This is a genomic window from Polaromonas sp. OV174 (assembly GCF_900112285.1).
GTDB lineage: Bacteria > Pseudomonadota > Gammaproteobacteria > Burkholderiales > Burkholderiaceae_C > Polaromonas.
In genome coordinates, this window is sequence record NZ_FOKZ01000018.1 from 1 (window position 1) to 55,779 (window position 55,779).

A 55,779-nucleotide genomic window follows, 5' to 3' on the forward strand; every position below is an offset into this window, starting at 1 on the left:
AAAAAGCTCGACAAATGAAAAAGGGAACGTGTTGAACACGTTCCCTTTTTACCTTCCTTTGGCTTCGTCAGCTCTTAACTGACTGGCATTGACCCGAGGGTGCTTTTTTAGCGAAGCGAGGCGCCGCTTCAGCGGGCAGCAGATTGCTCGGCGACGTAAATCTCGACGCGACGGTTTTTGCTGCGACCGGCTGGTGTGCTGTTGTCGGCCACCGGCTCGCGCGAACCGCGGCCGTCAGTGGCAATGCGCTGAGCCGCCACGCCGCGGCTGACCAGGTAGTCACGGGCTGCATTGGCACGGTCAAACGACAGCGGGTTGTTGATGGCGTCAGAGCCGGTGCTGTCGGTGTGGCCAATGATGGTGACCGTGGTGATGGGATTCTGGTTCAGGCTGCTCGCAAAATGGGTCAGGATGGGAGCGAAGTTGGACTTGATGGCGGCGCGGCCTACATCAAAGGACACATCGCTGGGGATGTCCAGCTTCAGGCGGTTATCGGGCGTCTGGCTGACGGCTACGCCGGTGCCCGCCGTGGCTTGCTCCATCGCGGCTTTCTGGTCCTGCATTTTCTTGGACCAGATGTAGCCGCCGCCGGCGCCCAGGGCTCCGCCGAGTACCGCGCCGGTGGCCGCGCCTTTGGAGCCATTCGTGGCCGCTCCCAGCAGCGCGCCTGCGACGGCGCCTATGCCGGCGCCCTTGGCCGTGCCTTGCTGGGTTTCACTCATGTTGGCGCAGCCTGACAGCAGGCCAAGGCTCAAGGCAACGCAGGTCAGGGATGAGAGTAGGGGCTTCATGGTGAGTTCTCCTGGTAAGGGTTTGAAATGACGATTAAACACATGCCGTTGAACAACTGAGACAGCTTGGCATGTAAGCTTTGACGAATAAAGCTTACTGCATCCCTATGGTATCCATTTGTAAGCCAATGGCGCGTTTTGCGCTTGGCTGCTGACCATGCAGCTCAGCCTTTAAACTTGTTGATTCTTGATGCCGTGCAGAAGTAGCGCGCGGTTTTTATAAAAAATATTTTCAATTCCACAGACATGAATAAAGTTCAACTCGGCTCCAGTGATCTGCAGGTAACGTCGGTTTGTCTGGGCACCATGACGTTTGGCGAACAGGTCAATGAGACCACGGCGCATGCCATTTTGGATCGTTCGCTGCAACGTGGCGTCAACTTCCTGGATACGGCAGAAATGTATGCGGTACCGGCGCGCGCCGAAACCTTTGGCGCGACGGAAACCATCATCGGCAACTGGTTGGCGAAAAATCCCGGTGCACGCCAGCAACTGGTGCTTGCCACCAAGGTGGCCGGCCCCTCGCGCGGCATGCCCTGGGTACGCGAAGGCAGTGGCATGACGGCCCAAGACATCGTCAACTCCTGCGAGGCCAGCTTGAAACGCCTGCAGACCGAGACCATTGACCTGTACCAGATTCACTGGCCCGAGCGCCATGTGCCGGCTTTTGGCACCTTGTATTACGACCCGTCCAAGGAAAAGTCTGCGACGTCCATCCACGAACAACTCGACGCCTTGGGCGGTCTGGTCAAGGCCGGCAAGGTGCGTGCGATTGGCCTGTCCAACGAAACACCTTACGGCGTGCACGAGTTTGTGCGCCTGGCCGAGCAGCATGGCTTGCCGCGTGTGGCCACGGTGCAAAACCCCTATTGCCTGATCAACCGCACGGTGGAAAACGGCCTGGATGAAACCATGCACCGCCTGGGCGTTTCGCTGCTGGCCTATTCACCGCTGGGTTTTGGCCTGCTGACCGGCAAATACGATGTGTCCGGCACCGAAGGCCCTGACGCGCCCAAGGGCGCGCGAATTTCAGGCTACGAGTCGGTGCGCAAGCAGCGCTGGGGCCGTCCCGAAGCGCTGGTCGCAGCGCGGCGCTACAACGCCCTGGCGCGCGCGCATGGCCTGACGCCCACGCAATTGGCCTTGGCGTTTTGCTACACCAAGTGGCAGGTGGCTAGCACCATCATTGGCGTGACATCTGTGGCCCAGCTCGATGAAGACCTGGATGCCTACGGTACAACCTTGTCTGCCGAAGTGCTGGCGGAGATTGACAGGATTCGCTGGGAAGCCCGCGACCCGGCCCTGTAAACCCCACACATGTCTTGGCACCCATGATCCCCGAATTGCAAGTTCGAGCCGTGGAACCGGCTTTGCCGGGCCACAGGCGGGCGACCCCCTCGGGGGGCAGGGAGCTACACGAAGTGAGCGACCGTGGGGGCTAAAAATCACGTCAGTGAGACTCCGGCCACGCAATGGCTCAAAGCCCACCAGGTGGCCTTCACTGAGCACCCCTATGAATACCTTGAGCATGGCGGTGCGCAACACAGTGCCCAGGTGCTGGGCTTTGATCCTTTCACTGTTGTCAAGACGCTGGTGATGCAGGATCAGGACGCCAAACCCTTGCTGGTGCTGATGCATGGCAATCGCAAGGTGTCGACCAAAAACCTGGCGCGCCAGATCGGCGCCAAATCGGTTGAGCCCTGCAAGCCCGAAGTCGCCAACCGGCATAGCGGTTACCTGGTCGGCGGTACCTCGCCCTTTGGCACGCGCAAGGCCATGCCGGTCTATATCGAGGACAGCATTCTGGCCCTGCCTAAAATCGTCATCAATGGTGGCCGGCGTGGCTACCTGGTTGGTATTGACCCGCAGGTCTGCGTTGCGCTGCTGGGGGCAAAATCGGTGCAGTGCGCACTGATTGAATAAGCACAAAAACAATGGATAAGAAGGGGAGAACACTTTGATTTACGCCTACTCAATTGCTGCCACGCTGCTGGCCTATCTGCTTGGCTCGCTGTCGTTTGCCGTCATCGTCAGCAAGTCTCTGGGCCTGCAAGACCCGCGCAGCTATGGCAGCAAAAACCCGGGCGCCACCAATGTGCTGCGTTCAGGCAGCAAGGTGGCGGCGGTGACCACGCTGTTTCTCGATGGCCTGAAGGGCTGGCTGCCGGTGGTGCTGGTCAAGTGGTTTGGGGCTGACTATGGCTTGGGCGATGGCACGGTGGCGGCGGTCGGGCTGGCGGCTTTCCTGGGCCATTTGTATCCGGTGTTTTTTCAGTTCAAAGGCGGCAAGGGCGTTGCCACGGCGGCTGGCGTGCTGCTGGGCATCAGCTGGATTCTGGGCCTGGCCACCTTGCTGACCTGGCTGATCGTGGCTTATTTCTCGCGCTATTCCTCGCTGGCCTCGTTGGCCGCGGCGGTCTTTGCGCCGCTCTATTACCTGTTCGGGGACCGGGCCGCTTGGTATGTCGACAAAATCATCCTGATGGCCATGGTGCTCATCAGTGCGCTGCTGATTTATCGCCACCGCGAGAACATCAACAAGCTGCTAAAGGGGACTGAATCGAAACTCGGCGCTGCCAAGGCGCAGGGAAAAAAGCCGGGCTAATCGCGGCGAAAAGCGCTTCAGTAGCGCTTGTCCAGCGTCATCACATTGTTTTCACGCTTCATCTGAAAGCGTGTCAAAAAGCTGTTGCCCAGCAGCAGGTAATGCATGGGCTGGGGCGTGACGACGGCGTCCACGTCAAACACCTCCACATCGCCCACCCGCACTGAATTGAGCTTGACTCGATAGCCCTGGGTAATGCCATTGGCCGTGGACATGCGCACCGGCTGGCCGTTTTTGTAGCTGATGCCGGCGCGCTCGGCGTCCTGCATGCTCATGGCGACACTGGTGGCGCCGGTATCGACCATGAATTGCACGGCGCGGCCATTGATTTGTCCGGCCGTCATGAAGTGGCCGCCGCTACTTTCGGTGAGCACGATACGGGTGCCGCGCCCGGCACTGACGCTATTGCTCAGGCTGACGGGGGATTCACCGACCCGCAGCGTCTGGCGTTTACCGGATTGCTCGATGACGGCCTGCTCGCCCGAGGTGGAGATGACCTTTACGCCCTGATACGTCTCGCCGGCAGCCACGGACTTGGGTGCGCCGCCATCGACCACCAGCAAAGCCTTGCTGCCCATCATGCCGGCCAGCATGACCGACTGGGCATTGGCCGCACCATGCGATAAGCCGAGCACACCCAGCAAAATCGTCATGTGCGCGGCGGCGAAGGTGCGCCGCGCCGGGCCGCCCCAAGCAAGCACAGCCCCCTCGGGGGGCAGCGCAGTACGCGAAGCGACCAGCGTGGGGGCCATGTTTTAGTCTCTGAAGTTGTCGAAACTCAAGGGCAGATCCTTGATGTCGCTACGTATCAAGGCCATGGCCGCTTGCAGGTCGTCACGCTTGGCGCCTGTCACGCGAACCTTGCCGTCCTGGATGGAGGCTTGCACCTTCATCTTGCTGCCCTTGATGAGCTGCTGGATTTTCTTGGCTTGTTCGGTGTCAATGCCGTCGCGCACCTTTGTGACCTGCTTGACCCGGTCGCCGCCAATTTTTTCGACCTTGCCAATATCGAGAAAGCGCACATCCACGCCGGCCTTGGCGAGCTTGTTGCGCAGGATTTCGTGGATCTGGTCGATCTGGAAATCACCATCGCCAATCAAGGTGATCTCCTTGTCTTTCAGTTCAATGGCGGCAGACGTTCCCTTGAAGTCAAAACGGGTGCCGATTTCCTTGCCGGTGTTTTCAACGGCGTTTTTCATCTTGACCATATCGGTTTCAAGAACGGTATCAAATGTAGGCATGATTTTGGCTTTGCTAAGAAAAGAGGGGTAACCCGGGGGTGAGACAATCCCGAGATGTTAGTCGAGAAAAACGTTCCCCTCCAGTCATCCAACACCTTTGGCATCATGGCCAAGGCGCTCACCCTGGTCCGGGTTGGCAGCGAAGCCGATATTGCCGCCGTGCTGCAGGATGCCAGCCTGGCCGCCCAGCCCAAGTTTGTCCTGGGCGGCGGCAGCAACATCGTGCTGACCGGCGATGTCAAGGCCCTGGTGCTCAAGGTCGAGATCATGGGCAAGCGCCTGCTCCGCGAGACCGACAAGGCCTGGATCATAGAAGCCGGCGCCGGGGAAAACTGGCACGAACTGGTCAGCTGGACGCTGCAAATGGGCTACCCCGGCCTGGAAAACCTGGCGCTGATTCCGGGCACCGTCGGTGCCTCGCCGGTGCAAAACATAGGCGCTTACGGCGTGGAGCTGCAAGACCGCTTTGAGTCGCTTGACGCCGTGGATTTGACGACCGGCCAGCCCTTCACGCTCAATGCCGCGCAATGCGCTTTTGGCTACCGCGATTCCGTCTTCAAGCACGCCAGCCAAGCCGGTGAAGCGGCTGGCGCGCAGGCCCTGGGTCTGGCGCACAGAACGCTGATTACCCGGGTGCGCTTTTCCCTGCCCAAGCAGTGGAAGCCCGTGCTGGGCTATGCGGATATAGAGAAAAAGATGCTGCAGTCCAATGTGGACAAGCCTAGTGCGCTACAGATTTATGAGTGGATTTGCGAGGTTCGCAAGGTCAAGCTGCCCGATCCGCAAGTCGTAGGCAATGCCGGCAGCTTCTTCAAGAACCCCACCGTCTCGCCCGAGCAGTGCGCCGACATCATTCAGCGCGAGCCCAAGATCGTGCACTATCACCTGGCTGACGGCTCGGTCAAGCTGGCCGCCGGCTGGCTGATTGACGCCTGCGGCTGGAAGGGCAAGTCCATAGGCAACGCCGGCGTTTATGAAAAACAGGCGCTGGTGCTGGTGAATCGCGGCGGCACCAGCAACCCGGTGACGGGCGGCGAGGTGATGACCCTGGCCAAGGCGATACAGACCAGTGTCTACGAGCGCTTTGGCATCCGGCTGGAACCCGAGCCGGTGGTGGTGTGAGCCTCTGAAGGCATCTGAAAGCCCCGCGCCCATGAAAAAGCCACCCTGGGGTGGCTTCTTTTTTGATAGCTGCCAGCGCTTACTGCATAAGGGCTAGCGGCTGATTTGGCTTGAAATTACGACTTGTCGTCGCTGCCCAGCTGCGCCAGCGCGGCATTACCGCCCAGCGACAGCAGGCCGGCCTTGGCGTAGATGCCCAGCTTGGCGCGTGTGTCCACGATGTCCAGATTGCGCATGGTCAGCTGACCGATGCGGTCCAGTGGCGAGAACGGCGCGTCTTCCACCTTTTCCATGGACAGGCGCTCGGGGTGGTAAGTCAGGTTGGGCGACTCGGTGTTGAGCAGCGAGTAGTCGTTGCCGCGGCGCAGCTCCAGGGTGACGGTGCCGGTGACGGCGCGTGCCACCCAGCGCTGGGCGGTTTCGCGCAGCATGATGGCTTGCGGGTCGAACCAGCGACCCTGGTAGAGCAGGCGGCCCAATTTCAGGCCGTTCATGCGGTACTGCTCAATGGTGTCTTCGTTGTGGATGCCGGTCACCAGGCGCTCGTAGGCGATGTGCAGCAGCGCCAGGCCGGGGGCTTCGTAGATGCCGCGGCTCTTGGCTTCGATGATGCGGTTTTCGATCTGGTCGCTCATGCCCAGGCCGTGGCGGCCGCCGATGCGGTTGGCTTCCAGGATCAGTGCCACCGGGTCGCTGAACTCGACGCCGTTCAGCGCCACGGGCTGGCCTTCTTCAAAGCGCACCGAGACTTCTTCGGCCTTGACGGCGACTTCTTCCTTCCAGAACGCCACGCCCATGATGGGGTTGACGATGCGGATGCCGCTGTTCAGGAACTCCAGGTCTTTGGCCTCGTGCGTGGCGCCCAGCATGTTGGAGTCGGTCGAGTAGGCCTTTTCGGCGCTCATCTTGTAGCCAAAGCCATGCTGCGTCATGAAGGCCGACATTTCGGAGCGGCCGCCCAGCTCGTCGATGAAGAGCTGGTCCAGCCAGGGCTTGTAGATCTTCAGCGCGGGGTTGGTCAGCAGGCCGTAGCGATAGAAGCGCTCGATGTCGTTGCCCTTGAAGGTGCTGCCGTCGCCCCAGATATGGACGTCGTCTTCCTTCATCGCGGCCACCAGCATGGTGCCGGTGACGGCACGGCCCAGGGGCGTGGTGTTGAAGTAGGTGATGCCGCCGGTGCTGATGTGAAAGGCACCGGCCTGCAGCGCGGCAATGCCTTCGTTGGCCAGCTGCGTGCGGCAGTCGATCAGGCGCGCTTTTTCAGCGCCGTATTCCATCGCCTTGCGCGGAATTTCGTCGTAGTCGGGCTCGTCGGGCTGGCCCAGGTTGGCGGTGTAGGCGTAGGGTGTCGCGCCCTTGAGTTTCATCCAGTGCAGGGCTGCGCTGGTATCAAGGCCGCCGGAAAAGGCGATGCCGACTTTCTGGCCGATGGGAAGGTTCTGAAGAATGGTGCTCATGGCGGGATTCCTGGGGATCAACCGAAGTGACAGATGTAGTGGTAGGCCGCGAAACCTTCGGCCACGCGGATGTCGAATTTGGCGTTGCCGGGCACGCTGAATTTTTCGCCTTCCGACGATTTCACCCAGCTGTCGCTGCCGGCCAGCTTGTACTCGCAGGCGCCGCCCACGCATTCCATGATTTCGGGCGCGCCGGTGTTAAAGGTCAGGGTGGCTGGCAGGATCACGCCCACCGATTTTTGGGTGCCATCGGCAAACGTGAGGCCATGGCTCACGCATTTGCCGTCAAAGTACACATTGGCTTTGGTGGTGACACTGATGTTGTCGATTTTTTCGGTAGTCATGGGTGTTTTGATAAACAGGAAAAAAAGGGGTAGCCAGCGACCGGCGCGGGAATCAGTAATTTTAGGCTACCCCGCGCACGCGGCCGCCCGGCCGGCGAATCCATTGGGCGATTTGGGCCGTATTAGATAACATGCTTGGCAATGACATCCCATCAATCAGACAACCCGGACGGAGCATTGATCATGCTGATTGACCGTGTGGCCCTGGCCGACGAGGCCGCGCTCCGGGAGCTCTACGAGCTGACGTCGTCCAAGCTCTACGGTTTGGCGGTGCGCGTGGTGGGCAATCGTGAATGGGCGCAAGACGTGTTGCAGGAGGCCTATCTGAACATCTGGCGAATTGCTGGCGACTACCGCGCCACGCTGTCGCCGCCCATGGCCTGGATGGGGCTGGTGGTACGCAGCCGCGGCCTTGATTTTTTACGCCGCCGCGCTACCGAGCGTGCGGACCGGATGCAGGAACTCGATGCGCTGATTTCGGACACCGTGGCGGGGGATTCACCCAATCCCATGGACACGACGCAGGCCAGCGAGCAGGCCTGGGCCTTGCACCAGTGTCTGAGCCAGTTGGAGAACAAGCAGCGCGAAGTGGTGAGCCTGGCCTATCTGCGCGATCTGAGCCATGGTGAGCTGGCTGCGCAGCTCAAGCTGCCGCTGGGCACCGTGAAAACCTGGATTCGCCGGGGATTGGAACAATTGCGCGGCTGCATGGCGAGGTTTGTATGACAAATAGAGCCCCCATGCTCGTCGCTACGCGTACTTCGCTGCCCCCCGAGGGGACTGTGCTTGCTTGGGGCGGCCCGGCGCGGCGCACTCTGGCCCCCATGCTCGTCGCTTCGCGTACCGCGCTGCCCCCGAGGGGGCGCATTTCGCCTTGGGGCGGCCCGGCGGCGAAACCGCTGTTCTAAAGTCGGTCGCTTAGTTCACCATGAATATTCAAAACAACCCGGCCTTGATGGAGCAACTGGCGGCCAGTTATGCGCTGGGCACCTTGCGCGGTGGCGCGCGGCGCCGCTTTGAAACGCTGGCGCGTGATAACGCCAGCCTGCGTGCAGCGGCGCTGATCTGGCAAAGCCGGCTGGCCTCGGTGGCTGAGCTGCAAGCGCAAGAGGCGCCCAGCCCGGCCGTCTGGACGCGCATCGAAAACCTCGTTCGGGCTGACAAACAGGCGCAAGCCACGCAGGCCGCACGCGCACCGGCCAAGCTTGCGCGCGGCGGCTGGAGTAGCCTGGGCTGGTGGCGCGGCGCGGCCGCCGCGGGGGCTTTTGCCACAGTCGTCGCCGTAGCAACGGGGCTGAACCTGAACACGCAATTGCGCGGGCAGGTGCAGGAGTTGAGCGCCCAGCTTTCCGCCACCCCGGACATTCAATACGTGGCCGTGCTGGCAGACGACAAGGCGGCGGCCTCCATGCTGGTCACCTTTGATCCGAAAAACAAGACCTTGCTGCTCAAGCGCGTCGGTGCTTTTCAAGAGCAGCCCGACAAGTCCCTGCAGTTGTGGGCCTTGCCGCCAGGCGCCGGACCCAGATCACTGGGCGTACTGGGCGCCGAGCCGGTGATTCGCCTGAGCGCGGACGGCAGCGATGTCCGCAATGTGCCCATGCTGGCCATCAGCCTGGAGCCCAAGGGCGGCGTGCCGCCGGGCAGGGGCCCAAGCGGGCCGGTGCTGTTTAAGGGCGCGCTGATTCAGACGCCGGCGCTTTAATTCTGCTGACGTAAAAAAAGGGGCTTTCAGCCCCTTTTTGATTCCATGAATGGCTTAGCGCCAGTGACCGCGGTGACCACCCCCAAAACCTCGGCTGTAACCGAAATTCAGCGAAAGCCCTATGGGCGGGTAATAAGGTGCGTAATACGAGGGGCCGTAGTAAGCCGGGTAGACCACGGGCGCGGCCACCACGGTTTGCGTGTAGACCGGTTGCGGCATCGGCTGGGCATAGGCTTGGGGCTGAGCCTGCTGCGGCGCTGGCATGGCGCCCACGGGGGTTACCTGCAGCCGCACATAAGGGCCGGGATCGGTGGCCATTTGCGCGTTGTATTGCGTGCCCTGGTATTCATACACCACGTTGTAGTGGCTGGGGCGGTTTTCGTAATAGGTCTGGGTGCTGCACTGCTGCACGTTCTGCACCTGGCTATTGCTGCCTTCGATGCGGTCGCCCATCATGGCGCCGCCCACCACGCCGAGTACCGTGGCCGCAGCGCGGCCGCCGCCACTGCCAATGGCATTGCCGACAGCGCCCCCTGCCAGCGCACCCATCAGGGCGCCAGCGCCAGAGCTGGGGGCTTGCGTGATGACGGGCTGGTTGTTGCAGACCTGCCGGGGCACGGCTACTTGCTGCACCACCGGCGTGCTGGAGATGACTCTGGCCAGAATGTCTGTGGCCGCCGATGCCGGCACGGCGGCCAGCGCGGCGGCGGCGGTGACGCCGGCTCCGACCAGGGTTTTAACAAGTGTGTTTTTCATGATGCAAGCTCCTTTAACGGCCCATTGCCTGTGGTCAAGCCTGATGGCGGGCCTTTTCCCGCGTTGCGGGTGGCGGCGCCATCGCCGCAGCTGACGGTTGCTGATTTTAGTAAGTCAGAGCCGCTTCGGGGCGCAAAGTTCGTTTATTCGACTGTAAAGCTGTCTTTTTGTGCGCTTTACCTACGCTTTGCCTGCGGTTTACCGATGTGGTTTTAGGCCGAAAAAGCAGCGCCCGCATGGGGCTGGATTCAGAGTTTCGTGGCCCAGGCCGCAGCCTCGAAGCCGACCGTGATGTCCTGGCCCCAATTGACCACCGGGCGTTTGATGACGCTGGGCTGGGCCTGCATCAATGCCTGGGCGCTGGCGCTGTCCACCACGGCGGCCTGCACGGCAGGCTCCAGCTTGCGCCAGGTCGTGCCCTTGCGGTTGAGCAGCTTTTCCCAGCCGACGGCCTGCGCCCAGAGCGCCAGTGGTTCTGCCGGCACGCCTTGCTTTTTGAAATCATGAAATTCGTAGCTCTGTCCGTGCTCGCTAAGCCAGCTGCGGGCTTTTTTGACGGTGTCGCAATTGGGAATGCCGTAAAGAATGATCATCCGGCGATTTTCGCATGTTTTAGATGAAATAGGCCTCTAGCCCAATTGCATAGGGCGCAAGCAGCTATCAATTAAATAGCGTTTGAGGCCTTGGCTGAATCGGCACCCGGGCGCGGGGCTGCAGAACCGGACGCAAGCGGGGAATAATCCGCTCCAGCAAGGTGCTCAGGCATGGCCCGGCGCACCCGTCGCCGCCGATTCCGGCAGCGACGACGCTTGCTTCGCTTTCTTTCATGGAGTGCCCAATGACTGCTTCGATAGCCCCCACCGCCAGCCTCTATCCGCCCATAGAGCCTTTTCGCACCGGCGTGCTGGAGACCGGCGACGGCCACGAGATTTACTGGGAGCTGTGCGGCAATCCGGCCGGCAAGCCGGCGGTTTTCCTGCACGGCGGGCCGGGCGCGGGCTGCTCGCCCGATCACCGCCGGCTGTTTGACCCCGAGCGCTATTGCGTGCTGCTGTTCGACCAGCGCGGTTGCGGCCGCTCCCGCCCCAGCGCCTCGCTGGACAACAACACGACCTGGCATCTGGTCGCCGACATCGAGCGGCTGCGCAAGCTGCTGGGCGTGGAGCGCTGGCTGGTGTTTGGCGGCTCCTGGGGCAGCACGCTGGCGCTGGCTTACGCGCAGACGCACACGGCGCGCGTTTCTGAGTTGGTCGTGCGCGGCATCTTCACGCTGCGGCGCGCCGAGTTGCTCTGGTATTACCAGGAGGGCGCTTCCTGGCTGTTTCCTGAGCTGTGGGAGGGCTTTGTGGCGCCGATTCCGCCGGCCGAGCGTGGCGACCTGATGGCGGCTTACCGCCAGCGCCTGCTGAGCCAAGACAGTGCCGAGCAACTGGAGGCGGCCCGGGCCTGGAGCTTGTGGGAAGGCCAGACCCTGACGCTGCTGCCGGATGCTGCTTCGGCGGCCAAGCATGGCGGCGACGACTTCGCGCTGGCTTTCTCGCGCATAGAAAACCACTACTTTGTGCATGCCGGCTGGCTGGAGGAGGGGCAACTGATACGCGACGCGGGCAAGCTCGCCGGGATTCCCGGCATCATCGTGCAAGGGCGCTACGACGTCTGCACGCCGGCCAAAACCGCCTGGGAACTGCATCGCGCCTGGCCGCAGGCGGAGTTTCACGTGGTGGCCGATGCTGGACACGCCTATAACGAGCCGGGCATTCTGAGCCAGCTGATCGCCGCCACCGACCGCTTCGCGCGCTAAGAGCGGCCGGCGCCACTCCTTTTCAGGGCGGCAATATCGTGACCAGCGCCCGGTACAGATGGCTGGGCGTGATGGGTTTGTGCAGCAGCGCAATGCCGCTGGCCTTCGCCTCGCGCAATCGATCGGGGGCGGTGTCGCCGGTGATCAGCAGCGCCGGCAGATCGTTGCCCAGTAAGGCGCGCAAGGCGGCAATGGCCTCGATGCCGGTGCGTTTTTCGCGCAGCCGGTAGTCGCTGATCACCAGGTCCGGCGCCTGCTGCGTCGCCAACACCAGTGCTTGTTCAATCGATTCCGCGGCCTCGCATTCACAGCCCCAGTCGCGCAGCAGATGGAGCATGGCAGTGCGCACGGTTTCGTCGTCGTCAATCACCAGCGCGCGGGCGCCCAGCATCTGCGGCTTGCCGTGTTCTACGCTGCTTGCTTCTATGGGCAATGTGTCGGTGATGGGCAAAACCAGCCGGAATACGCTGCCGCGATGCAGGGTAGACGCCAGCGACAGGCCGTGCCCCAAGGTGCGCGCCAGGCCGTCGGCGATGGCCAGCCCCAGGCCCAGCCCCTTGTGGCGATCCCGTTCCGGATTGCCCAATTGGTGAAACTCGCGGAATACCTCGCCTTGCTGCGATGCTTCAATGCCTATGCCGGTGTCCCAGACTTCCAGCACGGCGTGGCCGCCACGTTTGCGGCAAGCCACCAGCAGTCCGCCGTGGCGGGTGTAGTTGATGGCGTTCGCAACCAGGTTGCGCAAAATCAGTTCCACCAGGGCCGGATCGGACAACACGGCCCATGTGTTCTCGCGGGAGCGATAACTCAGGCCCCTGGCATCGGCTTGGGGCTCGAATTCCCGCTCTATCTTGTTGAGCAGCGGTTGCAAGCGGAAGGCCCGCTGCTGCGGCTCGATCACGCCGGCTTCAATGCGTGAAAAGTCGAGCAGGGTATTGAGCATTTCGGCCGAAGCATGGCTGGCGCTGCCTACGCAGGCCACCAGTTCGCGCTGGTGCGGGGAGAGTTCCGTGCGTGAGAGCACGTCCAGGAACAAGCCCTGGGCGTGAATCGGCTGGCGCAGGTCATGGCTGGCCGCAGCGAGGAATTTTGATTTGGCGGCATTGCTGTGTTCAGCTTCGCGACGGGCGCCTTGCGCCACCAGGGTTTCCCGGCGCAGTTTTTCCATCAACTCGGTATTTTCGAAGCGCAGCTCAATCGTGGTGCGCGCGGCCCGGGCGCTGCTGCGTGCCTGGTCAACCAGCGAGACGAGGTAGAGCAGGCAGACCAGGCCCAGGGCGTGGTAGGCCGAGTCGTCCGTCAACCACAGCTTCAAGGCCACGATGGACACCGCCGGAACCACGAAGGCAAAGAACACCGGCAGCACTGCCGATTGCGTTGACACCGCGCCGCCCGCCATGCCGGCGATCACGGCAATGGCCAGGATGCGTCCTGCCAGCGAGGCGGTATCGAAGGTGATCCAGACCAGGGCGCCCCAGATCACCCCTGAAACGGCGCGTTGCGCGACCAGCGCCCAGACGATGCGGTGCGCCAGCCTGATCCGGGTGATGCCAGTGAGGTGCTTGCGCGCATAGTGAAAGGCGAACAGGTTCGCCAGTATGGCGCCCGCGCACCAGGTCCTCAGCGCCGTGGCATTGCTGTCGTTGGACAAGGAGAAAAGCACCAGCACTGCCAATAGGCATATAGGGGCGACGGTGCTTCCTACGTTGCCCAGCACCAAGCGCAGTTGCTCCACCAGGATGCGGCTTTCCGCAAAGCGTTGCGCGTTAGCCTTCATGCGGCACAGGCATCTCAGCCAATCAGGCCTTGCTGACGCGCAGCCACCACCGCCTCGGCGCGGCTGACCACCTGAAAGAACTCCAGAATGTCCTGCACATGCCTGCGAACGGTGTTGTTCGAGAGCGACAGCTGGCGCGCAATGAGTTTGTTCGAGAGTCCCTGGTGCAGCAGATCCAGCACGTCACACTGGCGCGGCGTCAGACGCCGTTCGGCGAGGCTGCTGTCGGCCGGGGGCAGCTTGTCAAAGTGGCCGTCCAAAACCAGAAGGATGGCCTCGATGATTTTTTCAGCCGTTTCCGCCTTCGAGACAAAACCGGCGGCGCCGCGTTCCAGGGCCAGGCGGGTGGTTTGTGGCTCATCCAGCGAAGACAGCATCAGGATAGGTGTCAGTGGCCATTGGCGCTGGAGCAGTGCAATGCCTTCCATGCCGCTCAAGCCGTTGAGTTTGATGTCCAGCAATACCAGGTCCACCTGATCCGGCGCATGGCTGGTCGCTTCGTTGATGGAGGCGGCTTCAAGGATTTTTGTGCCTGGCAGGGCGGCGCGTATCACCATGCTGATGCCCGAGCGGAACATGGCATGGTCGTCAATCAACAAAATAGAGGGCGCAGGCATGAGGGCAATTTGAACACGATGATTTCAATTTCATATGGTCCTTGAGGACCATATGAAATTTCTCTGACGATTCGTAGACTGCGTCCTGTTCGAAACCCAACCTTTGGAAAAAATCATGACGTTCTTCGATGCTGTCGCTACCTGTCTGAAAAAATTTGCGACCTTCAGTGGCCGAGCAAGCCGCTCGGAATACTGGTGGTTCGTGTTGTTCTTCACGTTGATCCTGACGGCCAGCGCCTTGGTGCACGAGTGGGGTGTGCTAGTTGCCCTGGCTGTGCTTCTTTTGCCGCTGACGGCCGCCGCCACCCGCCGCCTGCATGACACCGGCCGCAGCGGCTGGTTTCAGTTGCTCAACCTGGTCCCGCTGGGCAATTTGTACGTGCTGTACCTCCAGGTCCAGCAAGGCTCACCGATCAACAACCGGTTCTGATAGCCGTACTTTGCGCGCTTGATTATTTGTTCGAATCCTTAAGCTCTTTAAATACGCATCATGAAAATTGCTAAGCATGTTTTGTTCGCGTCTACGCTGGCCTCGCTGATGGTGAGTGCTTCCGCGCTTGCCGGCGATGCGGATTTCACCCTGCTCAATCGCACCGGTGTGGCGTTGCGTGAAATCTATATCTCGCCGGCTAACCGGGACTCATGGGGCAATGACCGCATGGGCGACGGCATCCTGGACAACGGCAAGTCGCGTCTTTTCAAGTTCTCTGACAAGAGCGCCTGCAAACAGGACCTGAAAGTTGTTTTTGACGATGATTCGGGTGACGTGGTCTGGAAAGGCTTTGACCTGTGTGAAATCGACAAGGTCACCCTTAAATTCAATAAAAGCACCCGCTCCGCGACGGCCGATATTGAATAGCTTGAAATGGACGGGTGTTGACACACCCTTTTGAGGGCCATGCCGCTCAGGCTTGACTGAGCGCATTGTCCAGGGGGGCGCATTGAAGCCAGGCCAGGGCGATGAGCCGCTTGAGGCCGGAAGATACCGTTCGCGCTGTCAGGTTGTCAGGCTACGGCGACAATACGGGCCTGTATGAAAAACTTGCAAACCCTGGACGACTGGCTGGCCTACTGTGAGGGCCTGCACCCGAAAAGCATAGACATGGGGCTGGAGCGCGTCAAAGCCGTGGCCCAGCGCATGGGCTTGGCCTTTGCCTGCCCCGTCATCACGGTGGCCGGCACCAACGGCAAGGGCTCGACCTGCGCCATGCTGGAAGCCATCTTGCTGCAGTCCGGCTATCGCACCGGCGTCTTCACTTCGCCGCACCTGGTGCACTTTGAAGAGCGCTGCCGGGTCCGTGGCGATATCGTTGGCGCTACTGATTTGATAGCTTCTTTCGCCCGTGTTGAAAGGGCTAGAGTCGAAAATGATGCTGAAATAACGCTCACCTACTTTGAATTCACCACCCTGGCCATCCTGCAGCTGCTGGCCGATGCCAATCTGGATGTCGTGATTCTGGAGGTCGGCCTGGGCGGGCGCCTGGACGCCGTCAACATCATCGACACCGACTGCGCCGTGATCACCAGCATTGATCTGGATCACATGGAATTTTTGGGCAACGACCGCGAAAGCATAGGCCGAGAAAAAGCCGGCATCATGCGCGCCGGCAAGCCGGTGATCGTCAGCGACCCCGTGCCGCCGCAAAGCATCATTGACCATGCCGCCGAGTTGGGCGCCGATCTGTGGCGTTTCGGCCAGGACTTCAATTTCTCCGGCGACAAACAGCAATGGGGCTGGGCCGGCCGCGGCCGGCGTTATGCCGGGCTGGCCTATCCGGCGCTGCGCGGCGCCAACCAACTGGTCAACGCCTCGGGCGTGCTGGCGGCGCTGACCGCTCTGCGCGATCGCCTGCCGGTCACGGCCCAGTCCGTGCGCAACGGCCTGTCCATGGTGGAGTTGCCGGGGCGCTTCCAGATCGTGCCCGGCCAGCCGACGCTGGTGCTGGACGTGGCGCACAACCCGCATTCTGTGGCGGCGCTGACCGAAAACCTCGATGCCATGGGCTTTTACCCCTGCACCCATGCCGTCTTCGGTGCCATGGCCGACAAGGATGTGGCGCCCATGCTGGCGCGGATCGGGCCGCTCATTGATAAATGGTATTTCACCGACCTGCCGACGCCGCGGGCGGCCAGTGGCGAAGACTTGCGCGCCAAATGGCAGGCCCAGCAAATCCGGCCGGAAGTGATTGCCAACGCTTACAAAAGCCCCGAAGAGGCCTTGCAAGCGGCCGTCAAGGCGGCAGACCCCGCTGATAGAATTGTCGTATTCGGATCGTTTTACACGGTGGGCGGTATCTTGAAGGACGGCGTGCCGCGTCTTTCGGCACCGCACCTGGCCGCCTGAAGCCGGACAGAACGGTCTGACCTGTAGCAGGGAAGGCCGACAGCCCACGCCAACCTTTAACGGATTCAAGCCACACATGCCGTTTTTCAACCTCCGCCGGGGCGGCGCCAAGTCCGCCCCCGTTGCCGGGCCAGCCACTCCACCGGAAAGCGTGGACGTCATACGAAAACGCGCCAAGCACCGACTGATAGGCACCGTGGTGCTGGTGCTGATAGGTGTGCTGGGCTTTCCCCTGCTGTTCGATACCCAGCCGCGGCCGATTGCGGTGGATATCCCGATTGAAATTCCCGCCAAAAATGCCGTCAAGCCGCTGGTCATGCCGGCCCCGGTGGCCGTGACCGCGCCGGCCAGCCCGGCAGTGGCCGCGCCGACGGAAAAAGTGGCGGCCGCTGCCAGTTTGGCGCCCAAGGAAGAAATTGTAGTGTCAAAACCAGCTCTGCCCCAGGTGGTACCTGCGCAGATTGCTATCAAAACAGAAGCGAAGCCTGAGCCAAAAGTCGAAGCCAAACTGGAAGCCAAAGTAGAAACCAAGTCGCCCGTCAAGGTCGAGGCTAAACCGGCTCCCAAGCCGGCGGTGCCGGCCGGTGACGATGGCGCGCGTGCCAATGCCCTGCTCAATGGCGGCACGGCCGTGGCGGCCGCGCCCAAGGCAGCGGCCACCGATGTCGAGGGCCGCATGGTGGTGCAGGTGGGGGCTTTCGCCGATCCGGCCAAGGCGCACGAAGCGCGCGTGAAGCTGGAAAAAGCCGGCCTCAAGACCTACACCCAGGTGGCCGAAACCAAGGATGGCAAGCGCATTCGGGTTCGCGTCGGGCCGTTTGCCAGCAAGGCCGATGCGGAAAAGGCGGCCAAGAAAATCAAGGCGCTGGATTTGTCGGCCGCCATCCTCAGCCTTTAAGCAACTGGCAGATTCGTGACGGTGCTTGATTGGGTTTTGTTGGGGGTATTGTTTTTTTCCATGCTGCTGGGCGCCTGGCGTGGATTGGTCTACGAGGTTTTGTCGGTGCTGGGCTGGGCGCTGTCGTTTTATCTGGCCCAGTGGTTTGCGCCCCAGGTGGCGACCTGGCTGCCGCTGCAGTCGGCCAGTGAGCCGGTGCGTTATGCGGCGGCCTTTGTACTGGTTTTTATTGCCGCGGTATTTGCCGCCGGCCTGCTGGCTTTTTTGGTCAAGAAGCTGATCGAGGCTATCGGCTTGCGGCCGGTGGATCGCCTGCTGGGTGCGGCTTTTGGCGTGCTGCGCGGCGTGATTTTGGTGCTGGTGGCGACCGTCGTGATGGACATGACGGCGCTCAAGTCCAGCGACTGGTGGCAGGAGTCCAGAGGGGCAGCCTTGGCGACGGCCACGCTTTCCGGCCTCAAACCCATGCTGCCGGAGCAGTTTGCCAAGTACCTGAATTAATTGTTTGAAATTATGTTTAAGAGTCAACACATCATGATCGGAATACCATGTGCGGGATAGTCGGCGTCGTCAGCAAAGCCCCTGTTAATCAGCTGATTTATGACGGCTTGCTGCTGCTGCAGCACCGTGGCCAGGATGCCGCCGGCATCGTGACGCAGCAAGGTCGCAAGTTCTACATGCACAAGGCCAAGGGCATGGTGCGCGACGTGTTCCGTACGCGCAATATGCGTGCCTTGCCGGGCAATGTCGGTCTGGGCCAGGTGCGTTATCCGACCGCCGGCAATGCCTTCAGCGAGGACGAGGCGCAGCCGTTTTATGTCAATGCGCCGTTTGGTCTGGTGCTGTCGCACAACGGCAATCTGACCAACGCGGCCGAGCTCAAGGCCGAGCTGTTCAATACCGACCACCGTCACATCAACACCGACAGCGACTCCGAAGTGCTGCTCAACGTGCTGGCGCACGAGTTGGAGAAGACCACGCGTGGCCTGCCGCTCAAGGCGGCCGATGTGTTTGCCGCGGTGCGTGGCGTGCACAAGCGTGTCAAGGGTTCTTACGCCGTGGTGGCGCTGATCGCCGGCCACGGTTTGCTGGCGTTTCGCGATCCGTTTGGCATTCGTCCGCTGTGTATTGGCCACGGTGAAAATGAAGGCGGGAAAACCGTCATGGTGGCCAGCGAGTCGGTGGCCCTGGAAGGCACGTCGCACCAGTTCGAGCGCGACATTGCGCCTGGCGAAGCGGTGTTTGTCGACATGGACGGTGGGGTGCACGCCGAGCAATGCGCCGAGAAATCCCAGCTCAAGCCCTGTATTTTTGAATTTGTCTACCTGGCACGCCCCGATTCCGTGCTGGATGGCATCTCCGTCTACCAGGCTCGCTTGAACCTCGGCGAGACGCTGGCCAAGCGCGTGATCTCCACGGTGCCGCCCAACGAGATCGACGTGATCATTCCGATTCCCGAGTCCAGCCGTCCCAGCGCCACGCAGCTGGCGCACCTGCTGGGCATTCCCTACCGCGAAGGCTTTGTCAAAAATCGCTACGTCGGCCGCACCTTCATCATGCCGGGCCAGGGCGTGCGCAAGAAATCCGTGCGCCAAAAGCTCAACGTGATTGCCAGCGAGTTCAAGGGCCGCAATGTGCTCTTGGTCGATGACTCCATCGTGCGCGGCACCACCAGCCGCGAGATCGTGCAGATGGCGCGCGACGCCGGCGCGCGCAAGGTCTACCTGGCCAGCGCGGCGCCGCCGGTTCGCTATCCCAATGTCTACGGCATAGACATGCCCACCTCGGCCGAGCTGGTGGCGCACAACCGCAGCGTTGAGGAAATCCGCGTGGCGATTGGCTGTGACGCGCTGATTTACCAGGACGTGGACGGCATGAAGCGTGCCATCGGCGCGCTCAATGACAAGCTGGACGGCTTTGATGCCTCTTGTTTCGACGGCGTTTACATCACCGGCGACATCACCCCTGAAACCATTGAAAAAATGAATGCACAGCGGGTGGACACCAGCGAAGAGGGCGGCGTGGACGTTTCCCGCCTGGCGCTGCCCAACCCGGAAGAGGTTTGATGATGAGCGCCAGGAAATTGCCTGAGAATTTGCACCGCGACACACTGGCCGTTCGCGCCGGCATTGAAAGCAGCCAGTACGGCGAGAACTCGGAGGCGCTGTATCTGACCAGCGGCTTTGTCCAGCCCGACGCCGAAACCTCGGCGCGCCGCTTTGCCGGTACCGAGCAGGGCTTTACTTACTCCCGCACCGCGAATCCGACGGTGGCCGGCTTCGAGCAGCGCCTGGCGGCCATGGAAGGCACGGAGGCCGCCGTTGCTGCGTCCAGCGGCATGGGCGCTATTCTGATGATGGGCATGGGCTTGCTCAAGGCCGGCGATCATGTGGTGTGCTCGCAGTCGGTGTTTGGCTCGACGCTCAATCTGTTCGGCAAGGAGTTCGCCAAGTTCGGCGTCGAAACCACCTTTGTCTCGCAGACCGACATTGCACAATGGCGCGCCGCCATGCGCCCGACCACCAAGCTGCTGTTTGCCGAGACGCCGACCAATCCGCTGACCGAGGTCTGCGACATCCGGGCCTTGGCCGATATTGCCCATGAGGGTGGCGCTCTGCTGGCCGTTGACAACTGCTTCTGTTCGCCCGCCTTGCAGCGGCCGACCGAACTGGGCGCCGACCTGGTCATCCATTCGGGCACCAAATACCTTGATGGACAGGGTCGGGTCATGGCGGGGGCGATTTGCGGTCCGTCCAAGCTGATCGTCGATGTGTTCGGCCCCATTGTGCGTACCGCAGGCATGGTGTTGGCACCTTTCAATGCCTGGGTCGTGCTCAAGGGCATGGAAACCCTGCGCATCCGCATGCTGGCGCAAAGCGCCAGTGCGCTGGCCATCGCGCAGTGGCTGGAGGCGCATCCCGCCGTGGCGCGTGTGCACTACCCCGGTCTGGCTTCGCATCCTCAGCATGAGTTGGCCATGCGTCAGCAATCTGACTTAGGGGGTGCCGTGGTGTCTTTCGACGTGCGCGGCAGCGACCCGGAGACGGCGCGAGCCAACGCCTTTCACGTGATTGACAGCACGCAGGTGGTGAGCATTGCCACCAATCTGGGCGATACCAAATCCATCATCACCCATCCGGCGACCACCTCGCACGGCCGCCTCACCGAAGTCCAGCGCCAGGCCGCCGGCATCGGTCAGGGCCTGATCCGCTTTGCGGTCGGGCTGGAATATATAGACGACTTGAAGGCCGACCTCGCGCGCGGCCTGGACACTCTGGCATGACACAAAAAACACGTACCCGATTTGCGCCTTCGCCGACTGGCTTTATTCACCTTGGCAACATCCGTTCGGCGCTGTACCCATGGGCTTTTGCCCGCGCTACCGGCGGCGATTTCATCTTGCGCATTGAAGACACCGACCTGGAGCGCTCCAGCCAGGCAGCGGTCGATGTGATCATCGAAGGCATGCGCTGGTTGGGCCTGGACTACGACGAAGGCCCGTTCTACCAGATGCAGCGCATGGATCGCTACAAGGCCGTGCTGGCCGAATTGCAGGCCGCCGGCCAAGTCTATCCTTGCTACATGAGTGTGGCGGAGCTCGATGCCCTGCGCGAAAAGCAGATGGCCGCCAAGGAAAAGCCGCGCTACGACGGCACCTGGCGCCCGGCGCCCGGCAAGACGCTGCCGCCGGTGCCCGCAGGCGTGCAGCCGGTGCTGCGCTTCATGAACCCGCAAAGTGGCAGCGTGGTCTGGGACGACAAGGTCAAGGGTCGCATCGAGATCAGCAATGACGAGCTTGATGACCTGGTCATCGCTCGGCCCGATGGCACGCCGACCTATAACTTCTGCGTCGTCGTTGACGACATCGATATGGGCATGACCCATGTGATACGCGGCGACGACCATGTCAACAACACGCCGCGTCAGATCAACATCTTCCGCGCGCTGGGCAAGGATGTGCCGGTCTATGCGCATCTGCCAACCGTGCTCAATGAGCAGGGCGAGAAGATGAGCAAGCGCAACGGCGCCAAGCCGGTGACGCAGTATGCCGCCGAAGGTTATCTGCCAGACGCCATGGTGAACTACCTGGCACGCCTGGGCTGGAGCCATGGCGACGACGAAATCTTTAGCCGTGAGCAATTCCTGCAGTGGTTCAACCTGGATCACCTGGGCAAGAGCGCCGCGCAGTTCGACGAGGCCAAGCTGCGCTGGGTCAATGCCCAGCACCTCAAGGCCATGGCCGACGACAAGCTGGCCGAATTGGTGCTGCCATTTTTGGCGACCCTGGGTGTCACGGGGCTGGATGCCAGCTGGTTGGCACGCGGCTGTGCTTTGTTCAAAGACCGCTGCAGCACCTTGGTCGAGCTGGCCGGCTGGCTGCAGTTGCTGGTGACGGGCGGACAGCCGAGCGCGCAAGACATCAGCACCCATGTGACCGATGCGGTACGACCCGCCCTGGCCAAGCTGGCCGAGGCCCTGGCGGGCTGCGAATGGAACAAGGCGGCGATTGCTGCGGCGATCAAGCAGGTGCTTCTGGATGCCGGCCTGAAGATGCCGCAACTGGCCATGCCGGTGCGCGTACTGGTGATGGGAACGCCGCAAACCCCTTCGCTGGATGCGGCGCTGGAACTCATGGCCAAAGAAAAAGTGATCGATAAATTGAATTTAATTTGAAAAACTCAAAAGGGCCGAATTTTGTCGCTATAATTTGAGGCTCGACAGGTTGTTAAGTAATTAACGACAGGGGGGTATAGCTCAGCTGGGAGAGCGCTTGCATGGCATGCAAGAGGTCATCGGTTCGATCCCGTTTACCTCCACCAAGTCGAACAGTTTTAGAAGAGTTTTTGGCAGGTCTTAAAAAGCCTGCTCCGGAAGTTCCAAGGTTTTGACCCTATCGTCTAGAGGCCTAGGACACTACCCTTTCACGGTAGGTACCGGGGTTCGAATCCCCGTAGGGTCGCCAAGATTTTGTGCAGCGATGCACGAAGACAAGGCACAAGAAGTTAGCACTTGGCTCGAAAGAGCAAACGCTATCTACCAGGAGTGGTAGTTCAGTTGGTTAGAATACCGGCCTGTCACGCCGGGGGTCGCGGGTTCGAGTCCCGTCCACTCCGCCAGTACATAAGAGCTTGCTGCTATGAAAATGGAAGCAAGCTCTTTTTAATTCCTCCACTTTGAAGTGGGTTTGATCAGCAAGTTGCGCTGCCAATCCTTAACAAAGTTGAAGCGGTTTTGGCAGGTCTTAAAAAGCCTGCTCCGGAAGTTCCAAGGTTTTGACCCTATCGTCTAGAGGCCTAGGACACTACCCTTTCACGGTAGGTACCGGGGTTCGAATCCCCGTAGGGTCGCCAAGATTTTGTGCAGCAATGCACGAAGACAAGGCACAAGAAGTTAGCACTTGGCTCGAAAGAGCGAACGCTATCTACCAGGAGTGGTAGTTCAGTTGGTTAGAATACCGGCCTGTCACGCCGGGGGTCGCGGGTTCGAGTCCCGTCCGCTCCGCCAAAATACGAAAGCCGTTGCAAGTTGATTGCAACGGCTTTTTCGTTTTTGCGTTACACGGTTTGGGTTTTGCTAGCAGTTTTGGTGGCAAAAAATGCTCACTTTCCCATCGATAGGCTTTGCCCCATAGCGGCAAACTCCATCGCGCGCTCAAGATGTCTGCTTTGAGTGCTTAGCAAAGCGGTAGATGCGTTTCAAACTCAGATGACGCAGCACGCCAGAGTACGCAGAGCCAAATGAATATCAATGCGACGCCCGAGGCGGTACCTAGCTTCGGGCGCCTTCTGAAACCACCTCAGATCACATACAAGTCCACATAGTCGTTGACCGCCATGGCATCAAGCTGTTGCGGGTCCAGGCTGACCTCGGCGATGCGTTCCTGCTGCTTCTTGGGAAAGCGCCGTGCCAGGTTGGTGCGGAACTTGGCTTCAAGCAGGGGCAGGCCATCGACGCGGCGGCGTTTGTGGCCTATCGGGTACTCGACCACGATTTCGGGCAGCACGGTGCCGTCCTTAAGCTCGACCGTCATGGCATTGGCGATGCTGCGCTTATCGGGGTCGTGATAGTCCCTGGTGAACTGCGGGTCCTCGACACAGCTGATCTTGTCGCGCAGGGCATCGATGCGCGGGTCGGCGGCGATCTGGTCTTCGTAGTCGGCGGCGGTGAGGCGACCGTGAATCAGCGGCACCGCCACCATGTACTGGATGCAGTGGTCGCGGTCGGCCGGATTGTTCAGTGGGCCTTTCTTGTCGATGATGCGCAGGCAGGCTTCGTGGGTGCGAATCGTCACGCGCTGTATGTCGTCGCTGGTCTTGTTCAATGCGGCGAGTTGTCCGCGCAGCGTCATCGCGGCCTCGACCGCCGTCTGGCTGTGGAACTCGGCCGGGTAGCTGATCTTGAACAGCACATGCTCCATCACGTAGCTGCCGTAGGGGCGCTGGAACTTGAAGGGCTGGCCTTTGAACGACACGTCGTAAAAACCCCAGGTCTTGGCGCTCAGCACACTCGGGTAACCGATCTCGCCGGTTTTGGCGATCAGTGCCAGGCGCACCGCGCGGCTGGTGGCGTCGCCGGCGGCCCAGCTCTTGCGCGAGCCGGTGTTGGGCGCATGGCGGTAGGTGCGCAGCGCCTGTCCGTCCAGCCAGGCCAGCGACACCGCGTTGATGATTTCGTCGCGGCTCAGGCCCAGCATGTGTGCGACCACCGCGGTGGAGGCCACCTTGACCAGCACCACATGGTCCAGGCCCACCTTGTTGAAGGAGTTTTCCAGCGCAATCACGCCCTGGATTTCGTGCGCCTTGATCATCGCTGTGAGCACGTCGCGCATGGGCAATGGTTTTTTGCCCGCCGCGACGGCCTGTCGGCTCAGCCAGTCGGCAGTGGCCAGGATGCCGCTCAGGTTGTCGCTGGGGTGGCCCCATTCGGCGGCCAGCCAGCAGTCGTTGAAGTCCAGCCAGCGGATCATGGTGCCGATGTTGAAGGCGGCCGCGACCGGGTCGAGCTGGAATTGCGTGCCTGGCACTTTGGCACCGTGGGGCACCACGGTGCCGGGCACCACGGGCCCGAGCAGCTTGGTGCAGGCCGGGTATTCAAGGGCTTCGAGGCCGCAACCCAGAGTGTCGATCAGGCAGGTGCGCGCGGTGTCATAAGCGAGCGGGCTGTCGATGATGTATTGGCTGACGTAGTCGGCGATATCGACCAGCACCTGGTCGGGCTGGGGGCGGACGTTGGAGATGGAATCTGACATGGTGTGCTGCTTATTTTTGGGAGGCAAAGAGTGCATCGAGCTTTTGCTCGTAGGCGTGGTAGTTGAGATAGTCGTACAGATCGGCCCGCGTCTGCATGGTCGGAATGGCCGCTCGCTGGTGGCCGTCGCGGCGCAAGACCTGGTAAAAATTCAGGGCTGCGGCATTCATGGCGCGGTAGGCGCCGCAGCAATAAAGCGCCATGCCGACATCGACCGAGCGGAGCTCGTCGAGCGAGAAGATAGGCGTTGCGCCAAACTCGGTGAGGTTGGCCAGCACCGGCCGCTGCACCGCTTTTTTGACCTGGCCGTACATCGCCAGCTCGGTCATGGCCTCGGGGAAAATCATGTCGGCGCCGGCCTCGGCGTAGGCGCAGGCGCGGTCTATCGCGGCCTGCAGACCCAGCGTTGCGGCCGCGTCGGTGCGGGCCATGATCACAAAGCTGTCATCGGTGCGGGCATCGACGGCGGCCTTGATGCGGTCCACCATCTCGGCGGTGTCCACCAACTCCTTGCCCGGCCGGTGACCGCAGCGCTTCTGGCTGACCTGGTCCTCCAGATGCACGGCGGCGGCGCCGGCCTTGCTGAAGGAGCGTATGGTGCGGGCGATGTTGAAGGCGCCGCCCCAGCCGGTGTCTATGTCCACCAGCACCGGCAAGGTGGTGGCGTCGGTGATGCGGCGCACATCCACCAGCACATCTTCCATGGTGCTGATGCCCAGGTCTGGCATGCCCAGTGAGTTGGCGGCCACGCCGCCGCCCGAGATATACAGGGCTTGAAAGCCGCAGGCCTCGGCCATGCGCGCGGTGTAGGCCGTGATGGCGCCGACGATCTGGAGCGGCGCTGCATCGGCAACCGCTGCGCGAAAGGCCGCGCCTGCGGAGAGGCGTGGCAAGGAAGTTGGTGTGCTCATTGGTCCACCTTGATGCCGGCCTGGCGAATCACCTTGCCGTAACGCTCCACTTCGGCCTGCAACAAGCTGCCGAACTGCGCCGGCGAACCGCCTGCCGTGCCCACACCATTGTTGGCCAGCCTGTCCTCCATTTCCTTGGATGCCAGTGCCGCATTGATCTCACGGTTCAAGGTCTCAATAATGGGCGCCGGCACGCCCTTGGGTGCAATCAGGCCATGCCATGCCACTACGTCGTAGCCGGGCACGCCGGCTTCGGCCACCGAGGGGATGTCCGGAAACGCGGCCAGCCGCTTGGCCGTGCCGACGGCCAGGGCTCGCAACTTGCCCGCCTTGACATGCTGCATCACGGCCTCGGTGCCCGCGAACATCATCTGTACGTTGCCGCCTATCAGGTCCGTGACCGCAGGGCCGGTGCCCTTGTAAGGCACATGGGTGGCCTTGACCTTGGCGAGGTCCAGCATGTACTCGGTCACGATATGAAGATGGCCGCCCTGGCCGCTGGAGCCGTAAGCGATTTTCCCGGGCTCCTTGCGCATCAGCTCCAGCAACTCGGCCAGGGTTTTGGCGGGCACCGCTGCGTTGACCACCAGCACATAAGCGCCGCGAGACAGCTGGATCACCGGCGTCATGTCGGCGATGGGGTTGAAATTGAGCTTGTAGACGCTGGGGTTGACGGTGTAGCTGCCCGCCACCAGCAGCAAGGTGTAGCCATCTGCCGGCGACTTGAGTGCGAACTCTGTCCCTAGATTGCCGCCAGCGCCGGGACGGTTTTCTACGATCACCGGTTGGCCCAGGCGCTCACCCAGCTTGGTGGCTATCACGCGTGCGATGTAGTCGGTGCCGCCGCCCGGGGCAAAGGGGGCAACGATCTTGATGGGCTTGGTCGGGAAGCTGCCGCTTTGCGCAAAACTGGCCGGTGCCGCAAGTGCGCCCAGGGCGCCAACCGCCAAGGTGCCGAAATCGCGACGCGTGATGACTGGATTCATATCAGGTCTCCTAATGCTTATTGAATGGCTCGCCTCCAGGTAGAGGCTACCCGTTAAGCGCAAAAGGTGTGCCTGCCGGATGCTTTTGAGAAAAAGAACAAAAAGCATTGATTTGATTGAAGATTTTTCTATGCCTTCAAGCTGGATGAGATGCATGTTTCATTTTTGATGTTGCAAATATGGTTTATTTTTCAAAATTGAAACATGGGCGCCATAATCCAGAGCACCTCCTCAGCATTCCCGGACAGTCCTATGAGCCTTAAAGACACAAGTAGCCGCCCCGTGATCTGGGCGGTGAGCGCCTATCGTCTGACCGACATTTTTCGGAGCATCGCGCCGGAGTTTTCAGCCCAGGCCGACATCCACATCATCAACAAAGGTTTTGCGGATGCGGTGGAGGAGATTCAGGCGCGCTTAAGGCATGAACGCTGCGATGTGATTGTGGCGGCCGGCTCCAACGGGGCTTATTTGCGCCAGCATCTGGCGCTGCCCCTGGTGCTGCTCAAGGTCGGCGGCTTCGACCTGCTGGCCGCCCTGACGCGCGCGCGCCAGGTGTCGGACCGCATCGCCATCGTGACCCATAAAACCGCCGCGCCTGAACTGAGCCAATTCATCCAGCTGTTCGATTTGCGGATCCAGGAACGCGCCTACGAAACGGCGGACCAGGCCAGAGATTGCATCCGGGCGCTGGCGGCCCAGGGCATAGATGTGGTGGTGGGTCCGGGGCTGGTCGCCAACCTGGCCGATGAGCTGGGCCTGCACGGCGTTTTTCTCTACGCCCCTGATTCGGCACGCCAGGCTTTTTCGGACGCCGTGGAGATTGCCCGTATCAAACATGTGGAGGCCTCGCGTCATGCGCAGCTGGATGCGGTGTTGCAGCATTTGAGCGACGGCGTTGTCGCCATAGATATGCAGCAGCAGGTGCTCTCCGTCAATCCGGCCATGCTGCGCCTGGCGGGCAGCCCGGACACCCCCATGGCGCAATGGCTGGGCAAGCCGCTGCGCGAGGTGCTGCCGGCCGTTCGCGCCGGCTCGGTGCTGACGCGGGGCTGGCCCGACCTGGGCAGTGTGGAGCAGGTCGGTCAGCGCACGCTGGTCATCAACCGGGTTCCGGTTTTTGAGCAAGGCGTGCAAACCGGCGCCGTGCTAACCGTCATTGATTCGGGTGACGTTGAGCAGGTCACCAGCCGTTTGCGCCTGCACCAGCAGATCACGACGCGCCACGCACGTTACCACCTGCAACAGGTGGCGGCGGCATCTCCACGCATGAAGCAACTCATCACTCTGTGCGAGACCTATGCCAGGCGCAGCGACGCCACCGTTTTGATTTCAGGTGAAAGCGGTACCGGCAAGGAACTGATTGCGCAGGGCATTCACAATGCCAGCCGGCGCGCCGCCGAACCTTTCCTGGCCATCAATTGCGGGGCGTTCACCGAGTCGCTGCTGGAGAGCGAGTTGTTCGGCTACGAGGACGGCGCGTTCACCGGAGCTCGCCGGGGCGGCAAAGCCGGCCTGTTCGAGTCGGCGCACCTGGGCACTATTTTTCTGGATGAAATCGGCGAGATGCCGCTGGTGCTGCAGACCCGGCTCTTGCGTGTATTGCAGGAAAAAGAGGTCATGCGGGTCGGCGGCCGCGAGTCCATTCCCGTCGATGTGCGCGTCATTGCCGCCACCCACCGCGATTTGCTGGCCTTGGTGGGGGCGCAGCAGTTTCGGCAAGACTTGTTTTACCGCCTGAACATCCTGCAGGTGGTGATCCCGCCGCTGCGGCAACGCCCGGAAGATCTGGCCTTGCTGGCCGTGACGCTGTTCGATGCCGCGTTCAAACGTGCCGGCCTGCAAGACGAGGCGCGCGACATCATCAAGGCGGTGCTGCCCCTGTTCATGTCCCACAGCTGGCCAGGCAATGTGCGGGAACTTGAAAATGCCGCCGAACGGCTGGCCATAGGCTGCATCGCCCTTCACGGCATCCCCAGCCCGGACGATTTGCAGCGCCTGCTTCCCGAGCTGCATGGACCGCGCCTTGTGGTTTGGGAGCCCCGGCCGCCCATCGCCGCAGCGTTAGTCGCCACCGAGCTCAAGGCGGTCACCCGGCAAACGGAGAAAGCCCATTTGCAGACCGTGCTCTCGGAATGCGCAGGCAATCAGGCAGAGGCCGCCCAGCGGCTGGGCATCAGCCGGGCCACGCTTTGGCGCAAGTTGCGCGCCTGAGCCGGGCTGCTTCAGTCTTTCATTCCCGGCTTTTGTTTTCCAGGCGCCACAATGTGCGCCATGGGCAAACATCTTTCTGAGACCACTGGCGCACAGCGCCTGACTTGCGGTTTATTGGCTGGTTTGGTGATAGCGGCTGTCCCACTGCCCCTGGCCTGGCCGTTTCGCGCCTTATTGGGCTGGAGTGCGGGCATCGCCCTTTATTTGATCCTGGCTTGGTGGCTGTGCGTGCGATTTGACGCCGAACGCACGCGTGAGCGCGCCCAGGCGCAGGACGAACCCAGCATGGTGCTTTTTTTGCTGATGCTGCTGGCGACCGTGACCTGCGTGGCGGCCATCACCGTGATGATGCAGCAGAGCAAGGATTTTTCGGGCATGCAGCGCACGCTGCAAATTGCGCTGTCCGTGGTGGCGCTGGTGGCTTCATGGTTGTTCATACAGACCATCTTTGCCTTCCGCTACGCGCACCGCTACTACCAGCAGGAAATGCAGCGGGAGCCGAACGGGCCTGGCTTGCAGTTTCCGGGCGGGCTGGACCCGGACTATTTTGATTTTCTCTATTACGCCTTTGTGGTCGGCATGACCTCACAGGTGTCCGATGTGCAGGTCACCTCGCGTCAGATGCGGCGGCTCACGCTGGTACACGGCGTGCTGTCCTTTGGCTTCAATATGCTGATTCTGGCGCTCAGCATCAATGTGGTGGCAGGCGCATTGTCGTAGTTGCTGCCCCACGGCCCGGAGCGCTATTTGGCCTGGCGCCCCAGCTTGAGTTTGAGCAAGCCGGTGGACAGCGCGGTGCCGCAGACAATCACGCCGGCGCAGACCATCATCCACGGCGTGACCGACTCGCCCAGGAACAGCAGCCCATAGAGCACGGCAAACACCGGCACCAGAAAGGTCACCGTCAGCGCCCGCTGCGGGCCGGCGTTTTCAATCAGCCTGAAAAACAGGATGTAGGCCACACCGGTACAGACCACACCGACGGCCAGCAGGGCCAGCCAGGCGCTGCTGCTGGGCATGCGCGCCGGCCACAGCCACAGCGCCGGCAGGGCCAGGCCCAAGGTGGCGCCTATCTGGCTGCCGGCGGCCGTGACCAAGGGCGGCAGGCCGGACAGGTAGCGCTTGGTGTAGCTGGCCGAAATGCCGTAGCACAGGCAGGCCAGCAAACAGGCCAGCACCGCCCAGCCCGGCGCCACGCCCGAGGCGTCGGGCTTGAAGCTGGCCTTGTCCCAGGCCAGCATGGCGACGCCGGCAAAACCAATGAGCAGGCCCAGCACGCGAGAGGCGTTGGGTTTCTCCTTGAGCCAGGCCCAGGCAATCAGCGCGCCGAACATGGGCACCGTGGCGTTCAGAATGGCCGACAGCCCGGTGGTGATGGACAGCAGTGCAAAGGAAAAGCACGCAAAGGGAATGCCGGAGTTGAGCACGCCTATGAAGAAAATGCGTTTCCAGTTTTTCCGCAGCTCGGGCATCAGGCCGCGCAGCCAGACGATGGGCAGCAGAAACAGCGCCGCAATGGCGACGCGCACGGCGGCCGTCGGCAGCGGGCCGAATTCGACCGTGCCTATGCGCATGAACAGGAAGGAGGAGCCCCAGATGGCGGCCAGCATGGCGAAATCGGCTATCCAGCTTTTGGGGCTGCTGAGTGCCGTGCCGGCAAGGGGCGCCGTCAGACCGGAAGATGGCTGGCTCACAGCAGTGTCTCCTCAAGCGCATGCTCAAGTTTGAGCAGGGCGGTTTTGCGCTCCAGCCCGCCGGCGTAACCGGTGAGCGAGCCGTTGCTGCCCATCACGCGGTGGCAGGGCACGATGACGCTGATGGGGTTGCGCCCGACCGCGGCGCCGACGGCGCGAACCGCGGCCGGCTTGCCAATGCGCTGGCTCACTTCGCCGTAGCTGGCCGTGTCGCCCTGAGGAATGGCCAGCAGCGCCTGCCACACCGACTGCTGGAACTCCGTGCCGTAAGCCAGATCCAGCGGCAGCTCGAAATGGCTGCGCCGGCCGGCGAAATATTCGCTGAGCTGGCGGCAGGTTTCCTGCAGCAGCGGATGCTCGTCGTTGCGCGGCCAGCTGCCGGCTTGGCCTGAGAGTTCGGTGGGCAGGTGGCGCTGGCCTTCAAACCAGAGCCCGGCCAGTCCCTTGTCGGTGGCGGCCAGAATCATGGGCCCCAGCGGGCTTTGATAGGTCGTCTGAACCATGGATTTGTCGAATTTCATGATGATCACCTTTGATGCGGCTGTTGCCTGATAGCTGCTTTTTTAAGCTTTTTATGGCTGTAGCCCTTTGTGGATGGGCGCAAGAAGCTATGGATTTGGTAGCGTTTTAAGTCGTTGCTAGGTCGCTGTGCGGTGCTTTTTAAAAACGCCAAGTTTGATTCATCGGTTGGCGATGATGGCTTGGCAAAACCTTTCCGTCCAATGAAATCCCGGCGCCTGATTCATTCCATTAGCGCATGAGTCGCGGCGCTAGCCGTCGGCCGCCGCTCCCAGCGTGCCGCTCCAGGCGCGTATGACGGCGTAGCTGCGCCAGGGCGCCCAGGCGGCGCTGGCTTTTTCGGCCTCGCGCGCCGGGTTCTTCAAGCCCTGCACGCCCAGTGCCTTGTGCAGCGCCACGTCACCGGACGGAAATGCATCGGGCCAGCGCAGCGCGCGCATCGCGATGTATTGCGCCGTCCAGTCGCCAATGCCCGGCAAGGCCTTGAGCGCGACCAGCGTGGCGTTGACGTCGGCGCCGCTGTGCAGTTGCAGGCGTTTGTCGGCCACCGCCTGCGCGATGCCGACGATGGCGGCCTGGCGCTGCCTGACGATGCCCAGCTGGCCCAGCGCATCGCCGCTGGCCGCCGCCAGCACGGCGGGTGCCGGAAAGAGTCGCGTCAGTTGCGGCCACGGTGTTTCCAGGGCTTCGCCAAAACGCTCCACCATGCGCTGCGCCAGGGTGCGGGCGGCGGCCACGGTGATTTGCTGGCCCAGCACGGCGCGCACCGCCAGTTCGTAGCCGTCCAGTGCGCCGGGAACGCGCAAGCCGTCGCCGCCCGGAAAACTCGCGTGCAGCACGCCGTTGATGGCCGCCGGGTCGGCGTCCAGATCGAACAGGGCGCGGACCCGGCGTATCACCAGCGGCAGCACCTCGCGCAGCGAATCGCTGACGCGCAGCACCAGCTGGCAGCGGCTCTCGTCAAAACTGGCCAGCAGCCAGCCGGTATGCACCTTGCCGCCGGATTCGATGCGAAATGTCCTTCCCAGGCCCGGTGCTTGTCCGCTACCAGCTATGAATTCAATAGCATTGAGGCAGCGCTTGCCGAAAAATTCCAGCATCGCCGCCACGTCGTAAGGCGGCCGGTAGCCCAGCCTTATGGTGATGCCCTCGCCAGCCGCTCCGGGCCGGGCTGGGCCCTGGCGCCGCATTTGCGTCGGGTTGAGCTGGTAGTGGTCCAGGAAGGCGGCGTTAAAGCGGCGCAGGCTGGCGTAGCCGCTGATCAGCGCCACCTGGGTGATGGGCAAGTTGGTGTCGGCCAGCAACTGCTTGGCCGTGTGCAGGCGCCGCGTCTGCAAATACTGCAATGGTGAAACACCAAACTGGGCTTCGAAAATCCGCCGCACATGGCGGTCGCTCACGCCTAGGCGGGCGGCCAGTTTTTCCACCGAGGGCGCGGCGTCCGTCCAGGCTTCGGTTTCATCCAGCAGCCTGGCGGCCTGGTGCGCCAGGATGTAGGAGGCGTCCTGGATGGACCAGACCACCGAGTGCGGCGCCAACTCGGGCCGGCAGCGCAGGCAGGGGCGAAAGCCGGCGCTTTCGGCCTGCGCCGCATGGCGAAAGAAGCGGCAGTTTTCCCGCTTGGGCGCCTTCACGCTGCAGACCGGCCGGCAGTAAATGCCGGTGGAGGTCACGCCGGTGAAAAAGCTGCCGTCAAAACGCGCGTCCCGCGCCTTCAGGGCAAGGTAGCAGTCGTTGTCGGCCAGTGGGGCGTTTGCGGTGGTCATGGCGAAATGATACGCCTGGTGCTGCTGTGAACTAGCCGTTTTCGGACATGTCCCTGAGCGGCTTTGGGCGGAGGTACGCAAGGGCTGCCGCCTACAATCGATCCAGTCTCACTATTGGAAAAACTTGCCATGCTAGTCAATGCCGCCATTTTCAAAGCCTATGACATTCGCGGCGTGGTGCCGTCCACCATCAACGAAGAAATGGCCGAAGCCCTGGGCAAGGCCTTTGGCATGGCGGCGCTGGCAGAAGGCGAAAAAACCGTGGCCGTGGGCCGTGACGGCCGGCTCAGCGGGCCGGCGCTCAGCGCCGCGCTGATGCGTGGCCTGGCCGCCGTCGGCGTTGAGGTGGTGGATGTGGGCATGGTCACCACGCCCATGCTGTATTTCGCCGCCAACACGCTGACCCGCTCCGGCATTCAGGTCACCGGCAGCCACAACCCCAAGGACTACAACGGCTTCAAGATGGTGCTGGCCGGGCGCGCGATTTACGGCGAAGAGATTCAGGCGCTGCGTCGCGTGATGGAGGCCGATAGTTGGACGCTGGCAGCCCAGCCTGCCGCGATGCGTCAGGTGAACGTCGAGGCCGACTACCGCGAGCGCATCGTCTCCGGCATCAAGCTGTCGCGGCCCATGAAAATCGTCATCGACTCGGGCAACGGCATTGCCGGCGCTTCGGCCCCGGCCATCTTTCGCGCCCTGGGCTGCGAAGTGACCGAGCTGTTCAGCGAGGTCGATGGCAATTTTCCCAACCACCACCCCGACCCGAGCAAGCCCGAGAACCTGAAGGATTTGATCCAGGCCTTGCAAAGCGGCGACGCCGAATTGGGCCTGGCCTTTGACGGCGACGGCGACCGTCTGGGCATAGTCACCAAGGACGGCCAGAACATCTACCCCGACCGCCAGATGATGCTGTTCGCCAGAGACGTGCTGTCGCGCGTGCCCGGCGGCACGATTTTGTTTGACGTGAAATGCTCGCAGCGCCTGGCGCCTGAAATCGAGGCGGCCGGCGGCGTGGCCCTGATGTACAAAACCGGCCACTCGCTGATCAAGGCCAAGATGAAGGAAGTCAACGCGCCGCTGGGCGGCGAGATGAGCGGCCACATCTTCTTCAAGGAGCGCTGGTACGGTTTTGACGACGGCACTTATGCCGGCGCCCGCCTGCTGGAAATCGTCAGCCGTTCGCCCGATGCCGGCGCCGTGCTCAATAGCCTGCCGACCAGCTTCAGCACGCCCGAGCTCAACGTCGCCTGTCAGGAAGGCGAGCAGCACACCGCGGTCGCGGCGCTGATCAAGGCCGCGCATTTCGATGCCCCGGCCAAAATTTCCACCATAGACGGCGTGCGCGTCGACTGGCCCGACGGCTTTGGCCTGATACGCGCTTCCAACACCACGCCGGTGCTGGTGTTGCGCTTTGAAGGCCACACGCAAGAAGCGCTGCATCGCATCGAGGCCGACATGCTGGCCTTGCTGCGCAGCGTCAAGCCCGATGCGAGTTTGGCCGCCGCAGCGCACTGATCGCTGTGGACGATGACGTGCGCAGCGCCGGGCCGCCCCAAGCAAGCACAGCCCCCTCGGGGGGCAGCGCATTACACGGAGTGAAAAGCGTGGGGGCAAAAAAGATCCTGCTCGTCAAGCTGTCGTCGCTGGGCGACGTGGTTCATGCCTTGCCGGTGCTGCAAGACATACACGCCGCCTTGCCTGATGCGCAGATTGACTGGGTGGTGGAGAAATCCTTTGCCCCGCTGCTGGCCAATCACGCCGGTGTGCACCGCATCATTGCCTGCGAGATCCGGCGCTGGCGCAAGTCGCCGCTGTCGGCCGCCACCCGCCTGCAGTGGAACGCCTTCAAGGCCCAGCTGCGACAAGAGCGCTACGACGCGGTGATTGATCTGCAAGGCCTGACCAAGTCGGCGCTGGTGGCGCGGCTGGCGCGCATGGCGCCGGGCGGCAAACGTTACGCGCTGGCGAATCAGACCGAGGGCTCGGGTTACGAAGCGCCGACGCGCTGGGTCGCCGACGTGGCGATTCGCATGAGGCCGCACATCCACGCCGTGCAGCGCTCGCGCGAGCTGGCTGCGCAGGCGCTGGGCTACGCCTTGGTGGTGACGCCTGATTTTGGATTAAAAAGGCCTGCAGCCCAGCAGGGACGAGCGCAAGAAGCTCCTGAAAACATAGCGAATCGGGTGGCCTTTGTGCACGGCACGTCGCGCGCCGACAAGGAGTGGCCGCTGGACCACTGGATCGCACTGGGTCAGCGCCTGAATGCGGCCGGCCAGCAAATCGTGCTGCCGCATGGCAATGCCCGCGAGCTGGCGACCAGCCAGGCGATTGCCCAGGCGCTCAATGCGCGCGAGCCCGAGCAGGCCGTGGTCTGGCCGCTGCTGGCGCTCGATGCCCTGACGCACGAGCTGGCACTGTGCGCCGGCGTCATAGGCGTGGACAGCGGCGTCAGCCACATCGCCGTGGCGCTGGATTTGCCGCATGTGCAGATTTACAACTTCGACACCGACTGGCGCACCGGGCCGGCAGCTGGCGGGCGCCAGCGCAGCGTGTTTGCGCAGCCCGCGCCCAGCGTGGAGGCGGTCTGGCAGGCCTGGCTGGATTGCCAGTCGGGGGCTGCATGAGTGTTATGGCACGTCACGCTTATTCGCTGCTCATGCGCCTGGGCCAGCCGCTGCTGCGCCGCAAGCTGGCGCGTCGCGGCCGGCAGGAGCCGGCTTATCTGGAGGCGGTGGACGAGCGCTTCGGCCACTACAGCCAGCCGGCGCAAAGCACTTCGGAGCTGGTCTGGCTGCACGCCGTGTCGCTGGGGGAAACGCGCACGGCGGCGATCTTGCTCAAGGCCTTGCGGGCAGAGAAGCCGGGGCTGCGCATACTGCTGACCCACGGTACCGCCACCGGCCGCGCCGAGGGCAGGGCGCTGCTGCAGCCCGGCGACATTCAGGTCTGGCAGCCCTGGGACAGCCCGGCGGCGGTGGCGCGTTTTTTCAATCACTTCAAGCCGCGGCTCGGCCTGCTGATGGAAACCGAAATCTGGCCGAATCTGCTGGCCCAGGCCAGGCAGCGCGCCATGCCGCTGCTGCTGGTGAACGGCCGGCTGTCAGCCAAATCCCTGAAGCAGGCCGAAAGCATGGCGCCACTGTCGCGCCCGGCCTATGCTGCCTTGACAGCGGTGTACGCGCAGACTGAGGCCGACGCCCAGCGCTTTCGCCAGTTGGGCGCAGCGGTGGCCGGCGTGTTTGGCAACCTCAAGTTTGATGCCAGCCCCCATGAGGCTCAACTGGAAACAGGCCGGCGCTGGCGCCAGGCGGCGGCCCAGCCGGTGCTGATGTTTGCCAGCTCGCGGGACGGTGAAGAAGATGAATTTCTTAAGGAAATAAGGGCTGCAGCGCAGGCGCAGCAAGCGCAAGAAGCTATGAATTCGGGAGCAAAAACTACTTTGGCTGGATTCAAGGCGCTGATCGTGCCGCGCCATCCGCAACGCTTTGACGAGGTGGCCGCACTGGTGGCGCAACATGGCTTGACGCTGTCGCGCCGATCCAGCTGGTCCGGCAGCCCGGCGCACAGCCAGGAGGCGATGCAGGCCGATGTCTGGCTGGGCGATTCGCTGGGCGAGATGGCGCTGTATTACGGCCTGAGCGATGTCGCCTTGCTGGGCGGCAGCTTTGCACCGCTGGGCGGCCAAAACCTGATCGAGGCGGCCGCCTGCGCTTGCCCGGTCGTCATGGGGCCGCACACCTTCAACTTCACCGAAGCCGCAGAGCTGGCCGAGGCCGAGGGCGCGGCGCTGCGCGTGGCCGACATGGCCCAAGCCGTAACGGCCGGGCTGGCGCTGCTCCATGATGCGCCCGCGCTGGCGCAAGCGCAGGCGGCCGGGCTGGCGTTTGCGGCGCGCAACCGGGGCGCGACGGCCAAGACGATGGATGGCTTGCGGGGCTATTTGTAAGGTGTTTGCTTGGCTGGCTGCCGCCAATCCGTCAGCGGGAGCGGGTATTGGCAACCGGCAGCTTTCCGGCTACGCCATTCAATCCGCCAATTCTTTGCCAGAGCCGCCGAGCTCTAAGGGCATGTCTGCGTACTTTGGTAGGCCATCGGCTATCGAAAGAACTTTTTCTCCATAGTGAACATGCAGTCCTGGCTGGAACTCCAGCTCGGGAAGCATGGCCGAATAAACGTCGATGAGCCCCATTTCAGGGTGGTCTGTCATAAGGTGACCCCCGCATTTGGTGCAGAACTTTCGGTGACTCCGAGCCGTTTTATGGAACTCTCCGACATGTTCGGCCCCCTGTGTGATCTTGACGGCACCAGGGCGCCAGAGGGTAAAACCATTCACCGGGGATGCTGACCACGATCTACAGGACTGACAGTGGCAGTAACCCATTCCTTCGGGTGTCCCCACAACGGAGAACTTGACCGCACCGCAGAAGCACTGGCCTGTGTAGGTATTCGTAGACATGGCTGTTTCCTTTTTATTGGTTGCCCTAATTCGTGAAATCGACCGGTCGCATCGCGGTGCGATTCACGTGCAGTTTGAAGACATCGGGTCGAGCGTAATGCCCGCTCACATCGAACTTCCGGCGTGACGCCTGAACAGCGGCGAGGTCCAACTCGGCAATGAGAAGCCCCTTTTCCTGATGCATGGGGCCGGCCACTATGCCGCCAAATGGCTTGTAAACCACCGCATCGCCTGGGTTCACCCATTCGTCTTTGTTCGGGAATAGCTCATCCCGATGGGGAAGGTCGTCCGGGATGTCAGAGGCTTGCAGCGATGTTGCGCATCCAATGACCCAGCAGCCACCTTCGCGCGCGATATGCTGCATGGTCGCCTGCCACATGGCACCGCTGTCCCAAGTAGGGGCCACATGGATTTCGATGTTTTGGGCATACAGCGCGTAGCGCGCCAACGGCATGTAGTTTTCCCAGCAAATCAGCGTGCCTATCCTGCCCACTGCGGTGTCAACGACGTTCAGGCCTGAACCGTCGCCAAAACCCCAAACCATCCTCTCCGCATTGGTGGGCATCAACTTGCGATGATTGTTGGCCAGTCGCCCGTCCGCATCAATAATCGCGCAGCTGTTGAAGATAGTGCTGCTGCTTCCCGAGCCGTCCACTTCTTGATAACCCAGCACAATGACAACGCCATGCTCCTTGGCTGCCTCCTGCAAGGGTCTGAGCCCGTCTTTGCTACGGTCGACCGAGTTGGCGAGCAAACGCGCGTAAAGCTCATCGGTTTTCCCCATTCCGCTGCCCGGCGTCAGACGCCAGACGAAGCTGGGGTAACCAGGCAGCCAGGCTTCGGGAAACACAATCAGCTCACACCCCTTGCCCGCAGCATTGGCAATCAAATCGACCGCTCTGTCCATCGATTGACTCAGATTCAGATAGACCGGAGGTTCTTGAATGACAGCGATTTTTGGCATGACATTTCTCCTTTTGAAACATCCATCGGTGATGACTCAGGCAGGATTGCCTGAATGCTATTTAGTCGCCGAAGCGACGAGCATCTCGCAGGGGCCTTCGAACCTGCCGTCGTGCTCAAACTCACCAAGGGCCTCTTCAATTTCGGCCCAGGCGTCGTCTTTTTCGGGCTCCGATAGTCCACCGAGCATCTGATGCAAGGCAGCAAATGACTCTTGCTCAAACTGAAGACAATCGAGGGCGGAGGCCAGGCGAAGCGGGGCAATGACACGCTCGATGCGGACATCCTTCAACCCTGCATCGGACAGCCGCTTCGCGAGTACATCCGGATCACCCAGGCTGAAAGGCCCTGGCTGCCCAGGAAGCGGCGCAGGCAGTGCGGCACGGCGGCGAATGATGCCTACGGGGATAGCGAAAAACCCATTCAAAGCGGCGCTTGCATAGGTAATGGCGCCGACCCGTCCACCCTCACGCAACTGATCCCGCATACCGGTGAGCGCTTTGTGCTGGTCCGGAAAATAGATCAGGCCGACGCGGGAAATGACAGCTTGAAATGGAGTGGCCTTGATCTCGGCCAGTTCTTCGCCGTCTTTCACGATGGTTTCGACGTGGCCAAACCCGGCCAACCGAGCATTTTCGGCGGTGTGTCGCAAAATGGCAGGGGAAAGATCGGTAGCAAGGACATAGCCTGTCGGCCCGACACGGCGGGCGGCGGCCATTGTTTGCCCCCCGGCACCAGCGGCCACATCCAGCACTCGGCTGCCGGTTTGAACCTGGGTCATGTCGAGCATCATTTCGGTCGCAGGGCCAAGCCAACGGTCCAATAAAGGCGACCACCGATTCCAGGCATCCGCAGCACCATCCCACTGCGCGCGGGTTGTTTCCTTGAATGCAATCGGGTCGAATACTTTTTGCAGCACGCTTGTCATGTCGTTCTCCCAGGTTGTGGTGTTTGGTTGTACCTAGGATGCATGAGGCCGATAATTCGATCAATTAGCCAAAAATTGCTTTGGGAAATGCAAATTTGCACATGGCGGGGGTTTCACGATGCAGTGGGACGATCTGAAAATATTCCTGGCTGTCGCCCGAGAAGGCTCAATCAGCGGGGCGGCGAAACGGTTGGCGGTTCAGCATTCAACGGTTTCCCGGCGCCTGCGGGCGCTTGAAGAAAGCCTTGCCACGCCGCTACTTGAGCGCAAGACATTGGGATTCGAATTAACCGAGGCAGGCGAGGAGTTGAGGCTCTCGGCCAGCAAGATCGAAGCGCAGATCCTGGAGTTTGAGGGGGCTTTGGGAGGACAGGAAAGCGGTGTTTCGGGCGAGTTAAAAGTGACCGCCATCAACAACATGGCTTCGAGCATCCTGATGCCCATGTTCACGCGCTTCAGCGCGAATTACCCCGAGATTGAACTGCACGTTCAAGTGTCCAATAAGTTTGTCCGCCTGGCCGAACGTGACGCTGATATCGCCATTCGGTTGACCAACTCGCCCACGGACACGCTGATCGGTACCCGCTTGGCAACCGTGGCCTCAACCGTTTATGGCGCGCGCGACTATTGCGCGGACGTGCGGGCAGGTTCGGCCGAAAAGAAATGGTTGGGGATCGAGTGTTGCGGATTTCACATGTCATGGACCAAAGAAGCTTGCCCCGAACATAGTCACAATTTTTTTGTCGACGATACCTTGCTGACAGCGGCTGCACTGAGGGAGGGGGCAGGGCTTGCCTATCTGCCTTGCTTCATGGGTGACGGTGACCCGTCACTGGTGCGGTTTTGTCCCCCCGAGAGACAGCACGACCTGGGATTGTGGTTGCTCTACCACCAGGATCTTCGACGCACTAAACGTGTCAGGCTTTTTCGGGAGCATATGCTTAGGGAGGTCGCTGATGTGGCAGCCCTGTTTGAAGGGGGTGCGCCGCCTATTGCGCACTGAGAAAGCAGCTAAACGTGGCTTGCCCTTCATGTTTTCATGATTAGCGGGTTCAAAAGAAAAGGCAATGCTAGGTCTGAAAGCGGCCGGCTACGGGTGTAGATGTCACTGAAATCGACTCCACGTTTCTGACAGTCGATACATCTAACTGGACGGCTGCTTTGGAGAAGTCAGAACGTGAACCTGTATGACTGGGTTTTGTCGGCACCGGTCATATACCCGATCCAGGGGCTAGTCCCGCCCATGCCCTGGCCTTTGTAGTTTCCATGCAAAACGCGTAAGATTTCCCTGCACAGCCCGAACAACTCTGGGGAGCAATGCGATGAGCAACCATGTCTACAAGCTGCTTGAACTGACCGGGTCTTCCAGCGTCAGCATTGAGGAGGCGGTGAGCAACGCCATTGCCAAGGCGCACGAGACGGTGCGCAACATCCAGTGGTTTTCCGTCACCGAAACCCGGGGTCATGTGGTCGATGGCAAGGTGGCGTACTGGCAGGTTTCCCTGAAAATCGGTTTCACGCTCGATTAGGCGTGCCGCAAGCAAGACAGGAGGTGTCACCATGTACCGACGAATTTTGCTGGCTTATGACGGTTCTGCCGCCGGGCAGAAGGCCTTGCTTGACTGCCATGAAATTGCCGAGTGGAGCCATGCCTCGCTGACGCTGATCGCCGTGATGGCGCTGCCCCTGGTCACGCTCTGGCCCGAGAGCGGCGTCTATGACGAGACGGTGCAGAACGCCGAGAAACAGCGCTACCAGGCGATTCTCGACGACGGCGTGCGCAGACTGGCCGATGCCGGGCTGACGGTGCGCGGCGAAGTGGTGATCGGGGATGCGGTGACTGAGATTGCCAATGCCTCCACCCGCATCGAGGCCGACCTGATCGTGGTGGGCCACAAGCATCTGGACGGTTGGGCCGCTCGCTGGTGGCGTGGCTCTGTCTCCAAAGCCCTGATCGAGCAGGCGCCTTGCAGCGTGCTGGTGGTCATCACGCGTTGACCTTGGCAGGAATCGCATGTTTCGTATCCTGGGCCTGGACCATCTGGTGCTGCGCGTCGTCAACCTGCCGGTCATGCAGGCCTTTTACTGCGGGGTTTTGGGCTGCACGCTGGAGCGCGAGCGCTCAGATCTTGGTCTGACGCAGCTTCGCGCCGGCAGCGCCATCATTGACCTGGTTCGGATTGACGGGCCGCTGGGGTCAAAGGGGGGCGCCGCCCCAGGCATAGAGGGCCGTAACCTGGATCATTTCTGCCTTACCATTGCCCCCTTCGACGCCGGGCAGATCCGGCAGCATCTGCAGGCCCACGGTGTCTCAGCTGGCGAGGTGCTGCCGCGTTTCGGCGCAAACGGCGAGGGGCCTTCCATGTATGTGACGGATCCTGAAGGCAATATGGTTGAGCTCAAGGGCCCGCCGGCTGATGCATAGGTGTTAGCCGCGCTCATCGGGCGAGACGCTAAAAACCGGTGCGCCGCCCGAATTTTCTTTAATCGTGATGTGGGTCACCCATGAATGAAAAATCTCCCATGGGGCAGCCCGCAGCCGAATTGCCACGGGCGGGCTTTAGCTCCGGTTTCGGCGTGCTGGCCGCCACCCTGGGTTCGGCCGTCGGCCTGGGCAATATCTGGAAGTTTCCCTATCTGACGGGCGCCAATGGCGGTGCCGGTTTTTTGCTGGTCTACCTGCTGGCGACGCTGGTGATTGGCCTGCCGGTGATGATGGCCGAGATCTTGCTCGGACGCGAGGCCAAGGCCAACCCCATCTCCACCCTGCAGGCGCTGGCGCCCAAGCGCCAGCCCTGGTGGCTGATAGGCGTGGCCGGCATGCTGGGCGCTTTTTTGATCCTGTCTTTTTATTCCGAAGTCGTGGCCTGGGTCTTCGCCTATGTGTTCAAGGCGCTGCGCGGCTCCATCCTCAGCAGTGACCCGCGGGTGACAGAAGCGGCTTTCAATGCGCTGATCAGCGATCCGCTGCAGTCGCTGCTGTGGCAGTGGGGCGTGCTGGTTTTCATAGGCGGTATCCTGGTGCTGGGCGTGACCAAGGGCATAGAGGCGCTGACAAAAAAACTCATGCCCATCCTGTTTCTGCTGCTCTTGCTGCTGTGTGCTTTCAGCCTGTCGCTGGACAAGGCGGCTGAAGGCCTGGCCTTTTTGTTCAAGCCCGACTTCAGCAAGATCAGCGCTTCGGTGGCGCTGACGGCCATGGGCCTGGCGTTCTTCAAGCTGTCGATAGGCATGGGCACCATGATGACTTATGGCAGCTATTTTCGGGACGACCAGAACATCCCGGTCACGGCATTTCGTGTCATGTGCGCTGATTTGTGCGTCTCCATGCTGGCAGGCATTGCGATTTTTCCGGCGGTGTTCACCTTTGGCTTCGCGCCCGCGGCGGGCCCGGCACTGGTCTTCATCACCATTCCGGCGGTGTTTTCCCAGATTCCCATGGGGCAGGGGCTGATGGTGGTCTTTTTTGTGCTGACGGCCGTCGCGGCCACCGGCGCCATGCTGTCGCTGATGGAAGTGCCCGTGGTGATACTGCACGAACGCCTGGGCCTGCCCCGCACCAGGGCTACCTTGTTGACCATTTTGCTGCTGGTATTTTTGGGCGCGGGCTGCGCGCTGAGTAACAGCGCGCTGGCCGACTTCAAGGTGTTGGGCATGACCCTGTTCGACCTGTCTGACTTCGTGTCATCGAACATCATCCTGCCTGCCGGCGGGATTTTTCTGGCCGTGTTTGTCGGCTGGGTCTGGGGTATGGACAAGTTCCGGCTGGCCTTGTCCAACCATGGCCAGCTGCACAATGAAAAACTGGCGCGCGCCGTATTCTTTGTGCTGCGCTATGTCTCGCCGGTGTTGATTCTTGTCGTGATGCTCAAGGGGCTCAATCTGATTTAGGGGGCGCGTAGCCCAAGCCTAGCGCTTGCCCAGCACCTGATGGCAAGTGCAGTTGCCCCAGGCGTGCAGATGCAAATGGTGCGCCCAGTCACGCAAGGTGGCCCAGGCGCCGCCGGTGGCGACTTCATAGGGCGTGAGGCCGAACATGCCCAGGCTGATTGAGGGCTCCAGCGATACCACCGAATGCCAGGTGCGCTTGGGCACGAAAAGAGCATCGCCGGCCTCTACCCGCGCATAAATGCCATGGGCTTTTTCAAAACTGGCCAGCTCTTTGGCCTGGCTTGGCAGGCGCGAGACATTGATGTCGCTGAGCGTGGCGCCCCAGTCGTATTTTTTCGCCGGGCACATGTGTTCGCTCTGATCGGGCGGAAACAGCAGAAATTCCTTGGTGCCCGTGAGCTGGCAAAACCAGTTGTGTGGAAAGTCGTTGTGCAGGCCAGTCACGGTGTTGGCCGGCCCCATGAAGACATATTCCCAGGTCATGCGCTGGCCAGGCCACAAGCTTTTGATCAGCAAATCCTGCCGCAGCTGGGGAAACTTTTCCAGGATGTCCCACTGCGCCAGATACAGCGTGGTGGGGCGGAAGGACTGCATGTGGGCCCAGTTCAGGTGAAAGCGTGCACCGGTCTGGCCCTGGCGCAGCGCTTGCTGCCTGGCTTTGGGCAGCAGTCCGGCGGCGGGGCTGGGCGCTTTTTGCGCCGCTTTACCAAGCTCGCGCAGGTAAGGCGCCACGGGCAAAAAGGGCCGGCCTTTGGTCAGGCCTTGTTCGACCAGGCCGTCGGTGAACTTGACCGGCGCCTCGGCACCCTGGCCTTCGCAGATGCCGGCCAGATGCTCGAAAGACCACTTTTCAAAGGCCGGCCAGTGCTTGATGCCGCCCTTGATCAGTACCGGGCGTGCGAAGGGCCATTGGCGGCCGGACTGTTTCAGTGCCTCCCAAGTGGTTTCCTCGATCAGCTCGAAGCTGGGGCCAATGGGCGCTTGTGCGGGGGGCGCCGCCACCAGCTCGGCTTCAATTGGACGCTCAAACAAGGCTTGGGCAGACATGGACATGAACAGTGGGAGGCTTGGATTCAGGGGGTCAGCAGGGCGTTGATCTGCTGCAAGTCGTCTGGGTTCAGGCTGCCGTTGGCCTGGCGCAGGCGCAGGTTGCCCAGCAGCACGTTGTAGCGCGCCTGCGCCAGGTCGCGCTTGGTCTGGTAGAGCTGGCTTTGCGCGTTGAGCACATCGATGTTGATGCGCACGCCGACTTGATAGCCCAGCTTGTTGGCGTCCAGCGCAACCTGGCTGGAGAGTTCGGCGGCTTCCAGTGCCTTGACCTGGCCCTGGCCCGACTGCACGCCAAAGAAGGCGGTGCGGGTACTTTGGGCCACGCTGCGCCGCGCGCCTTCCAGGTCGGTGGCGGCCTTGTCCTTGAGCGAGAGCGTTTCCCGCACGCGGTTTTGCGTGGCGAAGCCGGCAAACAGCGGCACATTGAGCAGCAGGCTGACGGTGCTGGTGTTGGCGCGCGAAGAAATGCCGGACTGGGCCGTGTTGGATGGGTTGTTGGTGACGTTGTAGCTGGCGCTGGCGTCCAGCGTGGGCTTGTGGCCGGCTTCGGCCTTGTTGACTTCGAGCTCTGCGATCTCCAGGTTGCTTTGGGCCTGGCGAATGCCGGGATGTATGGCTTCTGCCTGCTGCACCCAGGTGTTGACATCGGCCGGCACCACGGCAGGCAAGTTCACCGGGGCCAGCAAGCCCTTGGGCTGGGACTCGGCGATGCCGACCAATTGGTCGAGCGCGATTTTTTTCACGCGCAAGTCGTTCTCGGCCGCGATTTCTTGGGCCACCACCAAGTCGTAGCGCGCCTGTGCTTCGCGGGTGTCGGTGATGGTGGCGGTGCCCACTTCGAAGTTGCGCTTGGCCGAGGCCAGCTGTTCGGCCACGGCTTCTTTTTGTGCCCTGACAAAGGTCAGCGTGTCCTGCGCGGCCAGCACGTCGAAATAGGCCTGGCTGGTGCGCACAATCAAGTCCTGCTCGGCCGCTTCAAGCTGGGCCCGGGCCAGATCGACCTGCTTGGGGCCTTGCTTGTAGAGCGCCCAGTTGGCGGGGCGGTACAGCGGCTGCGTGGCGCTCAATACCGCATTTTGCGAGTTGAAGCTGCTGTTGAGGGCCGGGGTGTTGACGTCAACGCCGTAACGCGAGGCCGCTGCGGAAAGGCCGGCCGTGGGCAGTATCCCGGCCTTGGTCTGATCGGCCCTGGCAACGCTGGCGTCGTACTGCAGCCTGGCCGACTGGTAGGTGGCATCGAAAGCACGGGCCGACTCATACAACGCCACCAAGCTTTGCGCCCGCGCCTGGGGTGCCAGCGTGATCAGCACCGAGGCCATGGCCATCGACAGGGGCAGCATTGACAGGCATTGCGCCGTCAGTTTCTTGGGCGTTGTCATAAGGGTCCAGAGGGAGTTGATGAAGCAGGAAGTAAAGGGCTCACAAAGGGCTCAGCTCTTGGGCCGGGGGCACCGGTTGCGGGGCGTGAACCAGGCGGCTGTCAATACAACGGAACCGATGGATCGACCTGCCGCGACCAGGCGTCAATGCCGCCCTGCAGGTTGACCACTTCGCTAAAGCCGCTTTGCGCCAGGTAGTTGGCCACTTGCAGGCTGCGCATGCCGTGGTGGCACAGGCAGGCAATCGGCTGGCCGCTGCCCAGCGTGTCTTGCAGTTCGGCCACACGTGCCGGAATCTCACGCATGGGAATGTGCAGCAGCGTGAAACCTTCTGCCTTGACCGAGGCCGTCTGCAGCTCCCAGGGTTCGCGCACGTCGATCAGCACGGGCAGGGTGCCGGCTACCGCACCGGCCGTGGCGTTTTCACGCCAGGCGCTGAAATCGGATGGGTTCAATTGGGAAATCATCAAGGTGCCCTTGCAGTTTTCTTGAGGTCTTCAGAAGCTGAATTTCGAAGGCTCGGGGAAGTTGAGCAGCCGTGGCGCCACCGTGTCCCAGTCCTGGGTAGTGCGCCAGGCATCCTGGCCGACACGCGTGATCAGTGTGGCCCGCATCATGGGCTCATCACCGACGATGGCGCTGAGGCGGCCGCCGACCTTGAGCAGGGCCAGCAGCGAGGCGGGCACTTCGGCGACCGAGCCGCTGAGCACGATCACGTCGAAAGGGCCGCGCAATGGGTCGCTGCCGGACACCGCCTGCGCCAGATTGGCGGCGCCGTCGCCGGTGCGCACTTCCGCGTTGTAAAGGCCGGCTTTTTGCAGGTTGTCACGCGCGTTTTGGGCCAGCTTGGGGTCGATTTCCAGCGTGATCACCTGCTGGGCGCGGTGCGCCAGCAGGGCGGCCATGTAGCCGGAGCCGGTGCCGATTTCCAGCACCTTCTCGTGCTTTTGCACGGCCAGGTCCTGCAGCAAGCGGGCTTCCACTTTGGGCGCCAGCATGCATTGGCTGGGGTTTTGCTGCGGCGGCAGGGGAATTTCCATGTCGACAAAGGCCAATGCCTTGTGGGCCAGCGGCACGAAATCCTCGCGCTTGACCACTGCCAGCAGTGAAAGGACCTGGTTGTCCAGCACGTCCCAGGGGCGGATTTGCTGCTCAATCATGTTGAATCGGGCTTGTTCGTAGTTCATGGCGGATCTGTTGTTGGACGGGTGGAAGAAGAATATGAGGGCGTCGGGCGCAAGCTTTGATTTTAGTCGGGGTGCGTATCGGTTTCGTGACGGCCGGCCTTTGCCTGGACGGGCGACGCGGCGTGCGCCTTGCCGGCGAACTTGCGCCTGAACCATTGGGCCAGATCGTCCATGTAGCAGTAGGTCACCGGCACCACCACCAGGGTCAGCAGCGAGGAGGTGATCACGCCGCCTATCACCGCCTGGCCCATGGGGGCGCGTTGCTCCGAGCCCTCGGTCAGGGCAAAGGCCAGCGGCACCATGCCAAAAATCATCGCCAGCGTGGTCATCAGTATGGGCCGCAGCCTGACTTTTGCGGCCAGCAGCAAGGCTTCGCCGCGCTCCATGCCGGGAATGCGGCGGCCGTCCGTGTCCGTGCGGTCTTCGCGCATGCGGATGGCAAAGTCCACCAGCAAAATAGCATTTTTTGTGACCAGTCCCATCAGCATGACGATGCCTATGATGGAAAACATGGACAGCGTGGAGCCGAACAACAGCAGGGCCAGCACCACGCCAATCAGGGTTAGCGGCAGCGAGGTCATCAGCGCCATGGGCTGCAGAAAGCTCTTGAACTGGCTGGCCAGAATCATGTAGATGAACAAAATCGCCATGACCAGCGCCGACACCGCATAGCCAAACGATTCCGCCATGTTTTTGGTGGAGCCGCTGAACTGGTAGCGGTAGCCGGGCGGGAAGTTGATGCCGCCCAGCGCCGCCTTGATGTCTGTGGACACCTCGCCGGCCGAGCGGTTGTAGACATTGGCGTTGACCGCCACTTCGCGGCTCAGGTCGCGCCGGTTGATCTGATTGGGGCCGGTGCTTTCCTTCACGCTGGCGACCTGGTTCAGGCGCACGATGCGCGGCGTGCCGTCTGGGTTGTCGCCCAAGGTGGTGCTGATGAAGGGCAGTCGCTCCAGATCCTGCGGCGAGGTGCGCGCATCCGGCGCCAGCCGCACATTGACATCGTAGGTCTGGTCATCGGGAGCGCGCCAGTTGCCCACCGTTTGCCCGGCCACCAGGGTGCGCAGGGAGGCGGCGATCTGCGCTACCGACAGCCCCAGGTCAGAGGCGGCATCGCGCCGCACATCGACTTCGATCACCGGCTTGTCGGCCTTGACACTGGAGTCCAGGTCCACCAGGCCGGGGATGGCGCGGATCTTGTCGCTGACCAGCAGCGTCAGCCGCTCCAGCTCTTTCAGGTCAGGGCCCTGCAGTGAAAACTCCACCTGTTTGTTGCCGCCCACGGCGTCCAGCAGGCCGACATGGGTGACGGTGATGCCGGGCACCTGCTTGAGTCGCTCGCGCAGCACGGCCGACATCTGGTCGGCGTTGCGGCTGCGCGCCTTGCGGTCAACCAGGCGCACATAGACATTGGCGTACATCTTGCCCTGCGCGCTGCCGGTGTTGACGGTGGCCAGCGTGTACTTCACCTCGGGGAATTCGCGGATGATGGTCTCGACCTGGCGCGCCTTGGCTTCGGTGTTTTCCAGCGAAGAGCCCACCGGCGTGTAAAAGCTGAGCGAGGTTTCGGAGAAGTCGGCCTTGGGCACGAATTCGGTGCCCAGCAGCGGCACCATGAGCACGCTGGTGGCGAAAATCACCGCAGCCAGCGCCAGCGTTGCCAGCTTGTGCGCCAGCGACCAGCGCAATATGCCCTGGTAGGCCTCGCTGAGGGCTTCGGTGCTGCGGTCAAACCAGCCAGTGACACGGCCTATGGTTTTGTCGTAAAAGGTGAGCGGCACGGTGCGGCGCCCGTGCGCTTCAATGGCCGGGTCGTGCCAGATGCTGGACAGCATGGGGTCCAGCGTAAAACTCACAAACATCGAGATCAGCACGGCGGCCACGATGGTGACACCGAACTCGTGAAAGAACTTGCCTATGATGCCGCCCATGAAACCAATGGGCAAAAACACCGCGACGATGGAGAAGGTGGTGGCCAGCACCGCCAGGCCGATCTCCCGTGTGCCGTCCAGTGAAGCCTGATACGGGGTTTTGCCCATCTGCACATGGCGCACGATGTTTTCGCGCACCACGATCGCATCGTCTATCAGCAGGCCGACGCACAGCGACAAGGCCATCAGCGTAATCATGTTGATGGTGAAGCCGAACAGATTCATGAACAGGAAAGTGCCGATGATGGAAATCGGCAAGGTCAGTCCGGTGATCACCGTCGAGCGCCAGGAGTTCAGAAACAGGAAGACGATCAGCACGGTCAGCAGCGCGCCCTCTATCAGTGTGCGGCGCACGTTTTCCACCGCCACGCGAATCGGTCGCGAGCCATCGGTGATCAGCTCCAGCCTGACGCCGGGTGGCAACTGCGGCTGCAGCTCGGCGATGGCCTTGTTGAGTCCATCGACCACGCTTATGGTGTTCTCGTCCTGGGCCTTTTGCACCGTCAGCAGCAGGGTGCGCTGGCCGTTATACAGCGCCAGGCTGTCCAGCTCCTGAGCGCCGTCGGCAATGCGGGCCACCTGGTTCAGGGTGACCGCGGCGCCGCCCTTGCGTGCCACGATGATGCGGCCGAAGTCTTCGGGCCGCTTCATGCGTGCGTCTATCTTGACCACGCGCTCCTGCGCTAGCGAGCGAATGGCGCCCAGCGGCAAGTCCTGGTTCTCGTTGCGCACCGCGCTGACCACCTGGTCGGCCGTGATGCCCAGCGACTCCATGGCCTGCGGGTTGAGGTAGATATTGATTTCACGCTTGGTGCCGCCCACCAGCGTGATCGAGCCGGTGCCGCGCACGTTCTCCAGGCGCTTTTTCAACACCTGATCGGCCCAGTTGGTCAGCTCTATGGCTGACATGTTTTTGCCCCGGCTGGCATCGGGCAATACGGCGATCGACCAGATGGCGCGGCTGGCCGGGTCAAAGCGCAGCACGCGGGGCTCCTTCACCTCGTCGCGAAAGGTTGGCCTGATGGCGGCCATTTTTTCGCGTACATCTTCGGCCGCCTTGTGCCCGTCCACATAGAGCTGAAACTCCATGATGACGATGGCCTGGCCTTCAACGCTGCGCGATGTCAGGGTGTTGATGCCGGCAATCGAGTTGACGCCTTCTTCAATTTTTTTGGTGACTTCGCTTTCAACGATTTCGGGCGAGGCGCCCGGGTAGTCGGCGGTGATGACGACTACTGGAAAGTCGATGTTGGGAAACTGGTCCACCTGCATGCGCTGGTAGGAGAACAGGCCCAGCACCACGATGGCCAGCATGACCATGGTGGCAAACACCGGGTTTTTAAGACTGACCTGGGTGAACCACATGGGCGGACGTCCTCAGGGCGCGGGTTTGACGCGGGCAGGCGCGCTGGCTGCGGGGCTGGCTTGGGCAGCGCTCATGGGCGTGAAACGGACCGGGCTGCCTTCGGGCAGGTTGCCGATGTTGCCGCGAATGACGGGCGTGTTGTCGGCCAGGCCCTGCACGGCCACCATGGCTTCGCCGCCGGCCGTGCCGCGCGCACCGAGCGTGACCGCGCGGTGCGCTACCTTGCCGTTTTCAATCGTCTGCACATAAGGCGTGGGCTTGTCGGTACGCACCGCGCTGACCGGCACGGCCAGCAACTGCGCGCGCGCCGTGCCCAAGGTGCCTTGGGCGAACAAGCCCTGGCGCAAGGGCAGGGCTTCGCCGCCGCTGTTGGCCAGGCTGAGATAAACCAGCACGCTGCGACTGCCGGCTTGCACGCTTGGGTTGATGCGCACGACCTGGGCCTGCACGGTCTGCGGGCTGCCTTCAATCTGCAGCTCGGCGGTTTGGCCCGGGCGCACCGTCATGGCATCGGCGGCGCTCAAGCTGGCTTCCAGTTCCAGCCGGCTCAAATCGACCACCTCGACGATTTTGCTGTCCACGCCGATGTGCTCGCCGGGCTGCGCCAGGCGCTGCGACACCTGGCCGGCAATTGGGGCTTTGAGCACCGTGTCACCCAGCGATTTGCTGGCGACCTCTGTGGCGGCCAGTGCGGCCTTGTAAGTGGATTGCGCCGCATTGAGGTTGGACAGTGAGGTGTCCAGGGCGGTCTTGGAGATAAAGCCCTGATCCACCAGCGCCTTGTTGTTGTCGTACTGGCGCTGCGCCACATCGACCTGGGATTTGCTTGATGCGGCCTGCTCCCGGGCCTGGCGCACGCGCGACTGGTACTCGCCCGCCTCTATGCGTGCAATCACCTGGCCGGCCTTGACGAAATCGCCCTCGCGCACCGTCAGATCCTGCAGTTCGCCCGCCACACGCGCCTTGATCACGGCAGAGTTGACGGCTTTGAGCGAGCCCGAAACCGCCAGCCCCTGCAAAAGTTCGCGGCTCTGGACCTTCACCACGTCGGTGGCGGCGAGTTCCACCAGGCCCTGGCTCGCGCTCACCGCGCTGGCCAGGGCCTGCTCTTGCGCCTTGCGTGCCGAGAGGGTGCGCAGCACGGCGCCGCCAACGAGCAAGAGCGCGACAAGGGCCACGGCCCACTTGATCCGGTGTTTCATGCCTGAGGGATTTCCTGGCTTGGCTCCATATCACCGGGTGACAGGCGCAGGCCGTACAAAATGGTGCTGAGCTGGGTGGCGATGTATTTTTTCGGATCCAGCTCCACATGGGCCGGAACGCAAGCGCCCACGGCGTGTCTGGACAGCATCAGAAAGATCATGGGTGCCACCACACTGTAAACGGCATAGTCCAGGTCAAGTGGGCGAAACTCACCGCGATCCATGCCGCGCTGCAGGATGCGGCGTATCAGGGACTGGCCGGGCAGCACCACCTCGTGCTGATAGAAGGCGGCGAGCTCGGGAAAGTTTTTTGCCTCGCTCATCATCAGCTTGGTGATGCCCGAGGTCTTGGTGGCGCCCACGCGCTCCCACCAGCTGTTCATGCAATAGCACAGCATCTCGCAGGTATTGCCTTCAAATGCTTCGAACTCGTCGTTCCAGGCCTTGAATCGGCCGGAGATGTTTTCTCGCACCACGGCCTTGAACAGCTCTTCCTTGCTCGGGAAATACAGGAATAGCGTGCCCTTGGACACGCCCGCGCGAGCCGCCACTTCTTCCACCCGGGTCGCGGCAAAGCCTTTTTCAACGAAAAGGTCAAGTGCCGCATTCAGCAACTCGCCCGGGCGTGCTTCTTTGCGGCGTTCGCGCTTGGCGACGATGCTGGTGGTTTGGGGGCAAAAAAAATCGGAAATCGCCATGGTTACTGACTAGTCGGTTATTAATTAAATGTAACGCCTTGCCCATAGGGCGTCAACCCAAGCCTTGGCTTGGCCAGCATGGCGCCTGGCCAAGCCGTCAGAGTCTCCTCGAACGCTACTGCAGGGGGTTGGCTTGCATCAATGGTTAATGCAGGGAGCGGGATTCCAAAGGTCTGAAATGAGTTCGGTTTCTTGCTCTGTTGTTTGGATTGAAATGTGTAACAAAGGCCAAGAATGCCAGTCTGTAAGGGTCGAAAGACTGAATTGGCAGCTTGTTTGGCCTCTGATGTTTGGATCGGGGTGGCGCGAACAGGAATTGTCCGAATGAATAGCCCGCTTGTATGGCCGCACCCGGACTCCGGGGCTTTGACTTTGATGAGGAAAGCACGATGACAACAAGACTTCAATCCGGATCAGTCACGGGCGGCCTCAAGCCGCTGGAATTTCTGTCGTTCACGCTGGGTCATGAGGAGTACGGCGTGGACATCCAGAAAGTGCAGGAGCTACGCGGCTACGACGCGGTGACCCGCATCGCCAATGCGCCCGACTACCTCAAGGGCGTGGTCAATCTGCGCGGCATCATCGTTCCCATCATCGATATGCGCATACGCTTTGAGCTGGGAACGCCCAGCTACGACCAGTTCACGGTGGTGATTGTGCTCAATATGGGGGGCCGTGTGCTGGGCATGGTGGTTGACGGTGTGTCGGACGTGATCACCTTGACGCCCGAGCAGATCAAGCCGGCGCCCGAGATGGGCACCTTGCTGGATACGGACTACATGCTGGGCCTGGGCGCGGTCGACGAACGCATGCTGATCCTGCTGGACATAGAGCGCCTCATGTCCAGTCAGGAGATGGGTCTGCTTGAACAAATCGCGGCCTAAACCTTTTTAAATCCTCTGAATTCACGCAGCGCGTGGCACGACTGGGCCAGGTCAGGCGCCAGCTTGCAAAAAATGTGTCGTGAGATCGCGGGGACGTTTCCTGTCCGCACCTTTGGGCTGGCCGCGCAGCCCTTTGTGATTGAATTGAGTGGAGAAGAAAAATGAACTGGTTGACAAACTTGAAGGTCAGCACAAAGCTGATAGGGGGCTTTCTGATCGTTGCGGCCATAGGTGCCCTGATAGGCAGTCAGGGCATTTTGAAGGCGGCCCAAATCAACGATATGTCCACCCAGATGTACGAGCGCGAAACAGTGGGTTTGCGCCATGCGGCCGAGGCCAATATGCATTTGCTGGCCGTGGGGCGCGGGGTGCGTTCCGCGGTGCTGGCTTCGAGTCTGGAGGACCGCAATCGCCAGCTTGAGATCGTCGACCGGCGCATCAAGGAGATGCACCAGCAACTCGATGCCTCGGGCGCCTTGTTTACGACCGAGCGGGGCAAAGCCCTGGTCGCCGAAACCCGCGCGGCGGCCCAGGCCTACGAGGCCGGCATCAAGCAGGTCAGCGACCTGCTGCGCACGGAGGCGGTTGGTGAAGTGAGGAAGTCGGTGGAAGCGCTTTTCGGCGACGTGCGCACGGCCGGCGACAAGGCCGATGACTTGATGACCAAGCTGGTCGAGCGCAAGAACAGCGATGCTTCCGCGCTCAACACGGCATCCGAGGAGGTCTATGGCCATATCCGTGTGCTGCTGATCAGCCTGACCGTAGGCGGCGTGCTGGCGGGCATTCTCATTGGCGTGGCGATTTCGCGCAGCCTGACGCGCCAGTTGGGCGGCGAGCCCGGCTATGCCGTTCATATCGCAGGACGTATCGCTGAAGGCGACCTCACCGTGGCCATCGAAACCCGGGCTCATGACAACAGCAGCTTGCTGGCGGCCATGAAAACCATGCGCGACAGCCTGGTCGGCATAGTTGGACGGGTTCGCACAGGCACGGACACCATAGCCACGGCCTCGGGCCAGATCGCCGCCGGCAACCAGGATTTGTCGTCCCGCACCGAAGAGCAGGCCAGCTCGCTGGAAGAAACCGCTGCGTCCATGGAAGAGTTGACCTCCACGGTCAAACAAAATGCCGATAACGCCCGCCAGGCCAACCAACTGGCGGTGTCCGCCTCCAGCGTCGCCGTCAAGGGCGGCAGCGTCGTATCCCAAGTGGTCAACACCATGGGCGCCATCAATGCGTCGTCACACAAGATCGTCGACATCATTGGGGTGATTGACGGCATTGCCTTTCAGACCAACATCCTGGCGCTGAATGCCGCCGTGGAAGCGGCGCGGGCCGGCGAACAGGGCAGAGGCTTTGCCGTGGTCGCCGCCGAGGTCAGAAACCTGGCCCAGCGTTCAGCCGCCGCCGCCAAAGAAATCAAAGTGCTGATTGACGATTCGGTGGATAAGGTCGAAGAAGGCAGCAAACAAGTGGCCGAGGCCGGCAAGACCATGGACGAGATCGTGGACAGCGTCAAACGCGTGACCGACATCATGGCCGAGATCACCGCCGCCAGCCAGGAGCAGACCTCGGGCATAGAGCAGATCAACCAGGCGATTACCCAGATGGACCAGGTGACGCAGCAAAACGCCGCGCTGGTGGAAGAAGCCGCAGCGGCCGCGCAATCGCTGCAGGAACAGGCCAGCGGCCTGTCCGAAGTCGTGAGCGTGTTTCAGCTGGACCAAGGTGAGGCGACGCAGCTCATCAACCGTGTCCGGGTGGCGAGTCGGGCGACGCTGCAAGCGCAATCCAGGCCGGGAATGACGGCTGCGCCCAAGCTGGCGCTCAGGAACCATGCGGTCGCCGAGCCGCGCGGCCAGTCCGGAGAATGGACTAATTTCTGAGTTGGGTTTGAGGCGGTTCGCGCCGGCATTCGAGCCGTGCACCGCCAGCATTGGAGGCCAGTTGCAGCCTTGCTGCGGCTGGCCTTTGGCGTCTTCTTGGCTGCGCGCTTGGCCGCATCAATATTGCTGGGTTGCTATGAAAGTAGTAGCTGTTTGCGCCCGCTGTATATGGGCTAGCGGCCGAAATGATCAATAAATGGCTGAAAGCGGCGCTGTGACAGGCGCTCAGACGGGAATGAAGCGGCCCACGGCCAGCCCCAGCCACTCGCGCAGCACCTGCTGCGAAGCCAGCAGGCCGTGCGCCGACGGCAGCCACTCCAGCACATCGCTATTGACCGGCAGAATAAAGCCCATGGGGGCTGGCGTCACGGTGAGTCCGGCGCGTTCAAAGGCGGCTACGGCGCGCGGCATGTGCGAGGCATGGGTGACCAGCGCAATGTGCTGCACGCCATCGCGCTGCAGCAAGGGCGCCAGCAGGCGCGCATTGCCAGTGGTATCGCGCGACTGGGCCTCGTTCCAGCGCAAGCTCACGCCATAGTCTTGTCGCGCTACCCGCTCGGCTACCTGGGCTTCCGAGTCGGTTTGCGCACCTTGGGCGGCCCAGCCCACGCCACCGGTAAAGGCCAGCGGCAAGCCCGATTGCCGGGCCAGCCAGATGCCATAGTGCAGCCGGGCTGCCGTATATTGACTGGGCTGCGACTGGCCGTATTCGGGGGCTTGCGGCAGCAGGCCGCCGCCCAGGACCACGATGGCCTGGGCCTTACCGGTTTTCAGCGCTGTGGCAGACAGCGGCGCAAATTGCGGTAGGGCGTTGTGTGCCAGCCACACGGCCATGCCGTGGCAACTGAGCAGCCCGAGCAGGCTGATGGAAAGTGCCGCCAGCGCGAGGCCGCCGCGCCTTTTCTTGAGTACCAGCAGCAGCCCCAGCAGGGCGAGCAGCAGCAGCGCCAGGGGCGGCAGCGCGAGGCTGGTGAGCAGGGGTTTGAGTGCAGCGAGTTCCATAATTTGCTATCGAGATGATAGCTTCTTGCGCCCGCTGCATCTGCGCTAAAGGCCTAAATGATCAATAAAACGCCTGCAAACCGGTTTGCGCGCGGCCCAGGATTAGCGCATGCACATCGTGCGTGCCTTCGTAGGTGTTGACGGTTTCCAGGTTGATCATGTG

The 55,779-nt window shown here is 61.9% G+C and carries 54 protein-coding genes and 5 tRNA genes (1 of these 59 only partly in view); 32 read left to right on the forward strand and 27 right to left on the reverse strand.

Going from position 1 to position 55,779, the window contains the following annotated elements; all coding sequences use genetic code 11:
* Positions 1–128 precede the first annotated feature (128 nt).
* Complete coding sequence (locus BM160_RS15510; RefSeq protein WP_092007084.1) at positions 129–791, reverse strand: YiaD family glycine zipper/OmpA-like lipoprotein; 663 nt, start codon at positions 789–791, stop codon at positions 129–131.
* Between the two features lie 246 nt (positions 792–1,037).
* On the opposite strand from BM160_RS15510, the gene BM160_RS15515 reads away from it, so the two are divergent.
* The 3 genes from BM160_RS15515 (at position 1,038) to plsY (ending at position 3,396) form a co-directional block, all read left to right on the forward strand.
* Positions 1,038–2,099: an aldo/keto reductase gene (locus BM160_RS15515; RefSeq protein WP_092007085.1), complete on the forward strand. Its 1,062-nt coding sequence runs from the start codon at positions 1,038–1,040 to the stop codon at positions 2,097–2,099.
* Between the two features lie 123 nt (positions 2,100–2,222).
* A complete protein-coding gene (locus BM160_RS15520) occupies positions 2,223–2,714 on the forward strand; it encodes an aminoacyl-tRNA deacylase (RefSeq protein WP_092007086.1) in 492 nt (163 codons plus the stop codon).
* Between the two features lie 34 nt (positions 2,715–2,748).
* Entirely contained in the window at positions 2,749–3,396 is a 648-nt protein-coding gene (gene plsY, locus BM160_RS15525) for a glycerol-3-phosphate 1-O-acyltransferase PlsY (RefSeq protein WP_092007087.1), read from the forward strand.
* 17 nt (positions 3,397–3,413) lie between these two features.
* On the opposite strand, the gene BM160_RS15530 is transcribed toward plsY, so the two are convergent.
* Positions 3,414–4,049 (reverse strand): retropepsin-like aspartic protease family protein, encoded by a 636-nt coding sequence (locus BM160_RS15530; protein WP_092007088.1) that lies wholly within the window; start codon positions 4,047–4,049, stop codon positions 3,414–3,416.
* Positions 4,050–4,151: 102 nt separating this feature from the next.
* The gene (locus BM160_RS15535; protein WP_092007089.1) at positions 4,152–4,637 is read right to left on the reverse strand and encodes a YajQ family cyclic di-GMP-binding protein; all 486 of its coding nucleotides are present in this window, start codon (positions 4,635–4,637) and stop codon (positions 4,152–4,154) included.
* Positions 4,638–4,691: 54 nt separating this feature from the next.
* Here BM160_RS15535 and murB point away from each other — a divergent pair, with 54 nt between their 5' ends.
* The gene (murB, locus tag BM160_RS15540) at positions 4,692–5,759 is read left to right on the forward strand and encodes a UDP-N-acetylmuramate dehydrogenase (RefSeq protein ID WP_092007090.1); all 1,068 of its coding nucleotides are present in this window, start codon (positions 4,692–4,694) and stop codon (positions 5,757–5,759) included.
* 116 nt (positions 5,760–5,875) lie between these two features.
* Here murB and argG read toward each other — a convergent pair whose 3' ends face one another.
* On the reverse strand, positions 5,876–7,216 hold the full coding sequence (argG, locus tag BM160_RS15545) for an argininosuccinate synthase (RefSeq protein ID WP_092007091.1): 1,341 nt from the start codon (positions 7,214–7,216) through the stop codon (positions 5,876–5,878).
* A 17-nt stretch (positions 7,217–7,233) separates the two neighbouring features.
* Entirely contained in the window at positions 7,234–7,560 is a 327-nt protein-coding gene (locus BM160_RS15550; protein ID WP_092007092.1) for a pyrimidine/purine nucleoside phosphorylase, read from the reverse strand.
* 183 nt (positions 7,561–7,743) lie between these two features.
* Between BM160_RS15550 and BM160_RS15555 the strand changes: the two genes are divergently transcribed.
* The gene (locus BM160_RS15555) at positions 7,744–8,286 is read left to right on the forward strand and encodes an RNA polymerase sigma factor (RefSeq protein ID WP_255368948.1); all 543 of its coding nucleotides are present in this window, start codon (positions 7,744–7,746) and stop codon (positions 8,284–8,286) included.
* A gap of 202 nt (positions 8,287–8,488) precedes the next feature.
* Positions 8,489–9,265 (forward strand): anti-sigma factor, encoded by a 777-nt coding sequence (locus tag BM160_RS15565; RefSeq protein ID WP_092007095.1) that lies wholly within the window; start codon positions 8,489–8,491, stop codon positions 9,263–9,265.
* A 54-nt stretch (positions 9,266–9,319) separates the two neighbouring features.
* Here the strand turns inward: BM160_RS15565 and BM160_RS15570 are convergent, their stop codons facing one another.
* The gene (locus BM160_RS15570) at positions 9,320–10,021 is read right to left on the reverse strand and encodes a glycine zipper 2TM domain-containing protein (protein ID WP_092007096.1); all 702 of its coding nucleotides are present in this window, start codon (positions 10,019–10,021) and stop codon (positions 9,320–9,322) included.
* 248 nt (positions 10,022–10,269) lie between these two features.
* Positions 10,270–10,614 (reverse strand): ArsC family reductase, encoded by a 345-nt coding sequence (locus BM160_RS15575; RefSeq protein WP_092007097.1) that lies wholly within the window; start codon positions 10,612–10,614, stop codon positions 10,270–10,272.
* Positions 10,615–10,859: 245 nt separating this feature from the next.
* Between BM160_RS15575 and pip the strand changes: the two genes are divergently transcribed.
* Entirely contained in the window at positions 10,860–11,822 is a 963-nt protein-coding gene (gene pip / locus BM160_RS15580; RefSeq protein ID WP_092007098.1) for a prolyl aminopeptidase, read from the forward strand.
* A gap of 22 nt (positions 11,823–11,844) precedes the next feature.
* Here pip and BM160_RS15585 read toward each other — a convergent pair whose 3' ends face one another.
* Positions 11,845–13,599 (reverse strand): ATP-binding response regulator, encoded by a 1,755-nt coding sequence (locus BM160_RS15585; protein WP_092007099.1) that lies wholly within the window; start codon positions 13,597–13,599, stop codon positions 11,845–11,847.
* Positions 13,600–13,613: 14 nt separating this feature from the next.
* Positions 13,614–14,216 carry a response regulator transcription factor gene (locus tag BM160_RS15590; protein ID WP_092007100.1) on the reverse strand — a complete coding sequence of 201 codons (603 nt, stop codon included), beginning with the start codon at positions 14,214–14,216 and terminating at the stop codon, positions 13,614–13,616.
* Between the two features lie 103 nt (positions 14,217–14,319).
* Here BM160_RS15590 and BM160_RS15595 point away from each other — a divergent pair, with 103 nt between their 5' ends.
* The 13 genes from BM160_RS15595 to BM160_RS15655 all read left to right on the forward strand — a co-directional run bounded on the left by BM160_RS15595 (position 14,320) and on the right by BM160_RS15655 (position 22,963).
* Positions 14,320–14,646 (forward strand): DUF805 domain-containing protein, encoded by a 327-nt coding sequence (locus BM160_RS15595; protein ID WP_369821794.1) that lies wholly within the window; start codon positions 14,320–14,322, stop codon positions 14,644–14,646.
* 60 nt (positions 14,647–14,706) lie between these two features.
* Positions 14,707–15,075, forward strand: coding sequence for a hypothetical protein (locus BM160_RS15600; RefSeq protein ID WP_092007102.1), 369 nt, complete (start codon positions 14,707–14,709; stop codon positions 15,073–15,075).
* Between the two features lie 174 nt (positions 15,076–15,249).
* Positions 15,250–16,560, forward strand: coding sequence for a bifunctional tetrahydrofolate synthase/dihydrofolate synthase (gene folC / locus BM160_RS15605; protein WP_092007103.1), 1,311 nt, complete (start codon positions 15,250–15,252; stop codon positions 16,558–16,560).
* A gap of 76 nt (positions 16,561–16,636) precedes the next feature.
* Positions 16,637–17,458, forward strand: coding sequence for an SPOR domain-containing protein (locus BM160_RS15610; RefSeq protein ID WP_092007104.1), 822 nt, complete (start codon positions 16,637–16,639; stop codon positions 17,456–17,458).
* Between the two features lie 15 nt (positions 17,459–17,473).
* Positions 17,474–17,959, forward strand: a complete 486-nt coding sequence (locus BM160_RS15615; protein WP_092007105.1) for a CvpA family protein — start codon at positions 17,474–17,476, stop codon at positions 17,957–17,959.
* Between the two features lie 47 nt (positions 17,960–18,006).
* Positions 18,007–19,524 carry an amidophosphoribosyltransferase gene (purF, locus tag BM160_RS15620; protein ID WP_092007106.1) on the forward strand — a complete coding sequence of 506 codons (1,518 nt, stop codon included), beginning with the start codon at positions 18,007–18,009 and terminating at the stop codon, positions 19,522–19,524.
* Positions 19,524–20,741: an O-succinylhomoserine sulfhydrylase gene (locus BM160_RS15625; protein ID WP_369821795.1), complete on the forward strand. Its 1,218-nt coding sequence runs from the start codon at positions 19,524–19,526 to the stop codon at positions 20,739–20,741. The genes purF and BM160_RS15625 overlap by 1 nt, the downstream gene beginning before the upstream one ends.
* Positions 20,738–22,132, forward strand: a complete 1,395-nt coding sequence (gene gltX / locus BM160_RS15630; protein WP_092007107.1) for a glutamate--tRNA ligase — start codon at positions 20,738–20,740, stop codon at positions 22,130–22,132. The genes BM160_RS15625 and gltX overlap by 4 nt, the downstream gene beginning before the upstream one ends.
* A 70-nt stretch (positions 22,133–22,202) precedes the next feature.
* Positions 22,203–22,278, forward strand: a tRNA-Ala gene (locus BM160_RS15635).
* Positions 22,279–22,345: 67 nt separating this feature from the next.
* Positions 22,346–22,421 (forward strand) — tRNA-Glu (locus tag BM160_RS15640).
* A 77-nt stretch (positions 22,422–22,498) separates the two neighbouring features.
* Positions 22,499–22,575: transfer RNA gene (locus tag BM160_RS15645), tRNA-Asp, on the forward strand.
* Positions 22,576–22,733: 158 nt separating this feature from the next.
* Positions 22,734–22,809 (forward strand) — tRNA-Glu (locus BM160_RS15650).
* 77 nt (positions 22,810–22,886) lie between these two features.
* Positions 22,887–22,963: transfer RNA gene (locus BM160_RS15655), tRNA-Asp, on the forward strand.
* Positions 22,964–23,255: 292 nt separating this feature from the next.
* Here BM160_RS15655 and BM160_RS15660 read toward each other — a convergent pair.
* Genes BM160_RS15660 through BM160_RS15670 form a run of 3 tightly spaced genes read right to left on the reverse strand, consistent with a single transcriptional unit; the run spans position 23,256 to position 26,603 of the window.
* Complete coding sequence (locus BM160_RS15660; protein WP_092007164.1) at positions 23,256–24,707, reverse strand: bifunctional 2-methylcitrate dehydratase/aconitate hydratase; 1,452 nt, start codon at positions 24,705–24,707, stop codon at positions 23,256–23,258.
* Positions 24,708–24,717: 10 nt separating this feature from the next.
* Positions 24,718–25,617 carry a methylisocitrate lyase gene (gene prpB / locus BM160_RS15665; protein ID WP_092007108.1) on the reverse strand — a complete coding sequence of 300 codons (900 nt, stop codon included), beginning with the start codon at positions 25,615–25,617 and terminating at the stop codon, positions 24,718–24,720.
* A complete protein-coding gene (locus BM160_RS15670; protein WP_092007109.1) occupies positions 25,614–26,603 on the reverse strand; it encodes a tripartite tricarboxylate transporter substrate binding protein in 990 nt (329 codons plus the stop codon). The genes prpB and BM160_RS15670 overlap by 4 nt, the downstream gene beginning before the upstream one ends.
* Positions 26,604–26,855: 252 nt before the next feature.
* Here BM160_RS15670 and prpR point away from each other — a divergent pair, with 252 nt between their 5' ends.
* Positions 26,856–28,814: a propionate catabolism operon regulatory protein PrpR gene (gene prpR / locus BM160_RS15675; protein WP_177219038.1), complete on the forward strand. Its 1,959-nt coding sequence runs from the start codon at positions 26,856–26,858 to the stop codon at positions 28,812–28,814.
* Between the two features lie 60 nt (positions 28,815–28,874).
* Positions 28,875–29,534 (forward strand): DUF1345 domain-containing protein, encoded by a 660-nt coding sequence (locus BM160_RS15680; RefSeq protein WP_092007165.1) that lies wholly within the window; start codon positions 28,875–28,877, stop codon positions 29,532–29,534.
* Positions 29,535–29,557: 23 nt separating this feature from the next.
* Here BM160_RS15680 and BM160_RS15685 read toward each other — a convergent pair whose 3' ends face one another.
* The 3 genes from BM160_RS15685 to BM160_RS15695 all read right to left on the reverse strand — a co-directional run bounded on the left by BM160_RS15685 (position 29,558) and on the right by BM160_RS15695 (position 32,793).
* Positions 29,558–30,424 (reverse strand): DMT family transporter, encoded by an 867-nt coding sequence (locus tag BM160_RS15685; RefSeq protein WP_177219039.1) that lies wholly within the window; start codon positions 30,422–30,424, stop codon positions 29,558–29,560.
* An 80-nt stretch (positions 30,425–30,504) separates the two neighbouring features.
* Complete coding sequence (locus BM160_RS15690; protein ID WP_092007112.1) at positions 30,505–31,029, reverse strand: methylated-DNA--[protein]-cysteine S-methyltransferase; 525 nt, start codon at positions 31,027–31,029, stop codon at positions 30,505–30,507.
* Between the two features lie 249 nt (positions 31,030–31,278).
* A complete protein-coding gene (locus tag BM160_RS15695) occupies positions 31,279–32,793 on the reverse strand; it encodes a DNA-3-methyladenine glycosylase 2 family protein (protein ID WP_092007113.1) in 1,515 nt (504 codons plus the stop codon).
* Positions 32,794–32,922: 129 nt separating this feature from the next.
* Between BM160_RS15695 and BM160_RS15700 the strand changes: the two genes are divergently transcribed.
* From BM160_RS15700 to BM160_RS15710, 3 genes are all read left to right on the forward strand, one after another.
* Positions 32,923–34,308: a phosphomannomutase/phosphoglucomutase gene (locus tag BM160_RS15700; protein WP_092007114.1), complete on the forward strand. Its 1,386-nt coding sequence runs from the start codon at positions 32,923–32,925 to the stop codon at positions 34,306–34,308.
* Positions 34,309–34,397: 89 nt separating this feature from the next.
* Entirely contained in the window at positions 34,398–35,417 is a 1,020-nt protein-coding gene (gene waaC, locus BM160_RS15705) for a lipopolysaccharide heptosyltransferase I (RefSeq protein ID WP_092007166.1), read from the forward strand.
* A complete protein-coding gene (locus BM160_RS15710; RefSeq protein WP_092007115.1) occupies positions 35,414–36,739 on the forward strand; it encodes a 3-deoxy-D-manno-octulosonic acid transferase in 1,326 nt (441 codons plus the stop codon). Before waaC ends, BM160_RS15710 begins: the two co-directional genes overlap by 4 nt.
* Before the next feature lie 78 nt (positions 36,740–36,817).
* Here BM160_RS15710 and BM160_RS15715 read toward each other — a convergent pair whose 3' ends face one another.
* From BM160_RS15715 to BM160_RS15725, 3 genes are read right to left on the reverse strand one after another with little or no spacing between them, the layout of a single operon-like run.
* Positions 36,818–37,249, reverse strand: coding sequence for a GFA family protein (locus BM160_RS15715; protein ID WP_092007116.1), 432 nt, complete (start codon positions 37,247–37,249; stop codon positions 36,818–36,820).
* A gap of 25 nt (positions 37,250–37,274) precedes the next feature.
* The gene (locus tag BM160_RS15720; RefSeq protein ID WP_092007117.1) at positions 37,275–38,213 is read right to left on the reverse strand and encodes a carbon-nitrogen hydrolase family protein; all 939 of its coding nucleotides are present in this window, start codon (positions 38,211–38,213) and stop codon (positions 37,275–37,277) included.
* 57 nt (positions 38,214–38,270) lie between these two features.
* On the reverse strand, positions 38,271–39,140 hold the full coding sequence (locus tag BM160_RS15725; protein WP_092007118.1) for a class I SAM-dependent methyltransferase: 870 nt from the start codon (positions 39,138–39,140) through the stop codon (positions 38,271–38,273).
* A gap of 118 nt (positions 39,141–39,258) precedes the next feature.
* Between BM160_RS15725 and BM160_RS15730 the strand changes: the two genes are divergently transcribed.
* The 5 genes from BM160_RS15730 to BM160_RS15750 all read left to right on the forward strand — a co-directional run bounded on the left by BM160_RS15730 (position 39,259) and on the right by BM160_RS15750 (position 43,031).
* Positions 39,259–40,143, forward strand: a complete 885-nt coding sequence (locus BM160_RS15730; protein ID WP_092007119.1) for a LysR family transcriptional regulator — start codon at positions 39,259–39,261, stop codon at positions 40,141–40,143.
* 319 nt (positions 40,144–40,462) lie between these two features.
* Positions 40,463–40,669: a dodecin gene (locus BM160_RS15735; protein ID WP_092007120.1), complete on the forward strand. Its 207-nt coding sequence runs from the start codon at positions 40,463–40,465 to the stop codon at positions 40,667–40,669.
* Between the two features lie 31 nt (positions 40,670–40,700).
* A complete protein-coding gene (locus BM160_RS15740) occupies positions 40,701–41,138 on the forward strand; it encodes a universal stress protein (RefSeq protein WP_092007121.1) in 438 nt (145 codons plus the stop codon).
* A 16-nt stretch (positions 41,139–41,154) separates the two neighbouring features.
* Entirely contained in the window at positions 41,155–41,565 is a 411-nt protein-coding gene (locus BM160_RS15745; RefSeq protein WP_092007122.1) for a VOC family protein, read from the forward strand.
* 80 nt (positions 41,566–41,645) lie between these two features.
* The gene (locus BM160_RS15750) at positions 41,646–43,031 is read left to right on the forward strand and encodes a sodium-dependent transporter (RefSeq protein WP_255368950.1); all 1,386 of its coding nucleotides are present in this window, start codon (positions 41,646–41,648) and stop codon (positions 43,029–43,031) included.
* Positions 43,032–43,049: 18 nt separating this feature from the next.
* Here the strand turns inward: BM160_RS15750 and BM160_RS15755 are convergent, their stop codons facing one another.
* The 7 genes from BM160_RS15755 to BM160_RS15785 all read right to left on the reverse strand — a co-directional run bounded on the left by BM160_RS15755 (position 43,050) and on the right by BM160_RS15785 (position 51,844).
* Entirely contained in the window at positions 43,050–44,084 is a 1,035-nt protein-coding gene (locus BM160_RS15755) for a cupin-like domain-containing protein (protein ID WP_092007124.1), read from the reverse strand.
* A 20-nt stretch (positions 44,085–44,104) separates the two neighbouring features.
* The gene (locus tag BM160_RS15760) at positions 44,105–45,460 is read right to left on the reverse strand and encodes a TolC family outer membrane protein (RefSeq protein ID WP_092007125.1); all 1,356 of its coding nucleotides are present in this window, start codon (positions 45,458–45,460) and stop codon (positions 44,105–44,107) included.
* Between the two features lie 101 nt (positions 45,461–45,561).
* Entirely contained in the window at positions 45,562–45,927 is a 366-nt protein-coding gene (locus BM160_RS15765; protein WP_092007126.1) for a rhodanese-like domain-containing protein, read from the reverse strand.
* A gap of 30 nt (positions 45,928–45,957) precedes the next feature.
* A complete protein-coding gene (locus BM160_RS15770) occupies positions 45,958–46,647 on the reverse strand; it encodes a protein-L-isoaspartate O-methyltransferase family protein (RefSeq protein ID WP_092007127.1) in 690 nt (229 codons plus the stop codon).
* 62 nt (positions 46,648–46,709) lie between these two features.
* A complete protein-coding gene (locus tag BM160_RS15775; protein WP_092007128.1) occupies positions 46,710–49,943 on the reverse strand; it encodes an efflux RND transporter permease subunit in 3,234 nt (1,077 codons plus the stop codon).
* A gap of 12 nt (positions 49,944–49,955) precedes the next feature.
* The gene (locus BM160_RS15780) at positions 49,956–51,146 is read right to left on the reverse strand and encodes an efflux RND transporter periplasmic adaptor subunit (RefSeq protein ID WP_092007129.1); all 1,191 of its coding nucleotides are present in this window, start codon (positions 51,144–51,146) and stop codon (positions 49,956–49,958) included.
* Complete coding sequence (locus BM160_RS15785) at positions 51,143–51,844, reverse strand: TetR/AcrR family transcriptional regulator (protein ID WP_092007130.1); 702 nt, start codon at positions 51,842–51,844, stop codon at positions 51,143–51,145. The genes BM160_RS15780 and BM160_RS15785 overlap by 4 nt, the downstream gene beginning before the upstream one ends.
* A 389-nt stretch (positions 51,845–52,233) precedes the next feature.
* Here BM160_RS15785 and BM160_RS15790 point away from each other — a divergent pair, with 389 nt between their 5' ends.
* On the forward strand, positions 52,234–52,728 hold the full coding sequence (locus BM160_RS15790; protein WP_092007167.1) for a chemotaxis protein CheW: 495 nt from the start codon (positions 52,234–52,236) through the stop codon (positions 52,726–52,728).
* A gap of 161 nt (positions 52,729–52,889) precedes the next feature.
* Positions 52,890–54,614 (forward strand): methyl-accepting chemotaxis protein, encoded by a 1,725-nt coding sequence (locus BM160_RS15795; protein WP_092007131.1) that lies wholly within the window; start codon positions 52,890–52,892, stop codon positions 54,612–54,614.
* Between the two features lie 225 nt (positions 54,615–54,839).
* Here BM160_RS15795 and BM160_RS15800 read toward each other — a convergent pair whose 3' ends face one another.
* Positions 54,840–55,616 carry a YdcF family protein gene (locus BM160_RS15800; protein ID WP_092007132.1) on the reverse strand — a complete coding sequence of 259 codons (777 nt, stop codon included), beginning with the start codon at positions 55,614–55,616 and terminating at the stop codon, positions 54,840–54,842.
* Positions 55,617–55,677: 61 nt separating this feature from the next.
* Positions 55,678–55,779, reverse strand: the 3' end of a protein-coding gene (locus BM160_RS15805; protein WP_092007133.1) for an acyl-CoA dehydrogenase. It continues 1,095 nt past the right edge of the window; 102 of the gene's 1,197 nt are visible here — the last part of the coding sequence; its start codon lies off the right edge, out of view; its stop codon occupies positions 55,678–55,680.

Bases quoted from the DNA above. Each gene is read 5' to 3' on its own strand.
- BM160_RS15510 (WP_092007084.1), bottom strand. From the start codon at position 791: ATGAAGCCCCTACTCTCATCCCTGACCTGCGTTGCCTTGAGCCTTGGC.
- BM160_RS15515 (WP_092007085.1), top strand. From the start codon at position 1,038: ATGAATAAAGTTCAACTCGGCTCCAGTGATCTGCAGGTAACGTCGGTT.
- BM160_RS15530 (WP_092007088.1), bottom strand. From the start codon at position 4,049: ATGACGATTTTGCTGGGTGTGCTCGGCTTATCGCATGGTGCGGCCAAT.
- BM160_RS15535 (WP_092007089.1), bottom strand. From the start codon at position 4,637: ATGCCTACATTTGATACCGTTCTTGAAACCGATATGGTCAAGATGAAA.
- murB (WP_092007090.1), top strand. From the start codon at position 4,692: ATGTTAGTCGAGAAAAACGTTCCCCTCCAGTCATCCAACACCTTTGGC.
- argG (WP_092007091.1), bottom strand. From the start codon at position 7,216: ATGAGCACCATTCTTCAGAACCTTCCCATCGGCCAGAAAGTCGGCATC.
- BM160_RS15550 (WP_092007092.1), bottom strand. From the start codon at position 7,560: ATGACTACCGAAAAAATCGACAACATCAGTGTCACCACCAAAGCCAAT.
- BM160_RS15555 (WP_255368948.1), top strand. From the start codon at position 7,744: ATGCTGATTGACCGTGTGGCCCTGGCCGACGAGGCCGCGCTCCGGGAG.
- BM160_RS15565 (WP_092007095.1), top strand. From the start codon at position 8,489: ATGAATATTCAAAACAACCCGGCCTTGATGGAGCAACTGGCGGCCAGT.
- BM160_RS15570 (WP_092007096.1), bottom strand. From the start codon at position 10,021: ATGAAAAACACACTTGTTAAAACCCTGGTCGGAGCCGGCGTCACCGCC.
- BM160_RS15575 (WP_092007097.1), bottom strand. From the start codon at position 10,614: ATGATCATTCTTTACGGCATTCCCAATTGCGACACCGTCAAAAAAGCC.
- pip (WP_092007098.1), top strand. From the start codon at position 10,860: ATGACTGCTTCGATAGCCCCCACCGCCAGCCTCTATCCGCCCATAGAG.
- BM160_RS15585 (WP_092007099.1), bottom strand. From the start codon at position 13,599: ATGAAGGCTAACGCGCAACGCTTTGCGGAAAGCCGCATCCTGGTGGAG.
- BM160_RS15590 (WP_092007100.1), bottom strand. From the start codon at position 14,216: ATGCCTGCGCCCTCTATTTTGTTGATTGACGACCATGCCATGTTCCGC.
- BM160_RS15600 (WP_092007102.1), top strand. From the start codon at position 14,707: ATGAAAATTGCTAAGCATGTTTTGTTCGCGTCTACGCTGGCCTCGCTG.
- folC (WP_092007103.1), top strand. From the start codon at position 15,250: ATGAAAAACTTGCAAACCCTGGACGACTGGCTGGCCTACTGTGAGGGC.
- BM160_RS15610 (WP_092007104.1), top strand. From the start codon at position 16,637: ATGCCGTTTTTCAACCTCCGCCGGGGCGGCGCCAAGTCCGCCCCCGTT.
- purF (WP_092007106.1), top strand. From the start codon at position 18,007: ATGTGCGGGATAGTCGGCGTCGTCAGCAAAGCCCCTGTTAATCAGCTG.
- BM160_RS15625 (WP_369821795.1), top strand. From the start codon at position 19,524: ATGATGAGCGCCAGGAAATTGCCTGAGAATTTGCACCGCGACACACTG.
- gltX (WP_092007107.1), top strand. From the start codon at position 20,738: ATGACACAAAAAACACGTACCCGATTTGCGCCTTCGCCGACTGGCTTT.
- BM160_RS15660 (WP_092007164.1), bottom strand. From the start codon at position 24,707: ATGTCAGATTCCATCTCCAACGTCCGCCCCCAGCCCGACCAGGTGCTG.
- prpB (WP_092007108.1), bottom strand. From the start codon at position 25,617: ATGAGCACACCAACTTCCTTGCCACGCCTCTCCGCAGGCGCGGCCTTT.
- BM160_RS15670 (WP_092007109.1), bottom strand. From the start codon at position 26,603: ATGAATCCAGTCATCACGCGTCGCGATTTCGGCACCTTGGCGGTTGGC.
- prpR (WP_177219038.1), top strand. From the start codon at position 26,856: ATGAGCCTTAAAGACACAAGTAGCCGCCCCGTGATCTGGGCGGTGAGC.
- BM160_RS15680 (WP_092007165.1), top strand. From the start codon at position 28,875: ATGGGCAAACATCTTTCTGAGACCACTGGCGCACAGCGCCTGACTTGC.
- BM160_RS15685 (WP_177219039.1), bottom strand. From the start codon at position 30,424: ATGCTGGCCGCCATCTGGGGCTCCTCCTTCCTGTTCATGCGCATAGGC.
- BM160_RS15690 (WP_092007112.1), bottom strand. From the start codon at position 31,029: ATGAAATTCGACAAATCCATGGTTCAGACGACCTATCAAAGCCCGCTG.
- BM160_RS15695 (WP_092007113.1), bottom strand. From the start codon at position 32,793: ATGACCACCGCAAACGCCCCACTGGCCGACAACGACTGCTACCTTGCC.
- BM160_RS15700 (WP_092007114.1), top strand. From the start codon at position 32,923: ATGCTAGTCAATGCCGCCATTTTCAAAGCCTATGACATTCGCGGCGTG.
- BM160_RS15710 (WP_092007115.1), top strand. From the start codon at position 35,414: ATGAGTGTTATGGCACGTCACGCTTATTCGCTGCTCATGCGCCTGGGC.
- BM160_RS15715 (WP_092007116.1), bottom strand. From the start codon at position 37,249: ATGTCTACGAATACCTACACAGGCCAGTGCTTCTGCGGTGCGGTCAAG.
- BM160_RS15720 (WP_092007117.1), bottom strand. From the start codon at position 38,213: ATGCCAAAAATCGCTGTCATTCAAGAACCTCCGGTCTATCTGAATCTG.
- BM160_RS15725 (WP_092007118.1), bottom strand. From the start codon at position 39,140: ATGACAAGCGTGCTGCAAAAAGTATTCGACCCGATTGCATTCAAGGAA.
- BM160_RS15730 (WP_092007119.1), top strand. From the start codon at position 39,259: ATGCAGTGGGACGATCTGAAAATATTCCTGGCTGTCGCCCGAGAAGGC.
- BM160_RS15735 (WP_092007120.1), top strand. From the start codon at position 40,463: ATGAGCAACCATGTCTACAAGCTGCTTGAACTGACCGGGTCTTCCAGC.
- BM160_RS15740 (WP_092007121.1), top strand. From the start codon at position 40,701: ATGTACCGACGAATTTTGCTGGCTTATGACGGTTCTGCCGCCGGGCAG.
- BM160_RS15745 (WP_092007122.1), top strand. From the start codon at position 41,155: ATGTTTCGTATCCTGGGCCTGGACCATCTGGTGCTGCGCGTCGTCAAC.
- BM160_RS15750 (WP_255368950.1), top strand. From the start codon at position 41,646: ATGAATGAAAAATCTCCCATGGGGCAGCCCGCAGCCGAATTGCCACGG.
- BM160_RS15755 (WP_092007124.1), bottom strand. From the start codon at position 44,084: ATGTCCATGTCTGCCCAAGCCTTGTTTGAGCGTCCAATTGAAGCCGAG.
- BM160_RS15760 (WP_092007125.1), bottom strand. From the start codon at position 45,460: ATGACAACGCCCAAGAAACTGACGGCGCAATGCCTGTCAATGCTGCCC.
- BM160_RS15765 (WP_092007126.1), bottom strand. From the start codon at position 45,927: ATGATTTCCCAATTGAACCCATCCGATTTCAGCGCCTGGCGTGAAAAC.
- BM160_RS15770 (WP_092007127.1), bottom strand. From the start codon at position 46,647: ATGAACTACGAACAAGCCCGATTCAACATGATTGAGCAGCAAATCCGC.
- BM160_RS15775 (WP_092007128.1), bottom strand. From the start codon at position 49,943: ATGTGGTTCACCCAGGTCAGTCTTAAAAACCCGGTGTTTGCCACCATG.
- BM160_RS15780 (WP_092007129.1), bottom strand. From the start codon at position 51,146: ATGAAACACCGGATCAAGTGGGCCGTGGCCCTTGTCGCGCTCTTGCTC.
- BM160_RS15785 (WP_092007130.1), bottom strand. From the start codon at position 51,844: ATGGCGATTTCCGATTTTTTTTGCCCCCAAACCACCAGCATCGTCGCC.
- BM160_RS15790 (WP_092007167.1), top strand. From the start codon at position 52,234: ATGACAACAAGACTTCAATCCGGATCAGTCACGGGCGGCCTCAAGCCG.
- BM160_RS15795 (WP_092007131.1), top strand. From the start codon at position 52,890: ATGAACTGGTTGACAAACTTGAAGGTCAGCACAAAGCTGATAGGGGGC.
- BM160_RS15800 (WP_092007132.1), bottom strand. From the start codon at position 55,616: ATGGAACTCGCTGCACTCAAACCCCTGCTCACCAGCCTCGCGCTGCCG.